A 56429-nucleotide genomic window follows, 5' to 3' on the forward strand; every position below is an offset into this window, starting at 1 on the left:
CCGCTCGCAAGCCGCACCGCGGCACGCGACACCGTGGCTTCGCCGAGATTGAACGGCGCGCCGTCGCCGCCGACGCGCCCGCGCAGCATCACGAGGCCGTTCTCCGGCGCGCGCAGATCCCGATGATCGGGCAACGCGATAGCGCGGAGGCGGGCGGCGATCTCGCCCGCCTCCGCATGCGCCAGCACGGCCATCGCGGCCTGGCGCTGGGCTTGCTGGTTGTTGTGCTGGGTCACCTGATCCACCGAACTTTTCGACACAACTTGCCGAATCTAAGTTGTCTATGATAATAGACAACTTGATACGGAAGCGCCATGACTGTTTCGTGACAAACGTGTGATTTCTGGAGTAGGCTTTCCGGCGACATGAGTATGCAGGACACCGCCTCCTCAGGCGTCGCGCTGTGGCGCCTCGTCGCCGACGGCATCGAACGCGGCATTGCCGACGGCCGCTTTGCGGCCGGCGACAAATTGCCGGGCGAGATGGAGATCGCCGAAACCTATCGCGTGAACCGCCACACCGTGCGGCGCGCGCTCGCGGCGCTCGCCGAGCGCGGCCTCGTGCGCGCCGAACGCGGCAGCGGCACCTATGTCGAGGCGCAGAAGCTCGCTTATCCCTTGCGCTCGCGCACGCGCTTCTCCGAGATCGTCGGCGCCGAGGGCCGCGAACCGCATGGGCGGCTGATCGAGGCGACAGATGACGTGGCGACGCGCGAGCTGGCGCGGGAACTCGGCCTCAAGGCCGGCGCGCCCCTGGTGAGGATCGAGGCGATCCGGCTTGCCGACCGCACGCCGATCTGCGTCTCCACCACCTGGCTGTCAGCGGAACTGTTCCCCGGCGCCGGCGAGGTGTTCGCCGAGACGCGCTCGATGACGAAGCTGCTCGAGCATTTCGGCGTGCGCGACTATCGCCGCGGCGCGACGCGCATCACCGCGGGTATCGTCGATGCCACCGACGCCGCGCGGCTCGACCTGCCGCTGGGCCGGCCGATCCTGGTGGTGGATGCCACCGACCATGATCTCGGCGGCAAGCCGCTGGTGACCAAGCACTCGCGGTTTGCGGCCGAGCGGGTGGAGTTTCTGGTGGAGTCGTAGCGACTGTCTCCGCAAAACCGGAGCCGTAGGGTGGGCAAAGGCGCGACAGCGCCGTGCCCACCATCTTTGCAAGATTCGCGAGAAGTGGTGGGCACGCTTCGCTTTGCCCACCTACGGCACCTGTGCTTAGGCGACCGCCCTACGCCCGATAATGGCAAACCGAAGCTTGCCCGAGATGAAATCGATCGCGGAGACGGCGACGAGGATCATCAGGATCAGGAACGACACCTTCTGCCATTCCAACACGCGGATCTGCTCGGCGAGCTGGAGGCCGATGCCGCCGGCGCCGACGATGCCGATGATGGTGGCCGAGCGGGTGTTGGATTCGATGAAGTAGAGCACCTGCCCTGCGATCACAGGCAGCACCTGCGGCAACAGACCAAAACGGATCTCGTGCAGCGCGCTGCCGCCGGAGGCACGGATGCCTTCGACCTGCTTCTGGTCGGCGCCTTCGATCGCCTCCGAAAACAGTTTTCCGAACGCGCCGAAATCCGACACGGCGATGGCGAGCACGCCGGCGAACGGGCCGAGTCCGACCACGTTGATCCATACCAGCGCCCAGATCAGCGTATCGACGCCGCGGATCGAATCGAGGAAGCGGCGTACGGGAAAGCGCAGGATCCGCGAGGGGATGACGTTGCGCGCGGCGAACAGGCTGACCGGCAGCGCGAACAATGCGGCGAGCGTGGTGCCGAGCAGCGCGATCGAGAGCGTCTCGCCGAGCGCCTTCAGGTAGGCCGGCAGCGAGGAGCCGGGATCCGGCGGGATCATCATCAGGCTGATCCAGCCGAGCTGGCTGAGGCCGGCGAAGAACCGCGAGGGCGAGAAATCGAGATCGACGAGGCCGTAGATGAGGATCGCGAACGCCGCAACGATCATCGCCGGCATCGCGAGCCGCGTCGATGCCGGCCGGTCGAACATTTCGGGGTAGCGCGCTCGCATCTCGCGCGTATCGACCTCCTGCGGCGTCACGTCCGCGCCTCCTTGCCGAACAGGCGGCCGCGCAGCCAGCCGGTGGTGATGTCGATGATGAAGACGGTGATGATGATGAACAGGAGGATCGCGCTGACGTCGGAGTAGTAGAACTTGCGGATGGCGACCACGAGCTCCTGCCCGATGCCGCCGGCACCGACGAACCCCATCACCGAGGCCTCGCGGACATTGATCTCGAAACGCAGCAGCGCGTAGCTGGCATAGCCGGCCGTGACCTGCGGCAGGATGGCAAAGCGCATGCAGGCGAGCCAGCCCGCGCCGGTCGAGCGGATGCCTTCGACCGGCTTCATGTCGGCATTCTCAACGATCTCGGAAAACAGCTTGCCGAGCGCGCCGGTGGAGTGGATCGCAATCGCGAGCACGCCGGCCATCGGCCCGAGCCCGAAGGCGATCACGAAAACTAGCGCGAACACGATGCCGGGCACAGTGCGCGCGAATTCGAGCAGACGGCGGACCACGAAGCGCAGCCAAGACGACGGCGAGGTGTTTTCGGCAGCGAAGAAGTTCAGGGCAAAGGCGAAAGTCGCGCCGGTCAGCGTGCCGACATAGGAGATCAGCAGGGTCTCGCCCAGCATCTTCAGCCATTTACGCCAGCCCCAGAGCCACTCGCCGAAATCGGTCCAGACCCGCTGGCCGTTGTCGAGCGTGAGGATGCGGTCGAAATAGCTGACGAAGTTGCCGAAATAGGTGAACAGCGTGCGCAGATTCACCTCGGCGCCGATGCCGGCGAGAACCAGCGCCGCGGCGAAGATCACGACTCCGAACAGAAGGCGGATCCGCTTGCGCGCGACCGCCTGGCGATAGGCGGCGTTGAGCGCGGCCAGCTGCTGCTCGGGGAGGATCGAAACCGCGACGGTCATCGGATCAGGAACGGTGATCGGTCAAAAAAGAAAGAGCCGGGTCCGTCGACCCGGCTCAAGTAGCTCGTCCCGAAAGCTCAGGACGCCTTCTTCTTACGCAGCGCATCGACGAACTTGATCAGCTCGATCGTGCCATCCCAGTCCTTGGTGGTGGCGGGATGAAACCCCTTCTTCTGGCCGTCCGACAGGCGCTCGAACGCGGCCTTGTCCTTGGCCGGCGCGTCGAAGAACGCCTTGGCGATCGCGGCCTTGGCATCTTCCGGCAGGTCCGAGTTGTAGGCATAGGGGCCGTTGATGATCGGCGCCGACTTGTGGATGATGCGGAAATCATCCTTCTTCATCGCCGAGCCGTCGGCGTTCTTCAGCATGCCCTTGGTCAGCATCTGCGCCAGCGTGGAGTCGTCGTCGCTGGTCCACTGATTGGCGGCGACGTCGACCGTGCCCTGCGCCAGCGCCAGCATGGCATTCTCATGGCTGCCGGTGAAGACGACCTTGCTGAAATAGCTGTCGGCGTCTGCGATACCCATCTTGTCGAGCTCGAAACGCGGCACGTTGTTGCCGGAAGTCGAGTTCGGGTCGACGAGGCCGAGATTCCTGCCCTTGAGGTCGTCGACCTTCTTGTAGGGGCTGCTCGCCTTGACGAAGAACACCGAGTAGTAGCCGGTCGAGCCGTCGGCGTTGATGTCGTTGGCGAAGGCGTCGGTCTTGACGCCGGTGAGGCGAGCGCGGGCGAACGAGGCCGAGCCGTAGCTCGCGATATGGATGTTGCCGGCGCGCTGGCCTTCGATCACGGCCGCGTAGTCGTTGGCGATGCGCAGCGTGACCTTCACGCCGAGCTGCTTCGAGAGATATTCCACGAACGGGGTCCAGCGCTCGGTGACGCCGGAGGCGTTCTCCGCCGGAACGACCGCAAAGGTCAGCTCGGGATATTTGGCTTTCCAGTCTTCGGCGGAGGCCGACGAGGCGAAAGCGAGCGCGGCAGCGCCGGCAAGAACTAATCTGCGAGTGATCATGATACCCTCTTGATCGTTGGAATCGGTTGACGCGAAACTGGCAAACTCAACAGGTGGCGCGGCTCAGGCGGCCGCGGCAGTTCCAAGCGCCGGAACGCCCTCGGGCGCAGGGACAGGGGTGCCGCCCATGACGTCGGCGGCTTCGAGATCGTAGAGCTCGCGCGCAACGTGGTCGGTCAGCGCCGACGGCGCGCCATCGAACACCACGCGGCCCGCTGCCATGCCGATCAGGCGATCGCAGTAGGTGCGCGCCAGATCGAGCGAATGCAGGTTGCAGAGCACGGTGATGCCGAAGTGCTTGTTGATGCGCAAAAGCGCATCCATCACGATCTTGGTGTTGCGCGGGTCGAGCGAGGCGATCGGCTCGTCGGCGAGGATGATGTCGGGCTGCTGCACCAGGGCGCGGGCGATGGCGACGCGCTGCTGCTGACCGCCGGAGAGCTGGTCGGCGCGCTGGGCGGCGAGCGAGGCAATGTCGAACTGCTCGAGCGCGGACATCGCCAGCGCCTTGTCCTGCTCGGGCCAGATCTGCGAGAGCGAGCGCCAGGCCGGAATGGTGGCGAGGCGCCCCATCAAGACATTGGTCAGCACATCGAGCCGGCCGACCAGGTTGAACTGCTGGAAGATCATGGCCGAACGCGCCCGCCACTGCCGCAGCTCCTTGCCGCGCAACGCGGAAACGTCCAGACCGTCGAACAGGATGCGGCCCTGCGTCGGCGTGACGAGACGGTTGATGGTCCGCAGCAGGGTCGATTTGCCGGCGCCGGAGCGCCCGATCACGCCGACGAAGCCGCCGGGGGAAATTTGAAACGAAGCGTCGTCCACCGCGGCTTTTGCGCCGAAGCGGCACGTCAGGCCTTCAACCACCAGCATGCAGGGCTCCAGAGTAGCTGGAGCCCACCGCTAACGCCGGCGCTTGACACTTGTGTGACACGCGCAGTGCGGTGCGGCGATCCTACACAGCTCGTCCCCTGTCATCGCTTCGTCATGACATCGTCATCAAGCCGCTCGAAGAGGAGTGCCCGCCCTCGCATTACGGACGTAACATGGCCGGTCAGAAGCTTTCGGTTCAACCGACCATCGATCCGTCCGCAAAGCTGCATGAAACCAGGCTCGGCGCCTATACAGAGGTCGGTGCGCGCACCATCCTGCATGAAGTGGCGATTGGCGATTACTCCTATGTCGTGAACGACGCCCAGATCACCTACACGACGATCGGGAAGTTCTGCTCGATCGCGGCGATGACGCGGATCAATCCGGGCAATCATCCGATGCATCGCGCCGCGCAAGCGCACTTCACCTATCGTTCCAGCGCCTATTTCGAAGGCGAGAGCGACGACATCGAGTTCTTCGACTGGCGGCGCCAGCATCACGTCCATATCGGCCATGACGTCTGGATCGGCCATGGCGCCATCGTGCTGCCAGGGCGCAACATCGGCACCGGCGCGGTGATCGCGGCCGGCGCTATTGTCAGCAAGGACGTGCCGGCCTACACCATCGTCGCCGGCAATCCTGCGCGCATCGTGCGGCGGCGATTCTCGGAAGAAATCGCCGGACGGCTCGCAAAGCTGGCGTGGTGGGATTGGGATCACGACAAATTGCGTGAGGCGCTGCCCAATTTCCGCAAACTCGGGATTGAAGATTTCCTCGCGACATACGAAGCACGGTCGAATTCCACAACCAGCAAACGAAGCGCGGTCGCGTGACAGACATCTTCCTTGAGGGCGGCCGGGCCCTGATCGGCACCGAGCTCGTCGAGACGTCCCTTCTCGTGTCTGGAACTGATATCGCCGAGGTCGATGCCTCGCGCGGCCGGGCGCGGCTTTCGATCGATGCGCGCGATCTCCTGGTGCTGCCCGGCATCGTCGACCTGCATGGCGATGCCTTCGAGCGGCAGATGATGCCGCGCGCCGGCGTCGACTTCCCGATCGACGTCGCGCTCGCCGACAGCGATCGCCAGGCGATCAGCAACGGCATTACCACGGTGTTCCACGCCACCACCTGCTCGTGGGAGCCGGGCCTTCGCAGCGCCGACAATGCCCGCGGCCTGATGGAGGCGATCGAGCGCCAGCGTCCGCAATTCGCCGCCGACACCCGCTTCCACCTCAGGCACGAGACCTACAATCTCGACGCCGAGGCCGAGATGACCCAGTGGCTCGCCGAGGGCCGCATCGACCTGTTCGCCTTCAACGATCACATGGACGGCGTCGTTGCCGACATCTCCAATCCGCGCAAGCGCAACCGCATGGTCGAGCGGACTGGCCTGTCGAGCGAGGCGTTCGACCGTCTGGTCGGACACGTGATGTCACGCAAGGCTGAGGTGCCGGCTTCCGTCTCGCGGCTGGCCGCCGCGGCCCGTGCCGCCGAAGTGCGGATGCTCTCGCATGACGACGCAACGCCGGCGATGCGCCAGGAGTTTCGCGAGCTGGGCGCTGACATCGCGGAGTTTCCGATCAACGAGGAGACCGCGCGCGCCGCGGCAAGCCACGGCGATGCCATCGTCTACGGCGCGCCGAACGTCGTGCGCGGCGGCAGCCACACCGGCTGGACCAAGGCGTCCGACATGATCGCCAAGGGGCTCTGCTCGGTGCTGGCGTCGGACTATTACTATCCCGCGCAGCTGCTCGCTGCGTTCCGTCTCGCCGCCGATGGCGTGTTGCCGTTGACCGAGGCCTGGAGCCTCGTTTCGGCGGGACCTGCGCGTGCAACCGGCCTCACCGATCGCGGCGTGCTTGCAGAAGGCCGCCGCGCCGACATCATCCTCGTCGACGACACCGTGCCGCTGCGGCCGCGGCTGATCGCGGTGATCTCTGGCGGCAAGCTCGTGCATCTCACCGATGCGACACGGCTGCTCGCAGCGGCGGCGACGCCGCGCGGGGCTGTCGTTGCGGCATAAACCGGTTATGTTCGGGCAATGACAGGTTTCCCTCGCTACGCGATCTATTTTGCTGCAGGCAGAGACAACGCACTGTCCCGCTTCGGGGCCGAGCTGCTCGGCTACGATGCCTATGCCGGCGACGAGCTGCCGTTTCCGGCGGATGCATTGCGCATCGCGCCGGACTGGCGCGACATCACCAGCGATCCCCGCAAATACGGCTTTCATGCCACGCTGAAGGCGCCGATGGCGCTCTCGCCCGGCAAGACTGAAGCCGATCTCATGGCTGCCTGTGTGGCCTTCGCCGGTAAGCCGCGGCCGATCCCGGCGATCCGCCCGATCGTCGATTCCATCAGCGGCTTCATCGCGGTCATTCCGGCCGAGCCGGTGGACGCGCTCCAAGAGCTTGCGGCTGATTGCGTTCGCAAGTTCGATTCCTTCCGCCCCGGCCTGACCGCGCAAGACCGCGCGCGTCGGAAGCCGGAGAAGCTGAGCGAGCGCCAGCGCGATTATCTCGACCGCTGGGGCTACCCCTACGTGATGGAGGAGTTCCGCTTCCACATGACGCTGACGGGGCGGCTGGATGCGGAACGGCGCGGGCCGATCCTGCAGATGCTGCGGGAGCGGTTTGCGGCGCTGAAGCTCGATACGCTGACCGTCGATCGCATCGCGCTGTTCAAGCAGGATGATGTCAAGGCGCGCTTTCGCATCATCGGCGAGTGGGCTTTGGCGCGCTAAAGCGCGATCTTTCCGGAAAACCGCTGCGCACTTTTCCGGATCACGGTCCGAACCTCAGCGTCAGCTCGCAAGGTTGAGGGCGAGCGCAACCGCGCCGACCAGAACAAGGCTGATGGCCCAGACTGCATCCAGATTGAACCAGCTTCGCGAGACGAACTTTAGTCCCAGATAGCGGTAGACCAGCCAAGCCAGACACCCGCCCGCACTGACCATGGCGGTCACGTGAACCAGCGACACCAGTACCGCCATCCCGAGACTTGCCTTCATCAGCGCGCCCGCTGCCTGGTGGCCTGCATCGAGCTCGAAGGCCTGGCAGAGCCCGAGATAGATCGGCACGAGCATCAAGGCGGCGCCGTGAGCAATGGCGACGGCAAATGACCAGAGGCCCAATTGCGTCGGCGGAATTCGTGCCAGCGCGCGGGGATGGCGCCGCGCCGTCAGCTGATAGACGCCGAAGCCGATGACGAGAAGGCCCGCGACCAGCTGGATCGGGCGCTGCCACGCGGCCAGTACGAGCAGGAACGCGAACGGCAGGAGCACGAGGAGTGTTGCGAGGAGATGCCCGGCCGACAGCGCCCATAACGCGCGAAAGAGCGCGCGTGGGCTCTTGTCCATGAGCCCGGCCGAAACCGCGAGCGGCCATCCCATTGCCGGATTGACTCCGTGGTAGAGACCGCTCGCAACAAGAGCGAGCCAGAGCCAGAGTGCCGGGCTCGCGTGCCCCCAATCTAGACCGACGGGTAACAAAAGGAGTCCGTCGAACAATCGCCGCCCTCGAGCCTGATCTGGTGCGCACGATATCCGTCGGGGAAGCTCACGAAATAGTTCTTGTCGAGCTCGAGGCCGCCATTGCGACCGACATTGGCCATGACTTCCACGCCCGGAACCCCGTCGGGATAGAACTGGTCGTCCCAGGTGGAATAGAGCGAATTGGTCCAGTACACGCGCCTGCCGTCGCGACTGATCTCGACCATCTGCGGACCCGCGGCAAATGCCTTGCCGTTCGGATGGGGCGTGCGGCGCGCGATGCCTCCGATGTGGACGGACCCCGCAAGCTTCGGTTTGCGCGGATCACTGACGTCGTACTGGCGCATTTCTCCGGTGCCCCAGCACGAGACATAGAGAAACCGGTCGTCCATCGACAGATCGATGTCCGTCACCAGCGGCGGTACCGCGCCAAATCCCTGCAGCAGCGGCGGCAGCTTCTCCTTGGGCGCTGGTTCGGGAGGGATCGTCGCCGTCTTTTCGGCATGGAATTTCCCGCCGTCGCGCCACCAGGTCCAGATCGATGCTTCGAGATTGGTGGTGTCGACCACCACGCCGACGAAGCCGTACTCGCGAACCGGATCGTGCGCCGGCCGTACCTCCAGCGCCATCTGATGATTGGCGCCGAGATCGATGGTCTGGACGTTGCGACGGGCGCGAAGGTCCCAGAAATGGAGACGATGGCCGTATTTGTTCGCAAGCAGGTCTTCCGGGACGATCCCGTTCTCGAACTGCGGCGGCAACGCCCATTCGCTCGTCACCATGTAATCGCGCGGCAGATTCCACCAGAAATCATAATGCAGCGTCTGCGCGCCGCGGTCGATCTCCCATCGCCCGAGGACCTCGAACGTCTCGCAATCCATGATGAAGACGCCTGGAGGTCCGTTGGTGCCGTCCTTGCCGCCACCGCCCAGCGTGCTCACATAGATGCCGTCCGGCCCGCAATGGATCGTATGCGGCCGCGAGTAGCCGGTCTTCCTGAAGACCTCCTCCGGTTCGATGATCTTGTGGATCTTGGCCTGGGTCGGATCTGGCTTGGTATCGATGATGTAGATTCGCGACGAGCGCAGCCCGGGGATGATGAGATAGCGCCGCTCGATGAAGGCGTGTCCGGTGAGCGGCGAAAGAGCGGAGGAGCAGGCATTCCAGCCGAAATGATGAAACTCATCGCCCTTGTTGGGCATCGTCACGGTGTGAACGATCTGGCTGTAGGTCGGCGATCCCGGCTTGACGTCGATGACCGCGAGCGCATCCGGCCTTGAGAAATCCGGACTGAGCAGCAGCGTGTAGGCAAAGTTCTCCGCTGGTGCTTCCATCGCAAGCTTGGGCGATGCGTGAAAGGTCGGGTCCGGCCTCATCGTCATGGCACTGCCTCCCTGTTCTGTCGGTTCGCGCCAACCTGGCTCGGGATAGCGGCATAATGAAGAACAGTTCCGCGACGTCTTGCGTCCCGCGGGCTTGGTCGGCGAGCGTACAATATGCCATTGCCGCGCCGCGGGGAACGGCCGGAGCCGCGCCAATTCGACGCCTTCAGCCGAAATCGGCAGGTGACATGAGGCGAGCGCGCACCTCACCCACAGTGTCGTCCCGAAGGCCGGGACGACACTGAATGTTTGGCCCTATTTGCCCCACCGCAGCGCCAGGGCATCGCGCTCCTTGGCGAGCTCCAGCAGGCCCGCGCGTGTCGCCGGATGCAGCGGCTGCAAGGGATGGCGCACCGTCTCAGATTTGATCACGCCGCCGGCCTGCATCATCGCCTTGCAGGCGATCAGGCCGCATTGACGGTTCTCGTAGTTGATCAGCGGCAGCCAGCGCTCATAGGCAGCTTTCGCCTTTTCGCGGTCGCCGGCGAAATAGGGATCGATGATCTGGCGGATCCCGTCCGGATACCCGCCGCCCGTCATCGCGCCGGTCGCGCCCGCATCGAGATCGGCGAGCAGCGTGATTGCCTCCTCGCCGTCCCACGGTCCCTCAATGTCCTTCCCGCCCGTCTCGATCAGGCTGCGCAGCTTTGAAGCAGCGCCCGGCACCTCGATCTTGAAATAGCGGATGTTGGAGAATTCGCGCGACAGCCGGGCCAGCAGCTCGACCGACAGCGGCGTGCCCGCGACCGGCGCGTCCTGGATCATGATCGGAATATTGATCGCACCGGAGAGCACCCTGAAGAATTCGACGATGCCCTTCTCGGGCACGCGGAACGTCGCGCCATGATAGGGCGGCATCACCATCACCATGGCGGCGCCGGCCGCTTCCGCCTGCTTGCTGCGCGCGGCGCAGACGGCGGAGCTGAAATGCGTGGTGGTGACGATGACGGGAACCCGGCCGGCGACATGCTCCAGCACGGCGTGCATCACCGTCTCGCGCTCGGCGTCGGTGAGCACGAACTGCTCGGAGAAATTGGCGAGGATGCAGATGCCGTGCGAGCCGGCATCGATCATGAAATCTATGCAGCGACGCTGGCCCTCGAGATCGAGCTCGCCGCGCTCGTCGAAGATGGTGGGTGCGACCGGGAATACGCCGCGATAGGGGCGCTGGACCTTGTGTGGCGTGACCGGCATCGAACTCTCCATCCCTGATGTGTCTTGCGTCTGCTGCCGCGCTGGCGCGGCGGCACAGATGTACCTGCCGCGCGGACCGGCGGCAATGGCCGCGCGATGTCGGGATGGGGGAACTGAGCGAAGTTAAGCAGTCTTCACCGCGCCGAGGAAGCCCTCGACCGCGACGCGGAGACGATCGGCATCCGCCGACATCTTCTTCACGGACTCCGACAGCACCGTGCCGGCGTTGCCGGTCTCCTGGTTGAGCCTGGCGACGCTGCCGATGGTGTCGGTGACCTCGCGGGTGCCTTGGGCTGCCTGCTGGAAGTTGCGCGAGATCTCGGTGGTGGCCGCACGCTGCTGCTCGACGGCGGCGGCAATTGCCGTCATCTTCTCGTCGATGCCGCTGATGGCGCCGCCGATCGAGCGGATCGCGGCAACCGCCTGACCGGTCGCACCCTGGATCTCCTCGACCTGGCGCGAGATCTCTTCCGTCGCCGTCGCCGTCTGCGCCGCAAGGCTCTTGACCTCGCCGGCGACCACCGCGAAGCCGCGGCCGGCTTCACCGGCGCGTGCGGCCTCGATGGTCGCATTCAGCGCGAGGAGATTGGTCTGGCCGGCAATGGCGTTGATCATCTTCACGACCTCGCCGATGCGGCTTGCGGTCTGATCGAGGATCTCGACCGTGGCGTTGGTCTGCTCGGCCTGCGAGACGGCCTCGCGCGCCTCGCGGGCGCTCGACTGCACCTGCGCGGAGATCTCGCCGACGGACGCCGAGAGCTCCTCCGTCGCCGCGGCGATGGTCTCGAGATTGTTGGTGGCCTGCTCGGCGGCGGAAGAGACCGCCGCGGTCTGGCTGCTCGATTCTGACACCAGCGAGCGCACGCCGGTCGCGGTGGCGTCGAGCTCCTTGGTGGAGGCCACCACGCTCTGGAGCACCGCCTGCACGGTGTCGTCGAAGCTGCGACAGGCCGCATCCACCGTGCCGGATCGGGCGAGCTGGAGTGCCTGCTGCGATTCGCGTTCCTGGCCGAGACGCTCGGCAGTCGCCGCACTCTCGCGCAGGCTTTCGAGCGCGGCGGCCATGGTGCCGAACTCGTCGGGATATCTGGATTGCGACACCGGTGTCGCATAGTCGCGGGCGCTGATGCGTGCGATTGCGTCGAGGATGGCGCGCACCGGACGCATCAGGCGGTTGCGCACCACGTACACGCCCGCCATGGTCAGGGCGAGTGCCAACAGGAAGGCGAGCGACTGCACGATCAGCTTGGTCAGCGCTATCGTCTGAACGGCCTCGGCGCGCGCGATCGACTGATCCAGCGCCTTGGTGGCGACGCCGACGATCAGCGGGAACGGCGACTGGCACAGCGTGTTCCATTCAGCCGCCGGCATCGCAGGCTTGCCGCTGCCATCGAAATTCCTGGTGAGATCGCCGATCTGCTTGAGGACGGCCTCGGTCTTGGCCTTCGCCTCCGACGCGGCTGTCACCAGCTCCGCGGTCACATCAGGCGCAGCCAATAGCTCCGCCATGCCGGCCCAGCCGGAATTGATCGTGCCGTCCCATTGCGCCACGGACCGCTTCTGGGCGTCGTCGAGCGGCTTGCTGCTGTTGACGTTCGAGCGCAGCGACGAGCAATGGATACCGTAGCGGTCGCGCACCTGCCAGGCGAAGCGGCGGACCTGGATCATGCGGGCGATGTAGGGATCGTTCATCCAGGCGCGGTTCGACACCGCGGTCGAGGCGAGGTTCGCGGTGTCGATCACCTTGGTGACTGCGTCGTACCAGGAATTGGTCCGCTCGATCTTGCGCTCGGCGCGCGGACGCTTGGCTTCGTCGTAGAACAGCTGGAACTGCGGCGCAGCGTCGCTCCAGCGCTGCTTCAGCGTGCTGGCGAGCTCGTCGCGGCGCGCGAATTCGACGGTGGCAAGCGCGGCGATGATCCCGTCATAGCCGGCCTGCTCGGCTTTCTCGGCCTCACTGAGCTTTGCCTTGGGATCGTCCTCGCCGAGGATGGCGCTCTGGGCGTCGCCACGATTGTTGCGCAGGGACAGCACGCCATGGAAGATCGCCTTGTCGGCAGCGGCAAGCCGCGCCGTCTCGAGACTGTCGCTGTAGCGGCCGAAGGCTCCGACCATCTGGATCGCCGTAGAGGCCAGCGCTCCGACGGCGAGCAGGGCCATCAAGGCCAGGAGAAGCGAGCTTACCGATTTCTTAAACATTGCCATGGGGGTCAGGGGGCCTGCTTTGTACTGCGGGCCACCCTGCATCGCGACATGCCAAGGATCGGTTAAGGGTTTGGTCAAATTGCCGGGAGTTTCCGGCCTACTGACGCTTTACGCTAGCGAAATCAGGCAACCCTCGTGAAATCGGGCGGGCGGCGCTCGGCAAATGCCGTGAACGCTTCGCGCGCCTCGGCGGTGCGCAGGCGCTGCGCGAACTGCTCGCCCTCGGCCTGCATCTGCGCCACCAGCGCCTCGCCATTGCGCATCAGCTTCTTGGTCGCGGTGAGCGCGCCAGCCGGCTGGCGGGCAAGACGCTGCGCAAGGGCAAGTGCTTCGGCATCGAGCCTCTCGAGCGGCACCACGCGGTTGGCGAGGCCCCAATCCAGCGCGGACTTCGCCGGCACCGTCTCGCCGAGCGCGAACATCTCATAGGCGCGGGCATAGCCGATACGCGCCGGCATCAACAGGCTCGAGGCAGCTTCCGGCACCAGCGCGAGGCTGACGAAGGGCGTCGACAATTGCGCGTTGTCCGCGAGCACCACGAGGTCGCAATGCAGCAGCATCGTGGTGCCGACGCCGACGGCGCGTCCCTGCACCGCCGCAACCAGCGGCCGCGTGCAGCGCGCCAGCGACTGGATGAAGCGCACGACGTTGCGGCTGCCTTCCGACTTGCCCGATGCGACGGCGGCGAACTCGCCGACGTCGTTGCCGGCAGTGAACATGTCGCCCTCGCCGCGGATCAGGATCACGCGGACCGAAGCATCGCGCTCGGCGGATTCGATGCTGTCGGCGAGCTTGCCGTACATCGCATCGGTCAGCGCGTTCTTCTTGTCGGGCCGCACCAAAGTGAGCGTGAGAATTCCGCTGTTGTTCTCGACTCGCACATGCTCGGTCATTGCTCTCTCCTGCTAGTCCTGTGGATCTCTTGTCGCGTCTCTTGGAAACTTGTCCTGAATGCTTGTCAGCCAGCGCGCGACCACGTCGATCTCGGCAGCTGTAAACCCTTCCGTCAGCGCCGCGTTGACCGCCGCCGCGGAGGTCTTCGCCTGCATCAGCGCAGTCCTCCCCTTCGGCGTCAGCCAGACACGAAAGGCGCGGCCGTCCTCGGCATCGGCCCGCCGCTCCACCAGCTTGGCGGCCGCCGTGCGATCGACCAGGCCGGATATGCCGGCCGGACCGAGATCGAGCGCAGCACCCGCCTCGCCCATCAACACGCCGTCCTGCTTGCCGAGGATGAACAGCAGCCCCGCCTGCGCCGGCGTCACGTCGCTCCCAGGTTGCGCTGCCATCCAGCGCTGCAAGCGGCGCTGCGCGACGTTCAACAGATAGATCAGCCGGTGATGCCGCGCCTCGGGCGATTTATTTCGCATGCGAACCATATAATTGCAATTCCGGCGAATTGTCAAAACCTGCCGCCGCTAGCTGCCCAACGGCCCGCGACAGCCGTCGAGCAGAATTGCGGCGCAAACCTTCGCCCGCTTCTCGATCTCCTTGCGCGAGGGCAGTGTCACGCCTGCGTAGATCGCCGCGCGCTGAGGCGCCGACACCATCATGCCGATCATCATCCCCGCGGCTTCATCGACGTTATCGAGCGCGATGCGCTTCTTCTTGACTTGATCGCGAAGCCAGCCCGCGAGCGCCGCCGCGGTACGGGCGATGCCGTCCCTGTAGAAATTCGCGGCGAGGTCGGGGAACGTCGCCGATTGCTGCAACACCATGCGCTGCAGCGCCACGACCTCCGGATCGAGCGCGAGATCGGCACAGGCAACCAGCACGGCAGCCAGGCTCGTTTCGACATCGGCCTGATTGTTGGCCTGAAGATTGACGTCGGAGAGCAGCCGCTCGAGCCGGTCCGCGCACATCGCCTCGAACAGGGCCGCCTTACCCGGAAACAACCGATAGAGAGTCTTGGTGGAGATGCCGGCGCCGCGCGCCAGCTCCTCGGTGCTAGTGGCTGCGTAGCCATCGACGGCGAAGGTGTGCCGCGCGGCCTCGAGGACGATTCGCTTCGTCTCGTCATCGCTGCGCACCGGTGGCCGCCCGCGCGGGCGACATTCTAATGATGGTTTTGCCTGAGCCATGTTTTTAGATGATGCCTGTCATTCCATTGACAGTCTCCAACCTAGTCCTATTTTGGAAATCGTCAAGTTTCCTAATTCGAGGGAGCCGGCCATGAACGTGCACGCCACCCCGTCCAAGACTGAAGCCACCGTGGTCCCGCCCCCTGGGCTGGAGGGCGTCCTGCCCGCCCCGCCGGAACCGGCGCGCCGCCAAAAGCCAAATCTTCGCAAGCTGTTGCTGGCAGGGGTGGCCGCCGCCGCCCTCGCCGGCGCAACCTGGTACGGCTACGATTACTGGACCGTCGGCCGCTTCCTCGTCTCCACCGACGACGCCTATGTGAAGGCCGACAACACCACCATCGCGCCGAAGGTCAGCGGCTATCTCGACCTCGTCCTCGTCGGCGATAACGAGCCTGTGAAGGCCGGCCAGGTGCTGGCCCGGATCGACGACCGCGATTTCCGTGTCGCGCTCGATCAAGCCAAGGCCGATGTCGCCGCCGCGAACGCAACGGTGACGAGCAAGCAGGCGCAGCTCGACGTTCAGGAAGCCGTGATCGCCGCCGCGAAGGCGACCATCGATGTCGACACGGCCGCGAAGGTCTTCGCGCAGCAGGAGAACAAGCGCTACAGCGACCTCGCCAAGACCGGCTATGGCAGCCTCCAGAATGCGCAGCAGGCGCAGGCGCGCGATGCCGGCGCGGACGCCGCGATCGCCCGCGACAACGCCAATCTCATCTCCGCACAGAAGCAGGTCGATCTGCTCAAGGCCAAGATCGTGCAGGCGAAAGCCGCGGTCGCGCGCGCCGCCGCGGTCCAGCAACAGGCCGAGCTCAATCTCGGCTACACCACGATCGTCTCGCCGATCGACGGCGTCGTCGGCAACCGCACGCTGCGCATCGGCCAGTATGTGCAGGCCGGCACGCAGCTGATGTCGATCGTGCCGACTGACGGCGCCTATGTGGTCGCCAATTTCAAGGAGACCCAGCTCACCCATGTGCGCGCCGGACAGAGCGTCGAGATCGAGGTCGACACCTTCCCCGGGCAGGTCGTGCACGGTCACGTGGATTCCATCGCGCCGGCCAGCGGCCAGGAATTCGCGCTGCTGCCGCCCGACAACGCCACCGGCAATTTCACCAAGATCGTGCAGCGCATCCCCGTGAAGATCGCGCTGGACGCCGAGACCGCGCCTGCGATCGCGCTGCGGCCCGGCATGTCCGTGATCCCGACGATCGCAACCCGTTCAGCGCCGACCGCGCAAGCGGCCACGACGCCTCAAGTAAAACCGAAAGCAAAGCTCGTTTCCCGAGGGTCGTGCCATGTCAAACAGCCTCTCAATCTCGACGCCCGCACAAGCAATTCCGGCCGCGACGCCTGACCGCGTCGCCGCCGATCCCAATCGCGCCAGCGTCACGGTCTGGATCGCCGTATTCGCGGCGATGATCGGCGCCTTTATGGCGATCCTGAACATCCAGATCACCAACGCCTCGCTGCTCAACATCGAGGGCGGCATCGGCACCGGCGCCGACAACGGCTCCTGGATCTCGACGTCCTATCTGATCGGCGAGATCATCGTGATTCCGCTGACCGACTACCTGTCGCGGGTGTTCTCGTTTCGCAACATCATGCTGGCCTTCGCGTCGTTGTTCGCCGCATTCTCGGTCGCCTGTGCCTTCACCCACGATCTGCCCTCAATGATTGCGATGCGCGGCTTGCAAGGCTTCTTCGGTGGCGTGCTGATCCCGATGGCCTTCACGCTGGTCTTCACCAGGCTGCCGAAGGGCCAGCAGCCGATCGGCCTTGCCATGTTCTCGCTCGCCGTGACCTTTGCCCCGGCCATCGGCCCGACCATCGGCGGCTACCTCACCGAGAATTACGGCTGGCAGACCATCTTCTTCGTCAACGTGCTGCCCACCGCGGTCATGGTGACGACGCATTTCTTCACGCTGGAACGCCAGCCGCTGAACCTTGGCCTGCTGCGTGAAGGCGACTGGTTCGGCATCGCCACCATGGCGGTGGGCCTCGCCTCGCTCCAGGCCGTGCTGGAGGAAGGCAACAAGGACGATTGGTTCGGCTCGCCGTTCATCGTGCGGCTCGCAATCATCTCCGCGGTCAGTTTGTCGCTGTTCGTCTACAACGAGCTGGTGGTCGAGAAGCCCCTGCTGCGCCTGCGCCTCCTGACGCAGTGGAATTTCGGCGTCGGCACCATCGCCGCAGTGTTCCTCGGTTTTGCGCTGTTCGGCTCGGTCTATCTGCTGCCGGCCTATCTCGGCCAGGTGCAGGGCTACAATGCCGAGCAGATCGGCAACGTGCTGGCCTGGACCGGCCTGCCGCAGCTCTTGCTGATTCCGCTGGTGCCGAAGCTGATGCAGCGGTTCGATGCCCGCTATATCGCGACCATCGGCCTGCTGCTGTTCGCCGCGAGCTCCTTCATGAACATCATGATGTCGCTCGATTACTCAGGCGACCAGTTCTTCGTCCCCAACGTCGTGCGCGCCGTGGGTCAGGCACTGACGCTCGCGCCGCTGTCTGCGCTCAGCCTCGGCAGCGTCGCGCCGCAGGACGCGCCGGCGGCCTCCGGCATCTCCAACATGATGCGCAATCTGGGCGGCGCCATCGGCACCGCGGTGCTGGCGACGATCGTCACCAAGCGCGAGCAGTTCCACTCCAACATCATCGGCCATTCCGTCACGCTCGGCCGCGAGGAAGTCCGCGGCCGCATCGCGCAGATGACCAATTACTTCATCGCGCACGGCGTGCCCGACCCCAATGCCGCGCGCGAGCAGGCCATCATCGCGCTCGGCAAGACGGTCAGGCGCCAGGCGCTGGTGATGGGCTATTCCGACACTTTTGCGGTGATCGGCGTGGTGCTCGTGCTCGCCGCGATCGCGGTGCTGCTGACGCGGCGGGTAAAGGCGGCGGGTGGCGGGGGTGCGCACTAACAACTCGTCCATCGATTGCAATTTGTCCCGGCCGCCACGCTTGACGGTCGCCTTCTTTTGTGTTCCCTATATGTTCTAATCAATTGCAGGTTGTGAAAAAAGGAGCGTTTCGTGAGCGAGACCGAGGTCGAGATCGTGCCGGTTCAACTCGTGCTGCACGACGACGAAGACGTTCCGCGTGAGTTCATTGTCGACCTGTTGAACCGTGTCTTCGGCAAGTCGGACAGCGAGGCAGCTTCCGTCATGGCCAGCATCGAGAAGCACGCGACCGCTGTCTGTGGTCCTTACCCACCGTCCGTAGCGGACGCCCTACTGGAATCTGCCAGACGGCGCATCAGTATCGCCGGCCATTCTCTCGTGATCATGCGGGAAACGGCGAAGCCTTGCTGCGGCCTTTGCGGTCAACCTACAGCGCAATCGGAAGTGCAGTTGACGGACCGTACAGTATGGTTGTGCGCCGATTGCGTGCGCGCGGCAGCAACCGCATCCCAGGAACTCCCCGAAGAAGAGCTTAACTACGCGTTCAGTGTCCTGAATTCGTATTTTGCCGACGTCCCGCGCAGCCAGCTCGTAACCACGGTCCGCCAGTTTCCCGGCCACATGCGCGCAGATGTCCAATCCGCCATCGATCGACTATTCGCCGCGCCGATACGGTTATTCGGCCTCGCCGAGGATCGTCGCTACGAAACACTATCGATGTCGCGACTGATGCAGGACGATAATTTTGCAGTAACCATCGCACCACTTCAGTACAACGACGTTGATATCGGCGAACCGACACCGGCCAAGTGCCTCGACAACGGTCTCTGGCTTTGCACTGCGTCGGGCCTTCGCTACGCGATACTTCTGGCTATTCATCGGGAATACGGCCGTGAGACTGGCGTGCGAATCGAAATCATGGTGCCGGCCGGGGCCGCGGGAGCGGAACTTGTCCAACAGTGCTTTGCCGCATTGGAGGACGCAGTGCAGGCTGCGCGCACCTATCGCGGCAAGATCCTCTCTCTCGATGCCGATTCCGACTACCGCGGCCGCTCGCGCGGCATCACGGTGCACCGGCTTCCTTCCGTCAGTCGCGATGAAGTGATCCTGCCCGAACAGACGTTACGGCTACTTGATCGCAACGTCCTGAACTTCGTGGGTACGCGGGATGTTCTGCGCCGCCTCGGCCAATCGACCCGGAAGGGTATCTTGCTCTACGGCCCACCCGGCACGGGCAAGACTCACACCATCCGTTATCTCGCGACCCACCTGCCCGGACATACGACGCTGATCATCACGGCGGAGCAAATCGGCCTGCTCGGCGCCTACATGAATCTCGCTCGCCTCCTGCAACCGGCCATGGTTGTGATCGAAGACGTCGATCTGATTGCGCGGGCGCGTGAGAACATGAGCGGTTGCGAAGAACCGCTGCTCAATCGACTACTCAATGAGATGGATGGCTTGAAGCAGGACGCTGACATCCTGTTCGTGCTGACGACCAATCGGCCTCAGCAACTCGAAGGCGCTCTCGCAGGCCGCCCGGGACGTATCGACCAGGCGATCGAAGTGCCGCTTCCCGACGAGACCGGCCGCACCAAGCTGGTCCGGCTCTACGGCAAGGGACTGCCGCTCGCCGATGCAGTCGTCACTGAGGCGGCCCGACGCAGCGAAGGGACGAGTTGCGCATTCATTAAGGAATTGATGCGGCGGCTTGCGCAGGCGAGCCTCGCGCGCGATGGGGGCAAATCCGTCATCTCCGCCGATATCGACGAGGCGCTCGACGACATGCTGTTCTCCGGCGGTCGGCTCAATGCCCGGTTGCTGGGAGGTGCACAGGCGATGGCGGCGGGATAAACTGCCTGTCTCAGAACGATCCAAACGCGCTGCCCAAGGCGATCACGACGACCAATGCCAGCAGCGACGTCACGATTCCCACCATCACGATGTCGAAATAGCTGTCGCGATGCGTCAGGCCGCAGATCGCGAGCAGGCTCACCACCGCACCATTGTGCGGCAGGATATCGAGCGTGCCCGAACCGATCACCGCGACGCGATGCATCAGCGCAAGGTCGATGCCGGTTCGTGCAGCGAGATCGACATAAGTCTCCCCGAGTGCATCGAGAGCAATGGTCAGGCCGCCCGACGCGGAGCCGGTCAGCGCAGCCAGGATGTTGGTCGCAACCGCCAGCGAGACCAGCGGGCCGCCTTCGATCGCCAGCACCCAGTCGCGCACGGTCGTGAACGCCGGCAGCGCGGCGACGACCGCGCCGAATCCGACCAGGCTCGCGACGCTGAATGCGGGTAGCACCGACGCGTTGGCGCCAGCGTCCATGGTCTGCCGCAACGCCGGCAGGCGCGACCAGTTCAGCACGATGGTTGTGACGATGGCCGCAGTCAGCGCCACCGTGACCGACCATACGCCCGCAACCGCGGCAAGCGACGTCCCGCCGAAGCGCTGCTCGGCGAGGTAGCTGACATCGAGCCGACGAGCGACATCACCAGATTGACGACTACTACGACGATCAACGGCAGGACCGCATTCAGGACCGGTGGGGCCTTGTCACTGCGATGGCCATGTTGCAGCTCCGCCGGATCGAACTCCCGCGCCGTCGTCGCTCGCTCGCGCACGAGCTCGTCAGCAGCGGCGCGCTCGGTCACATCCTCGACATCGTCACCATAGCTCTCGCCGGTGCGCCGCGCCTTGGCCTCTGCGCGATGCAGCCACCACAACCCCGTGCCGAGCATGATCAGAGAGGCGACGATACCAAGGCCCGGCGCAGCAAAGGGTGTCGTGCCGAAGAACGGCATCGGAATCGCATTCTGGATCGAGGGCGTGCCGGGCAAAGCCGACATGGTGAAGGTCGACGTCCCCAGCACGATCGCGGCCGGAATCAGCCGCCGCGGAATTTCAGCCGCACGAAATAGCGAGCGGGCCATCGGCACGATGACGAAGAAGCCGACGAACAAGCTGACGCCGCCATAGGTCACCGCCGCGCCGGCCAGCACCACGGCCAGGACCACGCGGCGCTCGCCGAGATGCTTGGCCATAGTGGCGGCCACCGAGGTCACCGCTCCGCTGTCGTCCATCAGCTTGCCGAACACGGCGCCGAGCAGGAAGATCGGAAAGAACTGCGCCAGAAATGCCGCTGCATTCACCATGAAGACCTGGGTGAGATTTGCCAGCAGCGGCTCGCCGCCAAACAACGCAGCCACCAGCGCGGCGAACGGCGCGAGCAAGAGCACGCTCCAGCCGCGAAACGCGAACAGCACCAGCAGGCCGAGCCCGACGAGCAGGCCGAGAAGACCCATGCCTCAACACTCCGCCAGGAGGACATCGAGATCGGCGGTCGAGCGCCGGCCGACGTCGGCGCCATGCTCGGTGAGAAACGCCTCCGCGGCGAGCCGCCCTTCGGCGCGCAGCATCGAGATGAACTCCCACTCCGCATTGAGCTTGGACGAGGCGCCGAACTTCGCCAGCATGTCGCTCTTGATCCGGTGCGTCCGCATCTTGGCCCAGCGCGCGCCCTCGCCGCTGCCGGGATCGGCGGCCTGGCGCAGCAGCGCGATCATGCGCAGCTCCTTCATCAGGGGCGAGTTGAAGGAGATCTCGTTGAGCCGGTTGAGGATCTCCGCGGCCGTCCGCGGCGCCTCCGGCCGTTCCGTCGGATTGATCTGGACCAGGATGGTGTCGTGCGCATCGCTCTCGCGCACCAGCGGCGTGATGGTCGGGTTGCCGGCAAAGCCGCCGTCCCAGTACGGCTCGCCGTCGATCTCGATCGCGCGAAACATGGTCGGCAGGCAGGCCGATGCGAGCAGCACGTCGGCCGTGATCTCGGCATTGCGGAAGATTCGTCCGCGACCGGTTCGTACCCGCGTCGCCGTGATGAACAGCATGATCGGCGAGCGCGCCAGCCGCTCGAAATCGATGCTCTCGGCCAGCACCGCGCGCAGCGGATTGTAGCCGGTCCAATTGAGATCGTAGGGCGAGAGCACGCGCGACATCAAATCGGTCAAGATGTAGAAGGGCGAGGTGTCGAGCGTCCAGCGCCCCATCAGCCGGTCGAGCGGCGAGCGCTGGAGCGGACTGAGGGCCGCGGCTTTCGACACCCGGCGCCAATATTGCGCAAGCGCCTCACGTGCGCCGTCCGCGCCGCCGGCGGTCCAGCCGTCCGCCAGCACCGCCGCATTCATCGCGCCTGCCGACGTTCCGGAGATCGCGGCAATGCTAAGCCACTTCTCCTCCAGCAGGCGATCGAGCACGCCCCAGGCGAAGGCGCCGTGCGAACCGCCACCTTGAAGCGCGAGGTCGACGAGTACGGAATCCCGTTCCATCGCAGCACCGCCGCAACTGAAGCTCAAATTCGACACGAATTATAGCGCGCCGAGGATGACGACAGTGTATGGAGCGGCTGCCGCGAAACGCAACCGGAACGTGGGCCCGCTTAATGCTCGAACACCAGCCTTGCGCCCACCGTGCCTTCGAGGCTGCGGATCTGCTGAAGCAGGGTTCCGGAATCCTGACCGGCAAGGTCGGCGTCGAGCACGACATAGCCGAGGTCTCCTGCCGTCTCCAGATATTGCGCGGCGATGTTGATGTCGCGCTGCAGGAACACCTCGTTGAGACGCCGCAGCATGCCCGGCACGTTGCGATGGACGTGGCTGAAGCGCGCGCCCGAGGGACGCAGGTGCAGCTGCACCTCCGGGAAGTTCACCGCGCCCATGGTCGATCCCGTGATGAAATAGTCGACCAGCTTGCGCGCGACCTCGCCGCCGATACGCTCCTGCGCCTCCTCGGTCGAGCCGCCGATATGCGGGGTAAGGATGACGTTCTCGAGGCCCTGCACCGGGCTCTTGAAGCGGTCGGCGTTCGACGACGGCTCGACCGGAAACACGTCGATCGCGGCGCCGGCGAGATGGCCCTCGCGCAAGGAGCGAGCGAGCGCGTCGAGATCGACCACGGTGCCGCGGCTGTTGTTGATCAGGAACGAGCCCGGCTTCATGGCGCGCAGCTCCTTCTCGCCGATCATGCCTGATGTCTCCGGCGTCTCCGGCACGTGCAGGCTGACGACGTCGCTCTGCGCCAGCAGCTCCTCCAGCTTCTCGACCGGTTCGGTATTGCCGTGGCGGAGCTTGTCGGTGCGGTCGAAATAGATCACGCGCATGCCCATCGCCTCAGCAAGGGTCGAGAGCTGCGAGCCGATATTGCCGTAGCCGATGATACCGAGGGTGCGGCCACGCACCTCGCGGCTGCCGGTCGCCGACTTGTCCCAGCCGCCCTCATGCGCCGAGACCGAGCGCGGGAAGATCCGCCGCAGCAGCATCACGATCTCGCCGATCACGAGCTCGGCGACGCTGCGGGTGTTGGAGAACGGCGCATTGAACACGGGAATACCGCGCTTGCGCGCTGCCAGCAGATCGACCTGGTTGGTGCCGACGCTGAAACAGCCGACCGCGAGCAGTCCATCCGTGGCCGCGAGCACCTCATCTGTGATCTGGGTACGCGAGCGGATGCCGAGCAGCGACACGCCCTTGAGCGCCTGCCGCAGGTGCTCGCCCTCCAGCGCCTTGGTCAGCCGCTCGACATTGGTGAAGCCCGCGCTCTTGAACAGGTCGACAGCGCTGTCATTGACGCCTTCGAGCAGCAGCGCCTTCGCGCTCCGCTCAGGGCTTTGGCCTGGGGCTGGCATAGGATCTCCATAGGTGACGGCTTTGCCGCAGCTCTTAGACCGCGGACGAGGCCAAGTACAATAGGGGTTGGATACGGGGAAGATGGCGGGCAGGAGGTATGCTTGGCATCCCACGAGCTCAGCTATCCCCTCACGCACAATCGCCGCCCCGTCATCCCGAGGCGCGAGTGATGGGGCGCGTAGCGCCCCATCGGGAGCCTCGAAGGATGAACGGCCCCGATGCAGCCGGGGCTGTCGCCCTTCGAGGGCCGCCAAGAGGCGGCCACCTCAGGGTGACGGAGCTACTCGATCGTCCGTCAAATCACGTAAAACCCGTGCGTGCCGTCAAGCCTGAGCTGCTCGACCAGGCCATATTCCCAATCGAGATAGGCCTGCATCGCGGCCTGCGCGACATTGGTGCCTTCATAGGGGCGGCGGTACCGATGCGCCGGGTCGAGCTTCGGCAGCACGCGCGGCGGGCCATTCTCGAGCGCTCCATCATAGCCGCCCTCGAGCACATAGACCTCCCAGCCCATCTGCGCCAGCCATGACGCCGTCATGTCGGCGCGCACGCTTTGGTCGTCGGTGAGGACAATGCGCGCGCCGCGCACCGGCGCGGCCATATCGGTCTCCTGAACCAACTGGCCGCCGGGATAATGGCGGAAGCCGAGGAGATGCCCGGCCGTGTATTCCTCGGCCTCGCGCACGTCGAAGCGATAGAGCGTGCGATCGCGGTCGGCGATAAGCGCGGCCATCTCGCTCGCGCCGATATGGCGGACGCCGGCACGGTAGGCGACATCGCGGGCATTGGCCGGGCCGCCCTCGAACGGCCCGACCGCGCCACGCTTGTCGGCGCCATGGTTGAGTGCATGCCGCGCCAGCGTCCAGCCGATGGTGCCGTTGCGCAGCGCGCGCACCTTGTTGGGTACGCCGGCGTTGATCAGCGACTGCGTGCCGATGATCGAACGGGTGCGGCCGGCGCAATTGACGATGATGGTGGTCTCAGGGTCGGGTGCGGCCTGCCCTGCCCGCAACACCAACTCCGCGCCGGGCACGCTGACCGAGCCCGGAATGTTCATGGTGGCATATTCGTCGAACCGGCGGACGTCGAGGATGGCGATGTTGGCCTTGTCGGCGATCAGCTTTGCCACCTCGTCGGCGCTGAGCGAGGGCGTGTGGCGGCGTGCTTCGACCAGCTCGCCGAACGCCTTGGAATAGGAATTGACGTCCTCGAACACCTGGTAGCCAGCATCGCGCCAGGCCTTCAGCCCGCCCTCAAGCGCACTGATATTGCTGTAACCGAGCGCGGCAAGGCGTTCGGCGCCGGTCTCAACCAGCCCCTCGCCGTCATCATAGAGCACGATCGCCACGTCCTTGCGCGGCAAGCGCACCTCGGCTTCGACCGCGATCCGGTCCACAGCCATGTTGGCGGCAAACAGCGGATGGCCTGTGGCGAAGGCAGCCTCGTATCTGAGATCGAGCAGCGCGATTTCCGCGCGCAACAGCAACGCGCGGCGGATATCGGCGGGAGCGACGGTCGGAAGCTTCATAGGGTGGACCTTGGCGAAAGACAAGCCAAGGGCTTTTGAACGATTGCGAGCGTGTTGGCTAGCTTTATCCAGAATCGAAAACGAAAAGGCGACCGTCGGTCATCGCCCAATCGACGACTAGCTATGTTCGGGGCCGACCCAAGCTTACCCAGCTGGCTTTACGCTAGTCGCACTCCAACGTGGCGACGACCCGGGAAAAGTCGAGTCGCGCAAGTGCATCACGATCGATCCAGAAATGAAGCACGCATCCAATATTGGAGTGCCAACCAAGAAACGCAAGTTCGCCTTGGATTTGGAGTAACAGCACGTCCTCCAAATGCTCTTCGGTCGCATCTTGCGGGCCGCTACCATATCCGAGCATCTGATGAAGCGCCGTTCTGAAATAGCGGTGTTTTCCATCTTCCACCGTCGGCGTTTTCCAACGATTTTGCCGCTCGAGATTCTCAACATAGCTGGGAGGGGCATCATCGCATGCATCAGCATCCTCCTCCGCCATGGAACGGATCGTATGGTTGATGGCATCGCCCAAGTCGCACGCGAGGGTGCTCGTATACGTCCGTACTTGCCCGTCCATCTTCTCATAAGTCTGAACGACATCGAGCCACCATGACCTGAAGGCCATCCTTGTGTCGGGATCGACGTCATCCATCGGGGTCAATGCTCGGCAACGCTCGAGCCATTCGATGGCACCCCCATGAACGCGCTTCAGTTCCACGATTGCTTCGTCGGCAAGCGGCTTGCCGTAATACCCCAGCTTCAAATCGCGCAGGACGTGCGACAAGACGGACCGAACCACATAAGTGATCAGGAGCCAGTTGAAGGGCCAATCCTCATCTTTCTCATACTTGGCCGCCGTTCGGAACTGAAGCAGATCACTTTCCTCCGGCTCACCCGGTCCCAATGCCTTGCATAATTCTTCGATCATGAGCTCACCTCCCACATCATCCTCGTGGAAGTAGAAGTCGCGGAACGGCCTGAACGAAAGCGGGTACTTGAATTCGACCTTGGAATGAAAGTCGAGGGTTGGGTCGAGCCACTTGACTTGGCGGTCACCGTCAGTGCCTCCCAGCGGCATGAGATTTGGCGGTGGCGCGCGGTCGGGATACGTGCCGCCGTCAGCAGGGCTATAGAGAACGCAGCAAGGCGGTCGCCCTTCTCCAACGAACACCGAACTGCAGAAGAAATAGAGAGTGCCTCGTTTCGGAAGCGGCGACCAGCCGGAGCCGAGCACTTCGGCCAGATCAATTTGAGCCACGAATGTGAGCGCAACCTTTTCCAACGTCTCGTTCGCCTTGACCTCTGCCGTCGGCCTCTCAAGCTGCGGAGGCAACTTGGGGAGTCCACCGAAAAAGCTCCGCGCCGGATGCGTGAGTGGCACGGGCAGGTCGCTGCGTCTGACAAGCACCGCGGGCAGCGCCGTTTCTTCGAGTTCGTCTCGTTCCGATCGCGCCATCAGAATAGCCCCACGACTTCTGCGTGCATCTAGCGGATCGAACCATTTTGCGGAGCCGCAGACAAGGGTTCTTGTCTGCCGACTGCCATGGGACGGGCTTGAGCGGTCGGCCGAATCCAGTGCTCACTCGCCCGGAACAAGCCGCCCGACCGGCGGCTGCGCCGGCCGCCGCAACTTGCGTCGCGACAGATGGAGCAAAATGCCGGTGAGGACGAACAGCGGCATCAAGGCCGCGGCAATCATGAAGGCGAGCTTGCCCGGCCATCCCAGGATCGCGCCGCGATGGATGTCGTAGATTGCCGCGATGACCTTTTCGCCGAACGTCTTGTCGGAATAGCGTTCCGCGGAGACCAACTGGCCGGTGACCGCATCGACGCGGAATTCGTCGCGCGTGGCCTCGAGCGTGGAGTCCTGGCCCCACGATCGGATCCGGATCACCGTGCCCGAGCCACCCGGCAACGTCAGCAGCACCCTGGAGAAGCGGTCGCCCTGCTCGCGACGGAGCGTGGTCCAGGCGCGGTCGAATCCGATCGGCTGGGCCGGCTCGTCACGACCAGCTGCGCGCGACGCCTTTGCGGGCATCTTCGGCTGCATCTTCGCGGCAGCGACCTCCGGACGCGCCAGCAGCCAGACGACACCATCCTTGTACCAGTCGAACGAGTACCACAGCCCGGTCAGCGTCATCACCAGGTAGAACGGCAGCACCCAGGTGCCGATCACCGCATGGAGCGAGCGATGCAGCCCGCGTCCGCTGAGACCGAGGTTGGGCTTCAGCCACACCTTCATGCTGCCGGCGCGGCGCGGCCAGCGCAGCACGAAACCCGAGACCAGCATGACGATCAGGACGAGCGCGGCGACGCCGGTTATCGGCCGGCCCCAGCCCTTGGCATCGCCGGGGATCAGCAGCCAGCGATGCAGCCTGCGCACGGTCGCAAAGAACTCCTCGCCGCGCGGCGGACCCAGCACGTGCGCGTCATAGGGATCGACATAGAGCGACGTCGGCCGCCCACCCTGCTCGTCGCGCGCGAAGCGAACACGCACCGCAGCGGCCGGATCGCTCGACAGCGTCACGGCCGAGACCTGGCCGAGATCCTGCCCCGCCTTCAGCCGGGCGACCAGTTCGTCCGGCATCAGCGCCAAGGCCTGACGCGGCGCGACCTGCATGATGCCGCTGTTCAGACCATCGACGATCTCGTCCTCAAAGCTCATGATCGCGCCGGTCAGCGCGATCACAGCAAGCAGCAGCGCGAGGACCAGGCCCGCGATGGAATGGACCTGGAGCAGGACGGATTTGATGCTGTGCCCGAGCCGCGCCGCCATCGCTAGAACTTCACCGTTGCCGACAGCGAGAAGCGCCGGGCGTCACCGATCGCGACGTTCAAAGCGTTTCCGGTGGTCGACGTGTAGTAGAGCTTGTCGAACAGGTTCTTGACGTTGAACTGATAGGTCACCGGCAGATTGTCGATCCTGGTGTCGTAGGTCGCAAAGACATCCGCGACGGTATAGGCCGGCAGAAAGAACGAGTTGGCGGAATCGGCCGGCCGGTCACCGACATAGTGCGCGCCGCCGCCGAGCCGCAGCCGTCCGGGCAACCGTTCACCGAAATCGTACACGAGATAGAGCGAGGCCGTGTTCATCGCGGCGTTCAGCAGTTTTGCGTTGCCGTTGACGGGATCGTTGATCAGACGTGCATCGGTGTAGCCGTAGCTGCCGATCATGCTCCATTCGTCGGTCAGCCTGCCGGTGACGTCCAGTTCGACCCCGCGCGACCGCGCCGCACCGGACGCGCGCGCCGCCGACTTGCCGTTACCGATATCGTCCAGCACCAGCACGTTCTTCTTCTCGATCTCGTAGACCGCCAGAGTGCCCGACAGCCGCTTGTTGACGTCGAACTTCAGGCCCGTCTCCCACTGCGTTCCCTCCTCGGGCGCGATGGTGGAATCGACGACGAAGCCGGTGGTGAACGCGGCAATCGTCGAGGTCGGCTTCAGCGATTGCGTGTAGCTCACATAATAAGAGAGCTGGTCGTTAAGCTTGAAGATGACGCCGCCGAGCGGCAGCACCTTGTCACCCGCCAGATTGGTATTCGTGATGAACTTCGGCCGGCCTTTTCCGGCGAGCTGCTCGTATTCCATCCAGCGCACGCCGCCGACCAGGGAGAGCCAGTTGGTCACGTGGAAGGTGTCCTGGGCAAAGAGGCCGCGGGTGCCGAGCTTGTCGGTCTGCTCGCTGTCGGTTGCCGAAACCGTCGTGCCCGGCACGACCAGCCCATACACCGGGTTGTAGAAATTGAAGCTCGGCGTCGCCTGGCGGATCAGATCGTGGCGATCGATGGTGCGATAGAGTGCCTCGCCGCCGAACAGGATCTCGTTGCGGAAGCCGCCCACCCAGACGTCACCCTGCAGATAGGAGGTGCCGTAGCTAGCATTGCTCAGCGAATTCTGTGTACCGTCATTGCTTCGGGTCTCGACGCCGGTCTTGGCGTTGACGCCGGTAATGCGAAGCTGGTTGGCGCTGTAGGTCTCGGTGTTGTAGCTGTAGGCTGCCGTGACCTTCCAATTGTCGTCCAGCTTCTGCTCGACCGAGCCCTGCACCAGGTCGGAGGTGCCCCACATGTTGTTGAAGGGCTCGTCGAGCCGGCGCGTCTTCGGGATGGCCAGCGGCGCTCCGTTGACGAAGGCCGTACCGCGATCGAACGGAGTGATGAACTCGCGGTGCTCATAGGTGAGCTGGACCGTCGTGGTCTCGCCGTACCAGGCCAGCGACGGGTTCACCAGCATCTCGCGGTGACGGCCGAAATTGCGCCAATAATCCTCGCTGACGCCGTAGCCGATGAAGCGATAGGCGAGGCCGCCATCGCCGATCGGACCGGTGATGTCGAGCGTGCCGTCCGCGCCACTGCGGTTGTTCGCGTAGGTCGAGCCGAGCAGCGTCACCGAGCCGTGCTGGTAGAGCTCCGGGCGCTTGCTGATGGTGTTGACGATGCCGCCGGGATCCATGATGCCGTAGAGCAGCGAAGCCGGCCCTTTCAGCACTTCGACGCTCTCGACCGCGGCGTTCAGGCTGCGGCCCTGCACCAGCGGCATGCCGTTGCGCATGATCGATCCGTCACGGTTGTCGCCGAAGCCGCGGCGGATGACGGCGTCCTGGGTGCCCGCGAGCGTATTGGTCTGGGTGATGCCGCTGATGTTGACCAGCGCATCGTCGATGTTGCGCGGGAGCTGGTCCTTCAGCACCTGCGCGGGGACGACGTTGACGGACTGCGAGGTATCGAGCGGCGAGGCGCCGCTGCGCAGCGTGGTTGAGCTCGGCATCGCGCGATAGCCGAGCTTGGCCGCCTGTTGCGCAGCCGCTTCGGCCGCCGCTCGCTCCGACAATGTCGGCGCGGCGGGTGCGGGACTTCGATTGGGTTGACGGCGCGCAATCGCTTGCGCACGCCGCGGAGCCTGGCTCGATGCACGCGCCGGCTTCGGCCGCTGCACCGAGGCTTCCACCGTCACCGGCGGCAGTGCCGATTGCGCCTGCGCGCTCGCGTTGGAGGGGCATTCGACGAGCAGCACGGCTGCGCCAATGAGAAGACCGGCATGGCTCCTATCGGCAGCGGTTCGACGGCCGCGGTCGCGGCCATCCAGATGAGCACGCACGTTCTTTTCACTTCCAAGTCAGACACAACATTGAAGCTGGCGCGTCTAACAGCCGCCGGGCGTGAAGAGAACCGTAGGCGGGATTGAATTGCTCTAGTGTTGAATCATTCTAAGAGCAGATCGCGGCGTTACGGCAAACACCAATGCCGTCGCAGCGAGCGCGACACGCTGCGCGAAAATTCGCGGCGCCATATCGCGGCGCTTTGCGAACTCAGGCGATGGCAGGGGCGATCAGCTCGTCGAGCTTCCGCTTGAATGCGGTGCCGTCCGAAAGCGCGCGAAGCGGCGGACGCACGCGCATCCAGGCTGCGTCATCCGTCTGCGCCGCCAGGATCGCCTTCAGCGTCGGCAGGAACGACGGCGTCTTCACGACGACGTCGATCGCTGCCTGCATGCGCGCTTCGACGTCCCGCCCGTCGATCATGCCCTTGACCAGCTCGGGCACGATATTGGCCATGCCGCAGATGGTGCCGGCGCCGCCGGCGGCGATCGCGCGGGCGATGTCGGCTTCATTGCCGACGGTGATGGCGAGCTCGGGGGCAGCTGCACGGAACGCCTGGAATTGCTTGAAGTCGCCGCTGGAATCCTTCAGGCCTGCGACCACCTTGCCGTAGCGCTTGCGCAGGCTCGCGGCGACGCTGGTCGGGATCGCGACACCGGAGACCTGCGGGATGTGATAGAGATAGGCGCGCAGGCGATCGTCGCCGACACCGTCGAGGATCGCGGCGAACGCGTCCTCGATACCCTCGGGCATGACGCTGCGATCGAAATAGGGCGGCAGCAACAATACGTGACGCAGGCCGAGGCCGAGCACGGCGCGCGTCAGCGCGACGCTGTCGCTGATGGCGGGAAAGCCGCCGCCGATGCCGATCCGTTCCGCCGCAACCCCGGCCTCGAGCACGGCCTCGATGGTCGCGACGCGCTCAGTTACGTTGAACGAGGTGCCTTCGCCGGTGGTGCCGAACAGCACCACGCCGTCGACGCCCTTGCTGAAGAGCTGCTTGGCATGAGCCGCCAGCTTGGTGCAGTCCACGCTGCCGTCCGCCGCCAGCGGCGTCGCTGAAGCCACCCAGAACCCGCGAATTGCCTCTGCCATCTCACGACCCTTCATACCAGCGACCTCGGACCAAGCCCCCGATCTCCAACGACCTGAGAAGGCTTTGCCGGTCCTTGTTTTTGCTTTACTTTCCATCTTGTACCTTACATACAAGACGGAGGCAAATCCTTTCCACCATCGCGGCGCGCATGAGGCGCAGCTGAATTTAGAGGAGGTCTCGCATGAACATGGTGACCCCCATCGAGCATCCCGACCGGTTGCTCGGCGCCTTGCGTGACAAGCTCGGCGCGGCGGCGGTCCTGACTGGCACCGACGTGCCCGCGCGCAATTGCAACGACTGGAGCGCGAGCCTGCCGCGGACGCCGCTGGCGGTGATCCGTCCGCTCGATGCGCAGGGCGTTGCCGACGCGATCCTGACTTGCCGGCAGGCACGGCTGCCTTTCGTGCCGCAGGGCGGCTTGACCGGGCTGTGCCGCGGCGCCTCGCCTGAAGCGGGCTGGGTCGCGATCTCGCTCGAGCGCATGACCGGCATCGAGGAGATCGATCCTGCCGCCATGACGATGACGGTGAAGGCGGGCACACCGCTGGAGACGATCCAGAAGGCCGCGGACGAAGCCGGCTTCTTCTTTCCGCTCGACCTCGGCTCGCGCGGCTCCTGCGCGATTGGCGGCAATCTCTCCACCAATGCCGGCGGCAACCGCGTGATCCGCTACGGCATGACGCGCGAGCTGGTGCTCGGCCTCGAGGCGGTGCTGCCTGACGGCACCATCATAACGAGCCTCAACAAGCTGATGAAGAACAATGCCGGCTATGACCTCAAGCATCTCTTCATCGGCTCGGAGGGCACGCTCGGCATCATCACCCGCGTGGTGCTGAAACTGTTCCCGAAGCCGCGCTCGACCATGGCGGCGCTCTGCGCGCTGAAGGACTATGCCGCGGTGATCGACCTGCTCAATGCCGCGCGCAGCGGGCTCGGTCCGCTGCTGTCGGCGTTCGAGGTGATGTGGTCGGACTATTGGGACGTCATCACGAATCGCGCCGGCGTGAAGCCGCCGGTCGCGGCGGGCCATGGTCTGTACGTGCTGGTGGAAGCGCAAGGCACCGACGAGAGTGTCGACGCGCCACGCTTTCAAGCCTGGCTCGAAGAGCTGATGGAGCGCGGGCTGCTCGCCGATGCGGCCGTGGCGCAATCGCTGGCGCAGACGCAAAGCTTCTGGCGCGTCCGTGATATCTGCGCCGAGTTCGGCCAGGTGCTGGGGCCGCACATCTCCTACGACATCGGCCTTGCGGTCGCACGCATGGACGAGTTCGCCACGCGCTGCAAGGCGGCGCTCGCTTCCGGCATCAAGGGCTGCGAGAGCGTCTATTACGGCCATATCGGCGACGGCAATCTGCATCTCGTCTCCTGGGTCACGGGCCTGCCCGTCGAGCAGCAGCCGAAGGAAGAGATGGACGCGATCATCTACGGTCTCGTGCGCGAACTGGGCGGCAGCGTCTCCGCCGAGCACGGCATCGGCACGCTGAAGAAGAAGTGGCTCGGCCACGCCAGGAGCGAGGCCGAGATCGCTCTGATGCGGACGCTGAAAGCCGCGCTCGATCCCGATCATCTGCTCAATCCGGGCAAGGTGATCTGAGAGAGCCGATGCGCTCGCTAAAGCTCGATACGCCGAAATCGCTGTCGCAGCGCGTGATGCAGCGGCTGCGGCAGGCCATCATCGACGGCGAGTTCGCGCTGGGCGCCGCCATCTCCGAGGAGATGGTGGCCAATTCCTTCGGCGTCAGCCGCACGCCGGTGCGCGAAGCAATGGGCCAGCTGCAGGCGCAGGGTCTCGTGGTGATCCGCCCGCAGGTCGGCAGCTTCGTGTTCACGCCGAGCGCGGAGGACATCGATGCGCTCTGCACGTTCCGCGTGGCGCTCGAACCCAAGGCCGCCGAGCTCGCGTTCCGCCACGATCGCGACGGCGCAATTGCAGCGATGAGCGAGGCGATCGCGGCGATGGAGCCTGCGGTCGAGGCCAAAGACAACATCGCCTATGGCCGCGCGGACGCCGCCTTTCACGAGGCGTTGTTCGCCCATTGCGGCAACCGCTACCTCGCCGAATCCTACCAGCTCGTCTCCGGGCGCGTCGCTGCGCTCCGCACCAATCTGACCTCGCCGATCGACGTGCGCACCCGCTTGTCCTTCGACGAGCATCGCAGGCTGCTCGATTTGTTCGCGCGCGGCGAGTTCACGGCGTTCGAGGCGCTGATGACGACGCATATCACCAATTCGGGCGTGGTCTATGCCAAGGCGTTGAAGGTAGCATGAGCGCGCTATCGCGCGTCCCTCGATCCCGGCCTGTCCAGAAAATCCAGCGCGGTGTTGATCTGCTCGAGCTGGTGCTCAAGTTTGTCGCGGTCCTCGGCCGACGACGCTTTCTCCAGTTGCTCGACCAGCTTTTGCTTCCGTGCCAGCAAGTTCTCTATGACCGTACTCACAGCTCCCCCAATAGCCCCGAAGCAAGCATCGGAGCAGAAATCCGGCCGCAGCACTGGCGCCGGAATCGTCGAGGCGCGCGCGAGCACCGCTCGCACGCGTGCCTAGTTCAGAATGTTCGCGAAGACGGTTGGTTCCTTTCGAGCGAACCACAACCAATCATGCCTGGTCGAGTGCGGGGGCTCGCGAACGGTTAACGGCCTCGAACGAGCAGGGAACCCCGATCTTTCACGCGTCTGTCGGTTGTATTCGCGGCTCCGCAGTCCTATGCGTAAGCGCCATGGACATCCAGATCATTGCTGCCGAAAAGCCCCTGATGGCGAAGGCGCGCCCGCGCAAGCCGGCGCCGTTCCTCCCGATGAGCCGCGCCGAGATGGACGCGCTCGGCTGGGATGAATGCGACATCGTGCTGGTGACCGGGGACGCCTATGTCGACCATCCGAGCTTCGGCATGGCGATCATCGGCCGGCTGCTGGAGGCGCAGGGCTTCCGTGTCGGCATCATCGCGCAGCCGGACTGGCATTCGGCCGAGCCGTTCAGGACGCTCGGCAAGCCAAAGGTGTTCTTCGGCGTCACTGGCGGCAACATGGACTCCATGGTGAACCGCTACACCGCGGACCGGCGCCTGCGCCATGACGACGCCTATACGGCGGGCGGCCAAGGCGGCAAGCGGCCGGACCGCTCGACCGTCGTCTACGCTCAGCGCTGCCGCGAGGCGTACAAGGACGTCCCGATCGTGCTCGGCGGCATCGAGGCCTCGCTGCGCCGGATCGCGCACTACGATTACTGGTCCGACAAGGTGCGCCGCTCGGTGCTGGCCGACGCCAAGGCCGACCTGCTGCTCTACGGCAATGCCGAGCGCGCAGTGGTCGAGGTGGCGCAGCGGCTCGCCGCCGGCGAAGCGCCGCGCGAGCTCGACGACATCAGGGGCGTCGCGCTGTTCCGCCGCGTGCCAGAGGACTACACCGAGCTGCATGCCGACGATCTCGATTCCGCCGACGAAGGCGCATCGCGGAAGCCGGGGCCGACCGTGATTCGCCTGCCGGCACTCGAGCAGGTCGAGCAGGACCGCGAGGCCTATGCGCGCGCCTCACGCGTGCTGCACCGTGAGAGCAATCCCGGCAATGCGCGGCCGCTGGTGCAGCGTCACGGCGACCGCGACCTCTGGCTCAACCCGCCGCCGATCCCGCTCACCACCGAGGAGATGGACGCGGTCTACGATCTTCCCTACGCACGCGCGCCGCATCCGTCCTATGGGGACGCGCGGATCCCAGCCTGGGAGATGATCAAGTTCTCGGTGACGATCATGCGCGGCTGTTTTGGCGGCTGCACCTTCTGCTCGATCACCGAGCACGAGGGGCGCATCATCCAGAACCGCTCCGAGGGTTCCATTTTGCGCGAGATCGAAAAGATCCGCGACAAGACGCCGGGCTTCACCGGCGTGATCTCCGACATCGGCGGTCCCACCGCGAACATGTACCGGATGGCGTGCAACGACCCGAAGGTCGAGGCGGCGTGCCGCCGGCCATCCTGCGTCTTCCCCGAGATCTGCCCGAACCTCAACACCTCGCATGACGATCTCATCAGGCTCTATCGCAAGGTGCGCGAGACCCGTGGCATCAAGAAGGTGATGGTCGCCTCGGGCGTGCGCTACGACCTCGCGGTCGAGAGCCCCGAATACATCAAGGAGCTCGTCACCCATCACGTCGGCGGCTATCTCAAGATCGCGCCCGAGCATACCGAGCGCGGCCCGCTCGACAAGATGATGAAGCCGGGCATCGGCGCCTACGACAAGTTCAAGCGGATGTTCGATGAAGCGGCCGAGCGGGCCGGCAAGAAATATTACCTGATCCCCTATTTCATCGCGGCGCATCCGGGCACGACCGACGAGGACATGATGAACCTCGCGCTGTGGCTGAAGAAGAACCGCTATCGGGCCGACCAGGTGCAGACCTTCCTGCCCTCACCGATGGCGACCGCGACCGCGATGTACCACACCGGCGTCAACCCGCTGCGCGGCGTGCGCCACGGCGGCAGCGACAGGGTCGATGCGATCAAGGGCCTGCGCCAGCGCCGCCTGCATAAGGCGTTTTTGCGCTATCACGACCCCGACAACTGGCCGGTGCTGCGCGAGGCCTTGATCGAGATGGGCCGCCGCGACCTGATCGGCTCGCAGCCCCACCAGTTAGTCCCAGCGCACCAGCCCCCCGGCACCGGCAAGGCCGCCGGCACCAAGCGCCCCGTTCGCCCCGGCGGGAAGACGCAGCGCTTCACGACCAAGGGCCTGCGGGTGATGAAGTAGCCAGCACGAGCCCCATGCTTTCGTGCCGCTCAAACAAAATGTTCGAAACAACCCCATGCACAGTAGCCGGCCCTCGCGGGATCAATGGCTTAGACGTCCTGCGAAGAGGTTTGACCGGTCGGGCAAAAAAATCGTTGCTCCGTCGGGCAACACAGGCGCATGATGGCATGATCGGGCACGTGGGATAGAGCGAGCCCGGTCTCCTCCCGCATCGACATCCTCGCGCTTCACACCGCATCCCGCGCGCAGGCTGTTACGCGCCCATTCAACGCGTTGGAGGGATGCTTCCCGGCGATCAGCACCCTGCGGCGTACCCAGTGACTCCGGATGCGCTAGGGTGTGCACTCACCAATCGATCAGCCCTGAAGCAGGCCATGGCCGTTCTAACTTTGAAACCGGACATGGCCCGTTCGTCTCTGGAAGTCAGCAAGGGGCCAGGAGCTGACGTCGGGATGCGCCAGCAATAATGTCATTCACGGCCTCATCAGTCTGTAAAGAATGCGTTCACGTTATTCGCGCGCGGCTTCTCGCCTGTCGGGCTCTAGGCCCGACCGTGATCTCAGCCAATTCGTAAAATGCCTGCACCAATCGTGTTCGTTGCGCCCCTCTGTTCCAAAGCAAACCTGTACGGCGAACAAACGAACGATCCGGCAGAGCCAGTTTACGCAGGGATAGACCCTCAGGCCACGGGGGTGCCCAATCAGGCAGCAGCGAAACACCGAGACCCCGATCGACCATGACTGCAATGAGCTCAAGCCCATCAAGCTCATAGCGATCGTTCGGCCGGATGCCAGCCTTGCGCAGATAGTCGTCGATGAGGCGGCCCGCGAAAACGTTTCGATCGAGACGAATGAAGGGCTCCCTCGCAAGCACACTGTGCGCGTCGCGCACCTTAAGCGAGGCGGGTGTCAGGACCACGAACGGTTCTTCGCGCAAGACATGCCACTCGCACGTCTTTGGTATTGCAAACGGCGGGTGGCTCGTGATGGCGGCGTCGATATCTCCACCCATCAATTGCTTATACAGACCCGACGAAGTGCCGCGAATGATGCGTACGTCGATGCGCGGATAGGTACGCGTGAAAGGAATTAGTGTGTCGGCAAACAGGCCCGTCAACGACGTCTGCATGACCCCAATTCTCAATTCTCCAGACAGCTCATCACTGGAAGCGATTGCCTTGAGATCCTGGACCTCGCTGATGAGGCTGCGGGCCCGATCGAGAATGGCGGTCCCTGCCGGTGTCGGCTGCATGACCCGTCCTGAGCGCGACAGGAGGCGAGCTCCGATATCCGTTTCGAGCGCGCGGATGCGCTGCGTCACGCCTGCAGGTGTCAGATTGAGCCGACGCGCCGCTTCGGCAATCGAGCCGCACTCGATGACGGTGACCAGGCTTTGCAGGAAGCGTGTATCCATATCAACAAAACTTATCGTTTGAAGATAGAAATATCTACCTTTTGTTGGTTTCCGCCGTTCGGCAATATCAAGCCCACATTCACGGAGCGACGGTACGGCGGGCACTGGAGAATGGACATGAGAAAGCATCTTCTTCTCGGCGTGGCTGCTGTGTTCGTCGGCATCGCTCCCGCGCCGGGCGCGGAGTACCCCACCAAAGCGATCAGCTTCGTGGTGCCGTTTGCGGCAGGTGGGCCGCTCGATTTTCTCGCCCGAGCTGTCGCCGAGCCGATGAGCGAAGCGCTCGGGCAACCTATCGTTATCGAGAATATACCGGGTGCGGGCGGCAGCATCGGCGTCGGACGCTCCATTCGAGCAGCGCCGGATGGGTACACCGTCAGCGTCGGAAACTGGAGCACTCATGTGCTGAACGGCGCGATGTACGCGCTGCATTATGACTTGCTTGAGGACCTGACACCCGTTGCGCTCCTCGCGAGCGCTCCGCAGATCATCATCGGCAAGCGCGACCTGCCGGCCGGCGACTTCAATGGCCTTGCCAACTGGCTGAAAGCGAACAAGGCGAACGTCGGCACCGCGGGCACCGGTTCAGCCAGCCACGTCGGCGGCCTGCTGTTTCAGAATTTGGCCAAGGTCGATTTCGCTTTCATTCCCTACCGCAGCGCGGGTGCGGCGCTGCAAGACCTTGTCGCCGGTCACATCGACCTGATGTTCGATCAAGCCTCGAATTCCCTCGAGCAAATCCATGCCGGCACGATCAAGGCCTACGCAATCACCAGCAGCAGCCGGCTCGCCGTAGCTCCGGACATCCCGACCGTGGACGAAGCGGGATTGCCGGGATTCTATATCTCGGTCTGGAGCGGGCTCTGGGTGCCGAACGGTACGCCGCCCGACGTCATCGCAAAACTCAGCGATGCCGCCGCAAAAGCGATTGCCACACCGGCCTTGCGAAAGCGTCTCGCCGACGTCGGACTGGACCTGCCGCCTCCTGATCGGCAGTCCCCGGCGGCGCTGGAAGCCCTGCAGAAGGCCGAGATTGCCAAGTGGTGGCCTATGATCAGGGCCGCAAACGTCAAGGCCGAGTGACTGCGGAAGTCATTCTTTTTTGTCATTGGAGGTGCATATGCTGTTCGCCAGCAAGGCCAGCGAAGTCCGGCCATAAACCTTTGCCCGAAAGCGGAGTCGGCGACCTGGGGCGCGCGCCTCGTTGGGGCCTTGTGGTTTTGCGGGCGCAGGTGTGAGATGATGCTAGGCACCCGGCAGGCGTCAAGGTGCCGTGGCAGCTTTCATCAGGGAGGCGTAACAATGGCACCAACGGCACCAGGTGGTATCAAGAAGAAGAAGGGTGGCGGAGAGATTACGGTACCGGAATTTGCGATTCCGCCAGATGCTGTTCCCGGCATTGCGCAAGTGATTGTCAATGCATGGAATAACGACGCAAGCCTCGCCAACATTTTGGATCGTAACCCGAGCGGAGCGAACAAAGGGTGCGCCACACCAACAGCCGTCAACCAAGCCACAGCGGCAATCAATGCAGCATTTCCGGGATTCAATTTGAAGCGGGCCGTAATAATCTCGGAAGACGAGCACGATGCGGGATATACGATGGAAACTGCGGACGACGTGGTCTTTGTGCTCCCAAACCCATCCCGCGTGGTTCTCACCGGAACACATCTTCTTGAATCGGCTAAGTTGCTGATGGCCTGCACGCCGAACGGGATCTAGAAGTTCCGGGGCATTGACGTGGGGCCGCGCCGTATCGACGCGGCCCCTTCTATTTAGCTGATCGGCCCCGGCTAGGTCTCACACCATGGCTGCTTCGGGTCAATCGCGTCGACTTGGCCTGATCGACGCCGCGTCGGCGTCGACGCGCCATGCGGAGTTTATCGCGGCGGGCCACCAGCGGTCCTCGATCGCAACCCGCGATGTCCGCAACTCCTGTCGAAGCCGACGTTGGCTGGCCAGCTTCGCACAGTTTCGATTTTTAGAGATCTTCTCGAAGTCCCTTCAAGAATGGGAGCCTACTGGTTCGTCGAGGTGACCAAGGAAGTTCGTCGAGGACTTCGTGACGGAGGTCGACCGCTTTGCATCGCGCCTCGCGGCTCCCCCGAGAGACCAGGGCAATCGCATATGAAAACGGCGTGACTTTTGGCGCTACCGTTTCCACATCGTCATGGCCGGGCTTGACCCGGCATCCACGTCTTCACTCCTGCACAACAAGACGTGGATGCCCGGGACATAGGCGAGCGAAGCGACGCCGTCCTTGCGGACGGATATGCCCGGCATGACGAGTTTGTGGAGCGATCGGCTGCTCACAAGACACATCGAACCTGCAGCATTATCCGCATATGCGATAGCCCTGCCCGAGAGACGCTGGCGCTCCACAACGACGCGTTCCTGGCGACGGCCAGTCCGTCTACCCCGCCCTTCCGCTTAAATCGAAAGCGCGATGAGATCAGGATGAATCGTCATCGCGCTTTAGCATGTTGTTTGCGCATGATCCTTTCGGAAAACCGCTGCGCACTTCGCGCCAACGCAGCCCTCCGGGTCCGGATCATGCTTTAGCGCACGCCGTAGCGTGCGAACTCCTCGACGACGTCCGGCCTTGCGGCCTTCGCGGCTGCGATGTCGGCGTCACCGGATGCGGTCTCGCCGCGCCTGATCTTCGCGAGCCCCCGGCCGTACAGTGCGAGGGCCAAGTTCGGATCGATGCGCAGGGCCGCATCATAGTCGGCGATCGCGGCCTCCAGGCGTCCCGTCCTCAGGTAGGCCAGCGCGCGCGAATCGTAGGTCGCGGCCGTGTGCGCGCCGCCTGCGACGGCCCGGTCGCACGCGGCCACCGCGGCTTGCGGATCTCCCGTGCTCGCCCGGATCCAGCAAAGTCCGCTCCAGGCTCCCTCCAGGTCGGCGTTCAGGCGCACCGCCTCGGCGTAGTCGCGCTCCGCGCGCCCCGGATCGCCCTTCTTCAGCCAGGCCTCAGCGCGGTTGGCGAGAGCCCTGGCGTAGTCCGGCCGCAGGTCGACGGCCCGGTCGAGGTCCTCGATCGCGGCGTCGTAGTCGCCCCTTCTGAGGCGGGCCGCGCCGCGGTTGTTCAGGGACCTGGCGGAGCGCGGGTCGATCGTGATGGCGCTCTCGAAGTCGGCGACGGCGCGGTCGTAGTCGGCCTTCTCGGCATAGGCGATGCCGCGGTTGTCGTAGGCCGTGGCCAGCGACGACGGTCCGCCCCGGCCGGCCTCGATGAAGGCCGAGCAGGCCTCGATCCTCGTCTGCGGCGCAGCGGCGCTGTTGCACAGCTCGATGTTCCGGAACTGCGGCTCGTTCGGCTTCTGCGCCGCCGCTGGCGTCAGCGCCATGAGCAGGAAGGACGCGGCCGCGAGGCGCGCGCTCAGCATCCCCGGCAGACGCCGGTGCCGCGATCGGCCCTGCGCTCCCGGCCCGGGGCCGGCGGGACCGCCGCACGGCGCTTCGGAACGCCGCTCTTGTCGAGTACGCGGTCCTTGCCCTCCTCGATGAGGGTGGCGAACCTGACGCTGCCGTCGTCAGAGACCTCGATATGCGGCGTGGTGCCTCGGATTCCCATGGTCGCCACAGGAGTATCGACCTTCATGTCGCCATTCTTGGCCACGGCGCCGGCGACGAAGGTGACGGTCCCCCTGGTCAGGCTGAAGAGACTCGCGTTCGATTTCGCGTCAGGATCGTAGACGAATTCGTTCAGCTCCATGCTGGCGTTGCTGGACAGGTTGAACGAGCTGCCGTCGGCGAAATTGATGCCGAGCTTGCCGTCGGCCCCGGTCTTGACCACGTCTCCACGGTAGACGGGATCGCCGACCTTCACGCCAGCCTTGTCGTCGGAGAGGACGGCCTGCGCGACAGTCGCGGAGGCATGTTCGACCGCCACCTTGCCGGCGGCGGTCACGATCTTGCCGATAGGCCTGAGGTCGGCGGATCCGCTCTGCGCCGGCACGGATTGAGACCCCGCCAGGGCGAGCCACAGGCCCGCGAGGCTCGCCATCGTCCGTCGTCCCTTCATGCATACGCTCCCCTCGCACGAGAAGAGCCCCATCGAATGATGGCAGAGCGCCGGACGGCGGACCAGCGCCGTCCGGCGGAGTACCCCTTAATAGTCAGCATGGGCTTGCTTTCAGCGCGCGTGAGCTCGCCGAAATGGAGTATTCCCGGGCGCGGTATCGGGGCGGATGTGGCGGCATCACACCATCGAGACGACAACATGCGAGGCCTCGGAATGTCGCCCGCACGGATGTTTGACGACCTCCGCCGGCGGCCGGACGCGCCGCCGCCCGGTAGCCGATTTGGCGCGGCAGTCCTGACCGGCGGGATGTCGTTCGTGGCGCTGATGCTGTCGGCGCTGAAGGAGGCCTGGGGCGCCGATCCCGATCTCGCGCTGTTCGACCGCGGTGACATCACCTACAAAGACTTCGCGCACGGCTCCTTCGAGCTCATCACCAAGGAGGCCGTGCCACGCCACATCATCGTCGATGACCCCGGGCAGACGGTTGTGCTCGAAAGGCACGGGTCGTCGGTCGGCCTCACCCAGGTCGCCAACAACGCCTCGCGGATGGAGGATCTGCAGAGCCAGCAGCAGGACGTGCTCGCGAACTATTTGAAGGAGAACAGGCCGCCCGGATCCAGCACGCCGCCGGGCGAGACAGGCGATCAGTCGCCGCAGCCGATCAACCTGATCGAGCCGGACGTCCCGGCGTTGCAGCACGGGCTGCCCTCGCTCGTGGTCCCCGCGAGCCTCGTCCCGGACCCGCCGCTCCATTCGCCGCCGACGCTGACGCTAGGCGCAGGGGTTGTCGAAATCGACACCTTCAGATTCGACGAGTTCTCCGCGAGCAGCGGCAGCTTCTCGGCCACGAGCTCCAGCTCCGGCGCCGCGCTGACCTTCGGCATCGCCGGCGGGATCGTCGGCGCTTTCACGATCGCCGGCGCGAGCTTCGACGTCGAGAAGCCCGGATCCTTCGGCGTCCTCTACGTGAACAGCCATACCGGCGCTTACACCTACGTTCCGAACGACGACGCCATCAACGCGCTGAAGGCGCCGAGCACCGACAACTTCACGATCACGGCCTCCGACGGCTTCGCATCCGCGAGCCAGACCTTCAGTATCGACATCAACGGCACGGACGACGCGTCCGTGATCTCCGGCGCCACAGCCGGGTCGGTCGCCGCGGTTGCGATGACTTTCGCCGCGGCCTTCGCCGCCAATCACGATGCCTTTGCCGCGCCGGCCGCGAGCGGCACGCTGACGGACACCGACGTCGATGATCCCGCCAACACGTTCACGGCGGTGAGCACCCCGCACGCCAGCGACCACGGCTACGGTACGTTCACCATGACGACCGACGGACACTGGACCTACACGCTGGACGACGCGAACCCGGCGGTGCTGGCGCTGAAGGCTTGCGACACGGCGACCGATAGCTTCACCGTGACCACGATCGGCGGCACGCCGCAGACGATCACGGTGACGATCCAGGGCGCCGACGACCCGTCCGTCGTATCCGGAGACACGCATGGCCGCGTGGTCGAGGCCGGCGGAGTCCACAATTCGGATCACGGCGTCCCGGTCGCGGTCGGCGTGCTGACGGCCATCGACGTCGACGGACCTCCGGACGACTTCGAGGCGGTGCCGTGTCCCGAGACGAGCGATCACGGCTACGGCAGTTTCACGATGACAGCCGACGGCCACTGGACCTACGCGCTCGACAATGGCAATTGCGCGGTCCAGGCGCTCAACGTCGGCGACAGCCTTACCGACAGCTTCACCATGAAGACCGCAGACGGGACCGCGCAATTGGTGACGGTCACGATCGAAGGCAGCAACGACGCGGCGACGATCTGCGGCCAGGCCTACGGACGGGTGATCGAGCCGAGCAACCCCTGCGCCCCGCCGCCGAGCGCCTGCGGCACCCTGACCGACAAGGACGTGGACAATCCGGACGACACCTTCACGGCGACGGCGTGCCCGCAGGCGAGCGAGCATGGCTACGGCAGCTTCACCATGACCGCCGGAGGCGTCTGGACCTATACGCTCGATCCGGCCAATCCGGCGGTCGAGGCCCTGCGATCCTGCGACGTGTTGATCGACTGCTTCACCGTGACGACCATCGACGGCACGCCCCAGGTCGTGACGGTGGCGATCCAGGGCGCCGGCGATCCGCACGAGCAGTCCTTCCATTTCAGGGAGGACGCGGGCCCGCGCGCTCCAGCGAGCGCAGCCGCCGCGCCGCCGGATCCGGTCCCGCCGGACGCCCAGGCGGACGCGCCCGCGGCGCTTCCGACCGAACCCGGGTCGGACGTCTGGCATTTCGCCGGACATTTCGACGGCATCGTCCACGGCGGCCCGCCTCTCCCGGCGCCGCATCACGACTTTATCGTCTGAGAGGCCGGTTTGCCTTCAGGGCTTTGCGTTTTCCGCACCCGCTCTTGTGGTCGCCACGAATCGTATTGCATCCTATTGCACCGGAAACGCGAAGACGATGGACGACCTCCAGCAGCGCCGGCACGAAACTGCCGAGCGCCTCGCGTCATCAACGCGTTGGAGGGATGCTTCCCGTCATAAGTCCAAATTCGCCGCGCGAGACGTGGAACATGTCTCTTGAGGCTGGCCGGTACCCAGCCTACCCCGAAATGGACAGGTGAGTTCTCCCTAAGAGGCATAGGAGAGCGCATAGTCGAGGGCATAACACTGCTGTGCCTTTGCAGCGATACATGGAAGTCACTGATCGGTGGAACGAGAGCAAAGCCTTCGTCCGCAAGCTCTCCATCACGAAAGAAAGTCGAGCGAATTTAGACGCGGGCTCTCAACCAATTGCACTTGCGGCGATGCCAAACCGACAATCGAAGGCCGCAGCGATATTCATGCGACTAGCGACCTCATCAACGAGGCGCAGAGCGCGGTAGGCGTGTCTGCGATACGAAGCCGGGCGTCGGCTTCGGTGCTCACACCGCTCACATACTTTCGATTGGATGACCGCGATGTCGCGCAATGCCGGGCGACATGCCGCGCGAAACGCTTGTCTATTTGACTATCTCAGCAAGTCTACGAGGGAGACATACGATGAGCATCTCGCATCACATTGCGAAAGCCGCAATTATGGGAGCCTTCGCGGTCCTGCTTGCCGCGCCGATGGCTGCGGCAGAGCAAGGCGGACGATACTGGGTGCCGAAAACGACGAGCGCCGGCTCATACTGGAGACCGTCAGCGCAATATTCCGAGCCGACAACAATGACGCCGGCCCCATACCCGGCGCTGACAACGCCCTCAGTTCCAATCTCCGAAATGACCCAGACCAATCGAGCCCCGCAGGGGCGATCGCTAGTGAAAAAAACGACGAAACGGTTCGCTGCCAAACAGCCGCGGAAGCGATCCGCGCTCGAGGCGATGGCCCGGGACGAACCCGCTTCCAAAACGCACCGTTTGATCCTCCAGGTCAACACGAATGACCCTGCCGCGATGAATCTCGCGTTGAACAACGCCACGAACGTTACGCAACATTATGGGGAGCTCGGGGAGAAAGTGAAAATCGAGGTGATCACGTTCGGGCCCGGACTGCATATGCTTCGCGATGACACGTCGCCGGTGAAAGCTCGCATTGAGCAAATGGCGCTGAGCATGCCGGAGATATCATTCAAGGCTTGCGGTAACACCCAACAAAAGATGCACGAAGCCGAGCACAAGGACATACCGATTGTTTCTCAGGCGCAGGTGGTAAAGTCAGGCGTGGTGCGCGTGATGGAACTGCAGGAGACGGGCTGGACCTACGTAAAGCCGTGAGCGGACATCTCTAGTTCGCCCTGGCCGCGGTGAGAAAATTCAGTCCGCTTCAGCAGATCGAAACGGCCGCACCTTACTTTGCAAATGGCGCCGTTTTTTAGATCGCTGCAAGCCGTTTCCTAAGCGCCACTTGCGACATCCCATGCCGAAGCGGACTTACTCTGCTAGATCTTGGACGGTGCGGATGCGTTCGGCACGCTGCGCCAGATCGTCATAGTTCTTGGCAACCTTGCGCAGCGTTTCCCTCGTCTGGCTATGCTCGGCATTGTCCGCCTTTGCACGAAACTCTTCCGCGCGCATCTGCCAATATTTGGGCGGGTGCCAGCGCTCGATACCCATGATGCAAGCTCCCAACTGGTGCATTTCTGTTCATTAATGGACGTTCAGTCCAAGCGTTCCATCTGCTGCAACGCTGCGAGCTAGGGTCAGCCGCGGCCCAACTGCGGACCTCCAAAAAGGATCGGCTTGGTCTGGGGCTTACGGTTCCAGCGCTTCTAGGATTTGGTCTCGGTGCTGGATGAAGAGGTCTTGGCTCGTGCAAAAACTGTGAAGCAGGCTTCTAGCCGCCGTTAAGTCATGGCCGCGACGCGCAAGCTCATCAATGAGATCCTCTTGCTCGGCGATCCGTCGCTCACCTTGGGCAACGTGGCGCTCCGCCTGCTCCAGGTGGCGAAGGTGCATGGCGCGATCAGCAAATAAACGGCGGTGGGGCATGGGACCGCTCCCTGTCAGGCGGGAGCACAATCGGTCTCTCAGCCACCGACGCCTGGCCTAGCCTTAGCCGGTGATGCCCGTAGTATATCCTGACTCGGCCGGGAGCAGAATGCCGCCCTGGGTCAAAAGCGGCGGTCGGGGCAGGTGCCGCCCCGCGTTCGGCTTACTGCCAAACAGCAGATCTCCAATCGGCTGAGCCTTCGTCAGCCAAGGGCCCAACAGGTGACATTCGCAGTGAAAGAGGCCCGCCAACGGAGGCGGCCTTACTCCTTTCGAGATCGCTCCATAACCGTCCGCCAGCATCTGAAGCCGGTCGCGAGAATGCGATTCAGAAGCGTGTTCGGCCGCTCTGCTGTGTTCGGCGGCTAGTCGCGCAAACTTTCCGGCGTCACCGTGGCCGCGCGTGAAGCAAATGGTCAGCAGGCGTGCCGACGCACAATTTGATGACGCTCCTGCTTGCGCAATTCATCGACGAGACGTTCGAGATAGGGCGGCAGCGAAGCTTCGAGAGATAAGTCCCGTTGCAATCGGTCACCCACCTCGTCGCAGATCGACCGCGCCGTCTTACGGTCGATGTGGTCTGATATTCGGGTGGTCGGTTCCATATCGCGACCTTTCGATTTGGCCCCACGATTCACATAAGTTACAGGCGTTGGGAATGTTTCGCGCAGCTTCGAAGGATCCCGATGTTCCGTCAGAGGGGGACGAAGGCTCTAGATCGAAGCCGAGCTGGCGCAGGAGCAGCATTCCCTAGGAGACGTGCCTCGCAAGGTGCGTCAGACTTGCTGCCGTGGTCAGCGCCTGCCAGCCCCCCGTCAACGCAATTCCGCACTCCGGAAGTGGAGGCGTCCGGCACGCGCACCACGAACACCATCACCGTCGCGACTAGCGACCGGTATCTTTCTGAAGGGACGATGAGGCCGCCTTTCGGGGCGGCCTCAAGTGGGGCCGAGTTCTCTCGCGGCCGTCTTCGCGATCTCGTCCGGGTCATGAGTGCCCGCGGCGTCGATCTCGATTACCTTCCGCGCCACGATCTCGCAGACCGGATCGTTGCGATCGACCAAATGTAGTGATTTCAGCGCAGCAGCGAACGCCTGACGGAGTCGTTCAGCGTCTGCCGAGCTGGCATTTCCCAAAAGCCGATTGATCGGCATAGCTTCTAGCCCCGTTAGCCACCCTCATTTCAGGGAGGCTCGCCAAGCGGAATGCTAGCAAGCATTTCAGGTCACTTACAAATCCAATTTGGAGCTTCAGCCCCGAGCAATGGCAGAATGCGGCGGAAAACACGGAAGACAGGGAACGCTTTGCGGATTTCCGAGTTTTCCCGATGCCCTTCCCCAAGAGGGTGACCCCAATCGGCCCCAGCTTCATCCCCTGCCCGGAGCTGGGGCCATTTCTTGACATGAGTTCCGAAATGAAAGCGGCGGCCGCGTAAGTCGACCTTAGTTCTTCGTTAGCGGCTTTTTTGGCTCTTGGGCGGCCATCTCGATATCAACCGCGGGCAACTCGCCCGTGCGGTCCTTCAGGTCGGCCGCTCGCTGGATCAATCCCGACGCAACCTGCGGGTCCTTTGTTGTTTTGGCCATTCGCAGCAGCGTTGCTGCCGCCTCTCGGGCGAAGGAGGTGTAACGCGGCACGTCTTTTTATCCCGTTGAAGTCCCGTGGGATGAGTCAGAAACCCGGACTGCGTTCCGGTGCTTTGTACAAAAATGTACACAGGCGACAAAAAGGCCTCAGCTCCGCGGCTGGAACCAAGCTGAGGCCCGTGTCGGCATCACGTTATCGAGGCATGAACCGGGACGATCAACTTAGCCCCGCCCATTTGGTTCCCGCCGCTTGCAAGGCGAGCGTTCGTTCTGATCATCCCTTCGCGCGGGGGACGCCCGATGTCGGCTCGGGGTGAATCTGCGACTTCGTCCCCGCTTAGGGCTATTTCCGGTCTAACCTACTCGCTCATGCGAGGGTCAGCAGCGGAGCCAGAAGCGGACGTGGGCCAGAACAGATCCATGCTCCAGAGCTAAGCTGCCGAGAACGGCGCGAGCAACCGAGCTTCTATGTTCCTCTAGGGATCAAGCGAGCCGACGTAAGCTGCAAGGGCGATCATATCGTCCTGAGAGAGCTTCTCGACAGTCTCTTTCATGAGAGCACTTGCGCCGCCTGCCCGGCCACCTTGCTGAAACTCGTAGAGTTGGCGCACGATGTAGGTTGGCGAGCGCCCTGCGATTGGTGGAGCGGGGTTGAGGCCCTTCAATTCCGGCCCGTGACAAAGGCTGCAGGCTATGGTGGTCCCCGAGCCACCAGTCCGCGCCAGTGCCTCACCTTTTGTCACGCTTCCAACCGGCACATAGGCCGTGAACGTAGCTCGTGAGTCGCGAAGTTCAAACTGGTCTACATCGTCCGGCATCTCGACGATGCGCTGGCCGAGCGCCTCGGTGCCTCCATCTAAGCTCTTCACGTAAAATAAGCGCGACGGGCCCGTTTTCGGGATCGTCTCGCTCTCCACGACTTTGATAACCCGCTTGGGCTTAAGCGAGGCGAAGTAATCCGCTGCGGCGCGAAGTTCGTCGTCAGTCAGGTCCTTGACTGACGCCAGCATCAGTTGCGTAGAAGGCCTCTGAGGGCCGGACATTTTTCTGGCCCCGCTCTTAAAGGCGGCGATCTGTTGGATAAAATACTCGACTGGTAGGCCGGCGAGGCTTGCATTCTCCGGACCACCGGTCCCCTCGACACGATGACATGATCCGCAAGCGCGAACGTTTGGCTTGCGTCCGTACGCGACGACATCCGGCATCAGAGGATGGGCGTCGGGATGCCAATCGGGCGCCACAAAAAGGTCACGGGCCTGTCTCCAGCTGAATGCGGCGCTACTGCCGGGGAGAGTGTTAGGCCGGTCGTCCGGTGGCGGCACTTTGACATTCGGATCCCACAAAAAGGCCCAGGCAGGAACCTCACCAGGAGCAGAGCCAGCAGATGGAGCAACACTTTGTGTAAACCCATCTCTGCTTGCGTACATCGCCATTGGCAACAGGATCAGCGCATAAAGCAAATTCTTCTTTGCTGGTTTCAAATTTACCTCCTGCAAAAAAGACCTACGTGAATAGGGAAAGCTAAAAAGCAGAGGTCTTCATCTTTTCTCGACCGTCCACCAGTACAAATTGGAAGTGCCGTTCTTGGCTAGGCGAAGCCATTTGCGGCCGCCAAGTGGTCGCAGCCGCTGCGGCCAACGTGATCAACCCGCGCCGCGTCATTGCCGATCCCGCGGTCAGGCGTATAGCTTATTCGCATCAGCAGGTTGGTGGAAGAGCCCGATGTCGCGTTCGGGACAAAATCGGCCTTAGCCACTTGCATCGCCCTGTTCGGGTCACCATCAGCAAGCCGACTTCGCGACGCTATGAGCTAGCGTTAGCCATGGGCCTTGAGCCGACTTGGTCTACCCAGCTGGATCTGTTTCGCCACGGCGGCTAAAGGCAATGCAAGCGTGGTGGGGCCGCGCCGACAACGGAATTATTGGCTTGCCGCCGCAGCGGCAGTCGCCACATATTTCGTGTAGAATTCGGCAACCCGGCCGCGCCACATGCCGACGAACGCCTCTGACGTCACGTTGTCCACCGATTTCCAGGTGCGCTTGAAGGCCGGAAGTGCATTGCCCCAAATCGCGCGTTTGCACCACCGCTCACCCTTCTCCTTGCCTTCGCTGGTGGCGCACATTGATTTCCAGGCGGTGCGAGCGGGACGGCTGATGTGCTCAGCGGCACCTTCCCAGCCCTGCTGATGGATCAGGTAAAGATCGCTCATGTCCGGCGTCCGGTGCGTGATCCACTCGAACTGGACGCCTTCGGTAATGATTTTGTAGGCGGCCGCAACGGCGTTGTCCCGCGGACTGCGAATCTGCCCGAAGCCGAACTTTCCGAACTCATATTGGCTCAGTTGAAACAGGCCGATATACGACCCGGTGCGTTGATTGGGGTTGAAACCGGATTCGATCTTGGCAACCGCCATCATGAAATTGAAATCAAGACCAAACGCGTCGGAAGCGCGCTTGATCTCTTCGGCCGGCGTTCCGACCGAAATGTCCTTGAACGCACGCAAGACGATCTCCGCCGGTTTCTCGGCGGGCGGCAGTTCGGACCAGACGTAGTAGACCAGATAACGGAAATCCCGCGTCGACGCCGCTTTCGGAGCATCGTTGGACGCATCGCGTTCTGGCGGCAACGGTTGGACGACATCCTGTCCCAACGACGCCAATTTTGGCGCGACGGGTTCATCGACGATCTCGGCATCGGCCCTCAACGGCCCGGAACCTGCCGACGTCAGCGCGCCAAGCTCTGCTCTTTCTGCCCGAAGCGCTGCCGCAAGTCTGGCGGATGCCTCTGCGTACAAGGCAGGCGTCACCGTGTTCGCAGGAGCCGCTATGTTCGCTGCCGCTTCCGGCATGACATCCGATACTGTGGCGGCCGGTCTGCTACCGGCGGCCAGACAAAGTCCCACGGATGCGACAACAGCCACGATGCAGCTGGTCTGCCAAACCTTCATCGCCCGAAGTCCACGGATGGCTTCTGTACAAAGGCTGTTCGCATGTTCCTGCGGCCTGTGGATGAGCACTCTTCCTAGAATCTTGCGGTTTAAATGTGGTGAACGGGACCAGGCTTTCTGCCTCGCAAGTCGATGTGTCCTTTGCGTCACAGGTGGTCCCTGGCGGGAGACGCTCGTGGGGTCGGCTATAGGTCAATCTCGTCCGTTCGCTGCGGTCAAATTGGCGTCGGGTTTACCCCTCACGGCCGGCATCGAGGCCTCAGGCGGAATTTGTCGCGATGCGCACGCGAAACGCGGCTCAGGAATTTCCGATCTCATCTCTGTCTGATCTGCCGCTCCAGGCGCAGCGTATGCTCACGAAGGGACTCGTAGATCGGTGCATTGCCCAGCAGCATGGGCAGCAGCATCGCCATGAAGCAGGCGCCCAGCATCGGCAGCAGCATCGTCACGTTGCCCGTCATTTCGGCGACGAGGACGATGCCCGTCACCGGCGCGCGCACGACGCCGGTGAAGAGAGCGGCCATGCCCACCAATGCAAATGCTTCCGGCTGGATCGAGAGCGCCGGGAATGCAACGCGGCAAGCCTGTCCGAACAGCAGCCCGGACTGGGCTCCCAGCACGAGCAAGGGTGCGAACAACCCGCCGGGCGTGCCGGCCGCGTATGAGAGAGCGCCGAGCGCGAATCGGATCAGGAACGCGAACCCAAGGATCCCCGCATTCTCATAGCCGATCAACGCGCGCTGCGTGATCTGATCTCCGCCACCGATCAGCTCGGGCGAGAACCAGGCCAATGTGCCGACGCTTGCGCCGATCAATCCGGCGCGGAGCTCGATCGGCAGCCGTCCAAATCGGTCACGAACCGCGATGGTCGCGAGCAGGGTGCGATTGTATGCGACCGCCAGCAGACCCGCGATGCCGCCCAGGGCCAGGAACAGCGGCGCGGATTCAAACCTAGGATAGCTCAGCGGCGCGACCTGGAAGTCGGGTGCGTCACCGAGCAGCAGTCTTGCGACCGGTATCGCCGTTGCGAGAGCGGCAAGGGCAGCGACGGCAACACGGTGCTCGAACCTCTGCACCAGCTCCTCCAGCACAAACACGAGCCCGGCAATCGGCGCATTGAAGGCCGTTGCAAGGCCGGCGCCAGCGCCGGCCGCCAGCAGCACCCGGGCATCCGCCCAACAGAGCCGGCCGACGCGCGCGGCGAAAACCGCGATACCGGCGCCCATCTGGACGGTCGGCCCCTCACGGCCCAGCGCCAGTCCGGAGCCGATCGCCAGTATTCCGCCGAAGAACTTCACCGGCACCAGACCAAACGGAGCCGGTGGGATCTCCTCACGCAGGACTGCTTCGACATGCGGAATGCCGCTGCCCGAAGCATGTGGCGAGAATTGCCGCACCATCCACGCGGCAACCAGGGTTGCGACGGCGCACGCGCCGACGACGGTGAAGAACCCCCAGACTGCGTGGCCATGGGCCCAGGCGATCATCGCATCGCGCAGACCATCCGCACGGAGAAGTAAAAGCCGGAAGATCGCCCCGACACATCCAGTCGCCGCTCCGACGATGAGAGCCATCGCCGCGAGCCCCAACAGGCTGCGACGTTCGTCTGCGACTTGCCGCTCGTGGTCAGGGTTATGGTCCACAGCCGGTCGATGATCCCGAGGCCTTCGCAAGCGACAATCTTTGCCGAAATCACCGGCGAATGTCCCGAAAAATAGTTCTGACCTGACCGAAGAACTTGCCTCTCCGACCGACACGCGAGGACCTCACCCCAGGTCAAGGTGGCTTCGGATCGACCTTACTTCGCTCGGTCGGTTTTTACCTTGTCGGCCATCATCGCCATTCAGCACGTCGGAAATGGCACAATTGAAAAGTGTATATGCCTCGCACGCCGCCCAACTTTCCTCCAGCCGACATATCGCAAACTCCCGCGATCATGCTTACCTTGGCCTCATGAAAAAAATCGGATTCCTCTCCTTCGGACACTGGATGCCCTCGCCGCAGTCGCAGACCCGCTCTGCCAGCGACACGCTGCTGCAATCCATCGACCTTGCGGTTGCGGCCGAACAGTTAGGGGCGGACGGCGCTTATTTCCGCGTGCATCACTTTGCGCGCCAGCTGGCCTCGCCCTTTCCGCTGCTTGCGGCCGTCGGCGCCAAGACGAGCAAGATCGAGATCGGCACGGCCGTGATCGACATGCGCTACGAGAACCCGCTCTACATGGTGGAGGACGCCAGCTCCGCTGATCTCATCGCCGGCGGACGGCTTCAGCTCGGCATCAGCCGCGGCTCGCCCGAGCAGGTGATCGACGGCTGGCGCTATTTCGGCTACCGGCCTGCCGAGGGCCAGAGCGATGCCGACATGGGCCGCCGCCACGCTGAAGTGTTCCTTGATCTCCTGCGCGGCGAAGGTTTTGCCGAGCCCAATCCGCAGCCGATGTTCCCCAATCCGCCGGGCCTCTTGCGCATCGAGCCGCATTCGCAAGGGCTGCGCGAACGCATCTGGTGGGGCGCCGGCTCGAATGCGACCGCGGTGTGGGCGGCCAAGCTCGGCATGAATTTGCAGAGCTCGACGTTGAAGAACGACGAGACCGGCGAAGCCTTTCACGTGCAGCAGGCTGCGCAGATTCGAGCCTATCGCGCCGCATGGAAGGAAGCCGGCCACAGCCGGGAGCCGCGCGTGTCGGTGAGCCGCAGCATCCTCGCGCTGATGGACGATCGCGACCGCGCCTATTTCGGCGGCGAGCGCGGCGGCGAGGACCAGATCGGCTTCATCGATCCGCGCACCCGCGCGATCTTCGGCCGCTCCTATGCCGCCGAGCCGGACGTGCTGATCGAGCAACTGCGGCAGGACGAGGCGATCGCCGAGGCCGACACGCTGCTGCTGACGATTCCCAACCAGCTCGGTGTCGCCTATTGCGCGCATGCGATCGAGGCGATCTTGACCCATGTCGCGCCCGCGCTTGGGTGGCGGTGAGACAATCCGGGTAAGGGGCCGCGGCGTTCAGTGAGACCTAATCCCCTCACCCGGATCGCATCTTCGATGCGCTCCGACCTCTCGCTACGGGAGAGGTGAAAGGATCCTAAGCGCGTCTCCAGCGTCATGAATCTGAGAACGTGGTCGAGCAGGCGCGTCCGTCTCCTTGTGCGAGGCTTGCGACGACGATCGTAACCGTCGGCTGTCCAGCTTTCGACCGTCGCGAGAATCATGCATTTTCGTCGGCTCAACGTCGAACGTCGATCGTGAATTGGCCGGACACCGCTAGCGCCGCGCCGTCAGCAAGAGCGCAATGACCGCCCGCAACGTGCCAGCGATGGAGACACCGGCCGCCTGCTTCGAGGCGGGCCTTCAGCATCTCCGGGCCGGACGGCATCTCGACGCGCGTGCTTGCTGCGAGCAGGCCCTGACGATCGATGCTGAGCACACCGACGCCCAGCATCTCATGGGGCTGCTGTCTCTCCATGACAAGCACTACAATGACGCCCTGGAGTGGATCGTCCGCGCGATCCGGCGAGCACCCAAGCCCGAATATCTTGCAAGCTTCGGAACGGCATTGCAGCTGCATGGGCGCTTCGAGGAGGCGCTCAACGTCGTCGACAAGGCGATCCAGCTTCGGCCTGGCGACGCCGATTTGTGGCGGCAGCGCGGCGACATCCTCACTCAACTGTCGCGCCTCGAGCAGGCCCTGCCGAGCTTCCAGCACGCGCTCAAGCTCGATCCGCAGCATCACGACACTTTGCGCAAGAGCGGGACTCTCCTCCACAAGCTCGGGCGGAACGAGGAGGCTATCGCCCATCTGGACCTCAGCGACAGGCTGTTCCCGAACCATGCCCCGACGCTGCACGCGCGTGCATGGGTTCTCTACACGCTGAAGCGGTTCGAGGAGTCCGCGATCGAGGGCGAGCGCGCGCACCAGCTCGCTCCCGACCAGGCCGACACCTGCAACAATCTCGGTCTTTCGCTGCGGCGGCTCGGCAGGGATGATGAGGCGTTGGCTTGGTTCGAAAAAGCCATCGCGATAGAGCCGCGCCTGGTGGCGGCCTTCAACAACAAGCTGACCGCGCTCTTCCACCTGCATCGCTTTAACGAGGTCTTCGCGCTGTCCGATCACATGAAGGCGCTCGGGCTGAATGATACGGTAACGGACTGGAACGTGGCCCTGGCTCATCTCCTGACCGGCGATTTCGAAGCCGGCTGGCGCGGGCACCAGACCCGGTTGAAACTGCCTTCGGCGAAATACGCCAGGTTTCCGCAACCGATGTGGCTCGGTGGCGAAGACATCGCAGGAAAGACGATCCTGGTCGCTGCGGACGAGGGGATGGGAGACACCATTCACTTCGTACGCTACGTGCCTATGCTGGCGGCGCGCGGGGCGCGCGTCGTTCTTGCCATCCAGGACCCGCTGCATCGCCTGATGTCGCCTCTAAGCGGCGTATCCCTGTGCGTCCCAATGTCGGCGGCAGGCACGCTGCCGGCCTTCGATTTGCACTGCCCGATATCCAGCCTTCCGCTCGCCTTCGGCACCCGGCTCGATACGATTCCGGCGGACACACCGTATCTGCCCTCGCCTCCGGAGGACCGTATTCAGGCCTGGGGCAATCGTCTTGGTCCTCGAACCAGGCTCCGCGTCGGCCTCGCCTGGTCCGGCGATCCGGGCCATGTCAACGATCACGCGCGCTCGATTCCGCTGCGGACGCTGTCCCGTATCCTCGACATCGATGCCACTTTTGTCAGCCTCCAGAAGGCGCCGCGCCCGGGCGACGCCGCGGTGCTGCGGGAGAGAAGCGACATCGTCGACCTGACCGCCGACCTCACCGATTTCAGCGAGACCGCCGCGTTGATGAGCTGTCTTGATCTCGTGATCACCGTCGACACCAGCATCGCTCATCTGGCCGGCGCCCTTGGCCGTCCGACCTGGCTCCTGCTGCCATGGACGCCCGACTATCGCTGGCTGCTCGAGCGAACAGACAGCCCCTGGTATCCCAGCATGCGGCTGTTCCGGCAGACCGAGACCCGGGAATATGAGAGTGTGCTCGATCGTGTCAGGGACGAATTGCGCGCACGGGCCGCCTCATTTGGATCCTGCACGCACTAAATGTGGTCTTTCAGGAGCCTCACCGGCGATTGAGCCGGCGGTGATTTACTTGCGCGGCGCCAGCTGCAGCTCCATCAAGGCGATCCGCTGGAGGTCAGCGACGTTACGTTCGCCCGCACCGGCGGTGCGGAGGATGGATTCGGCGAGCGCGTTGACATGCGAGGAATGCACGGGCTCCGGCAGCGTCGCAACCGCAGCTTCCAGGGCGGCGGTCATGAGCTCGATCACCTCGGGGGAAAATGCAGCGTTGGAAAAGTTTTTCATCGCATCGGCCGCATGATCAACGTCGGGAAAAAGTGGAAGTTCCCCGCGTGGCGCCGGAAATCCCCACGCCAGGCCGTCCTCACTTCGCCACTGCGACGAAACACTGCACCTGACGATGTGAACTGATGCCGGGGCTAGCGCATTTGGCGTCCGTTACGTTGCTGGGCGCTCGGGTTCCTTGCAGCGAAGGGAGTTCATATGCCAACCAAGCCGACCATCGCGCGCATCTGGCGCGGCCGGACCTGCCGCGACGTCGCTGACGCCTACCAGGCCTATCTGCAAGCCGAGGGCATTCCCCCGCTGATGAAGACGGCCCTGGGCGTGCAGCAATTGCGCGAGGACCGCGATGAGGAGACGTGGTTCACGACGATCTCCTACTGGGCCGACG

Annotated in this window: 52 protein-coding genes (2 of these 52 running past the window's edge); 18 read left to right on the forward strand and 34 right to left on the reverse strand. The window is 64.1% G+C overall.

The features are described 5' to 3' along the window. Nucleotides 1-245 carry the 5' portion of a phosphonate C-P lyase system protein PhnG gene (phnG, locus tag AC5V87_RS37165; RefSeq protein WP_495369421.1) on the reverse strand. 220 nt of this gene lie to the left of the window's left edge, so the window shows 245 of its 465 coding nt (coding positions 1-245); its start codon is at nucleotides 243-245; the stop codon falls past the left edge of the window. 120 nt (nucleotides 246-365) lie between these two features. On the opposite strand from phnG, the gene phnF reads away from it, so the two are divergent. Then, entirely contained in the window at nucleotides 366-1094 is a 729-nt protein-coding gene (phnF, locus tag AC5V87_RS37170; protein ID WP_456842192.1) for a phosphonate metabolism transcriptional regulator PhnF, read from the forward strand. 126 nt (nucleotides 1095-1220) lie between these two features. On the opposite strand, the gene phnE (AC5V87_RS37175) is transcribed toward phnF, so the two are convergent. The 4 genes from phnE (AC5V87_RS37175) to phnC all read right to left on the reverse strand — a co-directional run bounded on the left by phnE (AC5V87_RS37175) (nucleotide 1221) and on the right by phnC (nucleotide 4833). Further along, the gene (gene phnE, locus AC5V87_RS37175; RefSeq protein ID WP_495372007.1) at nucleotides 1221-2015 is read right to left on the reverse strand and encodes a phosphonate ABC transporter, permease protein PhnE; all 795 of its coding nucleotides are present in this window, start codon (nucleotides 2013-2015) and stop codon (nucleotides 1221-1223) included. A gap of 47 nt (nucleotides 2016-2062) precedes the next feature. After that, a complete protein-coding gene (gene phnE, locus AC5V87_RS37180; RefSeq protein ID WP_495369422.1) occupies nucleotides 2063-2947 on the reverse strand; it encodes a phosphonate ABC transporter, permease protein PhnE in 885 nt (294 codons plus the stop codon). 77 nt (nucleotides 2948-3024) lie between these two features. Then, nucleotides 3025-3960, reverse strand: a complete 936-nt coding sequence (gene phnD, locus AC5V87_RS37185) for a phosphonate ABC transporter substrate-binding protein (RefSeq protein WP_495369423.1) — start codon at nucleotides 3958-3960, stop codon at nucleotides 3025-3027. A gap of 63 nt (nucleotides 3961-4023) precedes the next feature. Next, the gene (gene phnC, locus AC5V87_RS37190; protein ID WP_456842189.1) at nucleotides 4024-4833 is read right to left on the reverse strand and encodes a phosphonate ABC transporter ATP-binding protein; all 810 of its coding nucleotides are present in this window, start codon (nucleotides 4831-4833) and stop codon (nucleotides 4024-4026) included. Nucleotides 4834-5006: 173 nt separating this feature from the next. Between phnC and AC5V87_RS37195 the strand changes: the two genes are divergently transcribed. The 3 genes from AC5V87_RS37195 to AC5V87_RS37205 are packed head-to-tail and all read left to right on the forward strand — an operon-like array spanning nucleotide 5007 to nucleotide 7573. Further along, the gene (locus AC5V87_RS37195) at nucleotides 5007-5666 is read left to right on the forward strand and encodes an LbetaH domain-containing protein (RefSeq protein WP_495369424.1); all 660 of its coding nucleotides are present in this window, start codon (nucleotides 5007-5009) and stop codon (nucleotides 5664-5666) included. Beyond that, nucleotides 5663-6856 carry an alpha-D-ribose 1-methylphosphonate 5-triphosphate diphosphatase gene (locus tag AC5V87_RS37200; RefSeq protein ID WP_495369425.1) on the forward strand — a complete coding sequence of 398 codons (1194 nt, stop codon included), beginning with the start codon at nucleotides 5663-5665 and terminating at the stop codon, nucleotides 6854-6856. Before AC5V87_RS37195 ends, AC5V87_RS37200 begins: the two co-directional genes overlap by 4 nt. A gap of 18 nt (nucleotides 6857-6874) precedes the next feature. Continuing rightward, complete coding sequence (locus tag AC5V87_RS37205; RefSeq protein ID WP_495369426.1) at nucleotides 6875-7573, forward strand: DUF1045 domain-containing protein; 699 nt, start codon at nucleotides 6875-6877, stop codon at nucleotides 7571-7573. 60 nt (nucleotides 7574-7633) lie between these two features. Here the strand turns inward: AC5V87_RS37205 and AC5V87_RS37210 are convergent, their stop codons facing one another. The 7 genes from AC5V87_RS37210 to AC5V87_RS37240 all read right to left on the reverse strand — a co-directional run bounded on the left by AC5V87_RS37210 (nucleotide 7634) and on the right by AC5V87_RS37240 (nucleotide 15128). Next, entirely contained in the window at nucleotides 7634-8221 is a 588-nt protein-coding gene (locus AC5V87_RS37210; protein WP_495369427.1) for a hypothetical protein, read from the reverse strand. A gap of 80 nt (nucleotides 8222-8301) precedes the next feature. Continuing rightward, on the reverse strand, nucleotides 8302-9702 hold the full coding sequence (locus AC5V87_RS37215) for a selenium-binding protein SBP56-related protein (RefSeq protein WP_495369428.1): 1401 nt from the start codon (nucleotides 9700-9702) through the stop codon (nucleotides 8302-8304). A gap of 255 nt (nucleotides 9703-9957) precedes the next feature. After that, nucleotides 9958-10896 carry a dihydrodipicolinate synthase family protein gene (locus tag AC5V87_RS37220; RefSeq protein ID WP_495369429.1) on the reverse strand — a complete coding sequence of 313 codons (939 nt, stop codon included), beginning with the start codon at nucleotides 10894-10896 and terminating at the stop codon, nucleotides 9958-9960. Between the two features lie 123 nt (nucleotides 10897-11019). Next, a complete protein-coding gene (locus AC5V87_RS37225) occupies nucleotides 11020-13101 on the reverse strand; it encodes a methyl-accepting chemotaxis protein (protein ID WP_495369430.1) in 2082 nt (693 codons plus the stop codon). Nucleotides 13102-13223: 122 nt separating this feature from the next. Further along, complete coding sequence (locus AC5V87_RS37230) at nucleotides 13224-13994, reverse strand: enoyl-CoA hydratase (protein ID WP_456842181.1); 771 nt, start codon at nucleotides 13992-13994, stop codon at nucleotides 13224-13226. Between the two features lie 12 nt (nucleotides 13995-14006). After that, nucleotides 14007-14468: a MarR family winged helix-turn-helix transcriptional regulator gene (locus AC5V87_RS37235; RefSeq protein WP_456842180.1), complete on the reverse strand. Its 462-nt coding sequence runs from the start codon at nucleotides 14466-14468 to the stop codon at nucleotides 14007-14009. A 48-nt stretch (nucleotides 14469-14516) separates the two neighbouring features. Further along, nucleotides 14517-15128 (reverse strand): TetR/AcrR family transcriptional regulator, encoded by a 612-nt coding sequence (locus AC5V87_RS37240; protein ID WP_495369431.1) that lies wholly within the window; start codon nucleotides 15126-15128, stop codon nucleotides 14517-14519. A gap of 142 nt (nucleotides 15129-15270) precedes the next feature. Between AC5V87_RS37240 and AC5V87_RS37245 the strand changes: the two genes are divergently transcribed. The 3 genes from AC5V87_RS37245 (at nucleotide 15271) to AC5V87_RS37255 (ending at nucleotide 19930) form a co-directional block, all read left to right on the forward strand. After that, nucleotides 15271-16533 (forward strand): HlyD family secretion protein, encoded by a 1263-nt coding sequence (locus tag AC5V87_RS37245; RefSeq protein WP_495369432.1) that lies wholly within the window; start codon nucleotides 15271-15273, stop codon nucleotides 16531-16533. Further along, the gene (locus tag AC5V87_RS37250) at nucleotides 16475-18097 is read left to right on the forward strand and encodes an MDR family MFS transporter (RefSeq protein WP_495369433.1); all 1623 of its coding nucleotides are present in this window, start codon (nucleotides 16475-16477) and stop codon (nucleotides 18095-18097) included. Before AC5V87_RS37245 ends, AC5V87_RS37250 begins: the two co-directional genes overlap by 59 nt. A gap of 111 nt (nucleotides 18098-18208) precedes the next feature. Then, complete coding sequence (locus tag AC5V87_RS37255) at nucleotides 18209-19930, forward strand: ATP-dependent Clp protease adaptor ClpS (protein ID WP_495369434.1); 1722 nt, start codon at nucleotides 18209-18211, stop codon at nucleotides 19928-19930. 10 nt (nucleotides 19931-19940) lie between these two features. Here AC5V87_RS37255 and AC5V87_RS37260 read toward each other — a convergent pair whose 3' ends face one another. The 9 genes from AC5V87_RS37260 to AC5V87_RS37300 form a co-directional block, all read right to left on the reverse strand. Further along, nucleotides 19941-20480: a hypothetical protein gene (locus AC5V87_RS37260; RefSeq protein ID WP_495369435.1), complete on the reverse strand. Its 540-nt coding sequence runs from the start codon at nucleotides 20478-20480 to the stop codon at nucleotides 19941-19943. Further along, nucleotides 20471-21385: a GntP family permease gene (locus tag AC5V87_RS37265; protein WP_495369436.1), complete on the reverse strand. Its 915-nt coding sequence runs from the start codon at nucleotides 21383-21385 to the stop codon at nucleotides 20471-20473. The genes AC5V87_RS37260 and AC5V87_RS37265 overlap by 10 nt, the downstream gene beginning before the upstream one ends. Nucleotides 21386-21388: 3 nt before the next feature. Beyond that, nucleotides 21389-22408 carry a patatin-like phospholipase family protein gene (locus tag AC5V87_RS37270; RefSeq protein WP_456842174.1) on the reverse strand — a complete coding sequence of 340 codons (1020 nt, stop codon included), beginning with the start codon at nucleotides 22406-22408 and terminating at the stop codon, nucleotides 21389-21391. A gap of 110 nt (nucleotides 22409-22518) precedes the next feature. After that, entirely contained in the window at nucleotides 22519-23763 is a 1245-nt protein-coding gene (serA, locus tag AC5V87_RS37275) for a phosphoglycerate dehydrogenase (protein ID WP_456842173.1), read from the reverse strand. A gap of 296 nt (nucleotides 23764-24059) precedes the next feature. Then, nucleotides 24060-25292, reverse strand: a complete 1233-nt coding sequence (locus AC5V87_RS37280; protein WP_495369437.1) for a rhodanese-like domain-containing protein — start codon at nucleotides 25290-25292, stop codon at nucleotides 24060-24062. 163 nt (nucleotides 25293-25455) lie between these two features. Beyond that, entirely contained in the window at nucleotides 25456-26745 is a 1290-nt protein-coding gene (locus AC5V87_RS37285; protein WP_495369438.1) for a DUF1963 domain-containing protein, read from the reverse strand. 123 nt (nucleotides 26746-26868) lie between these two features. Beyond that, nucleotides 26869-28065 carry a PepSY-associated TM helix domain-containing protein gene (locus AC5V87_RS37290; protein ID WP_495369439.1) on the reverse strand — a complete coding sequence of 399 codons (1197 nt, stop codon included), beginning with the start codon at nucleotides 28063-28065 and terminating at the stop codon, nucleotides 26869-26871. Between the two features lie 2 nt (nucleotides 28066-28067). Further along, entirely contained in the window at nucleotides 28068-30389 is a 2322-nt protein-coding gene (locus AC5V87_RS37295; protein WP_495369440.1) for a TonB-dependent siderophore receptor, read from the reverse strand. Nucleotides 30390-30600: 211 nt separating this feature from the next. Further along, nucleotides 30601-31485 carry a dihydrodipicolinate synthase family protein gene (locus tag AC5V87_RS37300; protein WP_495369441.1) on the reverse strand — a complete coding sequence of 295 codons (885 nt, stop codon included), beginning with the start codon at nucleotides 31483-31485 and terminating at the stop codon, nucleotides 30601-30603. Nucleotides 31486-31667: 182 nt separating this feature from the next. Between AC5V87_RS37300 and AC5V87_RS37305 the strand changes: the two genes are divergently transcribed. Together AC5V87_RS37305 and AC5V87_RS37310 are read left to right on the forward strand one after the other, a co-directional pair. Beyond that, entirely contained in the window at nucleotides 31668-33080 is a 1413-nt protein-coding gene (locus tag AC5V87_RS37305; RefSeq protein ID WP_495369442.1) for an FAD-binding oxidoreductase, read from the forward strand. 8 nt (nucleotides 33081-33088) lie between these two features. Then, complete coding sequence (locus AC5V87_RS37310; RefSeq protein ID WP_495369443.1) at nucleotides 33089-33754, forward strand: GntR family transcriptional regulator; 666 nt, start codon at nucleotides 33089-33091, stop codon at nucleotides 33752-33754. A 5-nt stretch (nucleotides 33755-33759) separates the two neighbouring features. Here AC5V87_RS37310 and AC5V87_RS37315 read toward each other — a convergent pair whose 3' ends face one another. Continuing rightward, the gene (locus AC5V87_RS37315) at nucleotides 33760-34011 is read right to left on the reverse strand and encodes a hypothetical protein (RefSeq protein ID WP_456842166.1); all 252 of its coding nucleotides are present in this window, start codon (nucleotides 34009-34011) and stop codon (nucleotides 33760-33762) included. 191 nt (nucleotides 34012-34202) lie between these two features. Here AC5V87_RS37315 and AC5V87_RS37320 point away from each other — a divergent pair, with 191 nt between their 5' ends. Beyond that, the gene (locus tag AC5V87_RS37320) at nucleotides 34203-36224 is read left to right on the forward strand and encodes a YgiQ family radical SAM protein (RefSeq protein WP_495369444.1); all 2022 of its coding nucleotides are present in this window, start codon (nucleotides 34203-34205) and stop codon (nucleotides 36222-36224) included. A gap of 504 nt (nucleotides 36225-36728) precedes the next feature. On the opposite strand, the gene AC5V87_RS37325 is transcribed toward AC5V87_RS37320, so the two are convergent. Next, nucleotides 36729-37637 (reverse strand): LysR substrate-binding domain-containing protein, encoded by a 909-nt coding sequence (locus AC5V87_RS37325; protein ID WP_495372008.1) that lies wholly within the window; start codon nucleotides 37635-37637, stop codon nucleotides 36729-36731. A gap of 150 nt (nucleotides 37638-37787) precedes the next feature. On the opposite strand from AC5V87_RS37325, the gene AC5V87_RS37330 reads away from it, so the two are divergent. Both AC5V87_RS37330 and AC5V87_RS37335 read left to right on the forward strand, forming a co-directional pair. Further along, entirely contained in the window at nucleotides 37788-38720 is a 933-nt protein-coding gene (locus AC5V87_RS37330) for a tripartite tricarboxylate transporter substrate-binding protein (RefSeq protein WP_495369445.1), read from the forward strand. 219 nt (nucleotides 38721-38939) lie between these two features. After that, nucleotides 38940-39359 carry a hypothetical protein gene (locus tag AC5V87_RS37335; RefSeq protein WP_456842164.1) on the forward strand — a complete coding sequence of 140 codons (420 nt, stop codon included), beginning with the start codon at nucleotides 38940-38942 and terminating at the stop codon, nucleotides 39357-39359. Between the two features lie 836 nt (nucleotides 39360-40195). Here the strand turns inward: AC5V87_RS37335 and AC5V87_RS37340 are convergent. Both AC5V87_RS37340 and AC5V87_RS37345 read right to left on the reverse strand, forming a co-directional pair. After that, nucleotides 40196-41026, reverse strand: a complete 831-nt coding sequence (locus AC5V87_RS37340; protein ID WP_456842163.1) for a tetratricopeptide repeat protein — start codon at nucleotides 41024-41026, stop codon at nucleotides 40196-40198. Further along, nucleotides 41020-41664 (reverse strand): FecR family protein, encoded by a 645-nt coding sequence (locus tag AC5V87_RS37345; protein ID WP_495369446.1) that lies wholly within the window; start codon nucleotides 41662-41664, stop codon nucleotides 41020-41022. The genes AC5V87_RS37340 and AC5V87_RS37345 overlap by 7 nt, the downstream gene beginning before the upstream one ends. A gap of 36 nt (nucleotides 41665-41700) precedes the next feature. Between AC5V87_RS37345 and AC5V87_RS37350 the strand changes: the two genes are divergently transcribed. Together AC5V87_RS37350 and AC5V87_RS37355 are read left to right on the forward strand one after the other, a co-directional pair. Next, nucleotides 41701-44040, forward strand: a complete 2340-nt coding sequence (locus tag AC5V87_RS37350) for a VCBS domain-containing protein (RefSeq protein ID WP_495369447.1) — start codon at nucleotides 41701-41703, stop codon at nucleotides 44038-44040. Nucleotides 44041-44718: 678 nt separating this feature from the next. Beyond that, entirely contained in the window at nucleotides 44719-45435 is a 717-nt protein-coding gene (locus tag AC5V87_RS37355; RefSeq protein ID WP_456842160.1) for a DsrE family protein, read from the forward strand. 156 nt (nucleotides 45436-45591) lie between these two features. On the opposite strand, the gene AC5V87_RS37360 is transcribed toward AC5V87_RS37355, so the two are convergent. Beyond that, nucleotides 45592-45774, reverse strand: a complete 183-nt coding sequence (locus AC5V87_RS37360) for a hypothetical protein (RefSeq protein ID WP_456842159.1) — start codon at nucleotides 45772-45774, stop codon at nucleotides 45592-45594. Nucleotides 45775-46011: 237 nt separating this feature from the next. On the opposite strand from AC5V87_RS37360, the gene AC5V87_RS37365 reads away from it, so the two are divergent. After that, nucleotides 46012-46134, forward strand: a complete 123-nt coding sequence (locus tag AC5V87_RS37365; RefSeq protein ID WP_456842158.1) for a hypothetical protein — start codon at nucleotides 46012-46014, stop codon at nucleotides 46132-46134. 431 nt (nucleotides 46135-46565) lie between these two features. On the opposite strand, the gene AC5V87_RS37370 is transcribed toward AC5V87_RS37365, so the two are convergent. The 7 genes from AC5V87_RS37370 to clcA all read right to left on the reverse strand — a co-directional run bounded on the left by AC5V87_RS37370 (nucleotide 46566) and on the right by clcA (nucleotide 52439). Next, nucleotides 46566-46754 (reverse strand): hypothetical protein, encoded by a 189-nt coding sequence (locus tag AC5V87_RS37370; RefSeq protein WP_456842157.1) that lies wholly within the window; start codon nucleotides 46752-46754, stop codon nucleotides 46566-46568. 333 nt (nucleotides 46755-47087) lie between these two features. Next, a complete protein-coding gene (locus AC5V87_RS37375; protein WP_456842156.1) occupies nucleotides 47088-47303 on the reverse strand; it encodes a hypothetical protein in 216 nt (71 codons plus the stop codon). A gap of 288 nt (nucleotides 47304-47591) precedes the next feature. Beyond that, entirely contained in the window at nucleotides 47592-47786 is a 195-nt protein-coding gene (locus AC5V87_RS37380) for a hypothetical protein (RefSeq protein ID WP_456842155.1), read from the reverse strand. A 425-nt stretch (nucleotides 47787-48211) separates the two neighbouring features. Beyond that, nucleotides 48212-49216 carry a c-type cytochrome gene (locus AC5V87_RS37385; protein ID WP_495369448.1) on the reverse strand — a complete coding sequence of 335 codons (1005 nt, stop codon included), beginning with the start codon at nucleotides 49214-49216 and terminating at the stop codon, nucleotides 48212-48214. Nucleotides 49217-49323: 107 nt separating this feature from the next. After that, on the reverse strand, nucleotides 49324-49491 hold the full coding sequence (locus tag AC5V87_RS37390; RefSeq protein WP_495369449.1) for a hypothetical protein: 168 nt from the start codon (nucleotides 49489-49491) through the stop codon (nucleotides 49324-49326). A gap of 162 nt (nucleotides 49492-49653) precedes the next feature. Beyond that, nucleotides 49654-50682: a transglycosylase gene (locus tag AC5V87_RS37395; protein WP_495369451.1), complete on the reverse strand. Its 1029-nt coding sequence runs from the start codon at nucleotides 50680-50682 to the stop codon at nucleotides 49654-49656. Nucleotides 50683-50996: 314 nt separating this feature from the next. Then, the gene (gene clcA / locus AC5V87_RS37400; RefSeq protein ID WP_495369452.1) at nucleotides 50997-52439 is read right to left on the reverse strand and encodes a H(+)/Cl(-) exchange transporter ClcA; all 1443 of its coding nucleotides are present in this window, start codon (nucleotides 52437-52439) and stop codon (nucleotides 50997-50999) included. 196 nt (nucleotides 52440-52635) lie between these two features. On the opposite strand from clcA, the gene AC5V87_RS37405 reads away from it, so the two are divergent. Together AC5V87_RS37405 and AC5V87_RS37410 are read left to right on the forward strand one after the other, a co-directional pair. Next, nucleotides 52636-53658, forward strand: a complete 1023-nt coding sequence (locus tag AC5V87_RS37405; protein WP_495369453.1) for an LLM class flavin-dependent oxidoreductase — start codon at nucleotides 52636-52638, stop codon at nucleotides 53656-53658. Between the two features lie 313 nt (nucleotides 53659-53971). After that, nucleotides 53972-55777 (forward strand): tetratricopeptide repeat protein, encoded by a 1806-nt coding sequence (locus tag AC5V87_RS37410; RefSeq protein ID WP_495369454.1) that lies wholly within the window; start codon nucleotides 53972-53974, stop codon nucleotides 55775-55777. A gap of 45 nt (nucleotides 55778-55822) precedes the next feature. Here the strand turns inward: AC5V87_RS37410 and AC5V87_RS37415 are convergent, their stop codons facing one another. After that, nucleotides 55823-56041, reverse strand: a complete 219-nt coding sequence (locus AC5V87_RS37415; protein ID WP_235547971.1) for a hypothetical protein — start codon at nucleotides 56039-56041, stop codon at nucleotides 55823-55825. A gap of 198 nt (nucleotides 56042-56239) precedes the next feature. On the opposite strand from AC5V87_RS37415, the gene AC5V87_RS37420 reads away from it, so the two are divergent. Continuing rightward, nucleotides 56240-56429: the 5' portion of a hypothetical protein gene (locus AC5V87_RS37420; protein ID WP_495369455.1), read on the forward strand. The gene runs 137 nt beyond the window's last position; 190 of the gene's 327 nt are visible here — the first part of the coding sequence; it begins with the start codon at nucleotides 56240-56242; the stop codon falls past the right edge of the window.

It is taken from the genome of Bradyrhizobium sp. SOJA106, assembly GCF_059448745.1.

Coding starts and splice junctions, on each gene's coding strand:
- AC5V87_RS37215 (WP_495369428.1), bottom strand. CDS start 9,702: ATGACGATGAGGCCGGACCCGACCTTTCACGCATCGCCCAAGCTTGCG.
- AC5V87_RS37410 (WP_495369454.1), top strand. CDS start 53,972: ATGACCGCCCGCAACGTGCCAGCGATGGAGACACCGGCCGCCTGCTTC.
- AC5V87_RS37235 (WP_456842180.1), bottom strand. CDS start 14,468: ATGCGAAATAAATCGCCCGAGGCGCGGCATCACCGGCTGATCTATCTG.
- phnE (WP_495369422.1), bottom strand. CDS start 2,947: ATGACCGTCGCGGTTTCGATCCTCCCCGAGCAGCAGCTGGCCGCGCTC.
- AC5V87_RS37335 (WP_456842164.1), top strand. CDS start 38,940: ATGGCACCAACGGCACCAGGTGGTATCAAGAAGAAGAAGGGTGGCGGA.
- AC5V87_RS37415 (WP_235547971.1), bottom strand. CDS start 56,041: ATGAAAAACTTTTCCAACGCTGCATTTTCCCCCGAGGTGATCGAGCTC.
- AC5V87_RS37300 (WP_495369441.1), bottom strand. CDS start 31,485: ATGGCAGAGGCAATTCGCGGGTTCTGGGTGGCTTCAGCGACGCCGCTG.
- AC5V87_RS37210 (WP_495369427.1), bottom strand. CDS start 8,221: ATGGGATGGCCGCTCGCGGTTTCGGCCGGGCTCATGGACAAGAGCCCA.
- AC5V87_RS37285 (WP_495369438.1), bottom strand. CDS start 26,745: ATGGCGCGATCGGAACGAGACGAACTCGAAGAAACGGCGCTGCCCGCG.
- AC5V87_RS37280 (WP_495369437.1), bottom strand. CDS start 25,292: ATGAAGCTTCCGACCGTCGCTCCCGCCGATATCCGCCGCGCGTTGCTG.
- AC5V87_RS37405 (WP_495369453.1), top strand. CDS start 52,636: ATGAAAAAAATCGGATTCCTCTCCTTCGGACACTGGATGCCCTCGCCG.
- AC5V87_RS37395 (WP_495369451.1), bottom strand. CDS start 50,682: ATGAAGGTTTGGCAGACCAGCTGCATCGTGGCTGTTGTCGCATCCGTG.
- AC5V87_RS37375 (WP_456842156.1), bottom strand. CDS start 47,303: ATGCCGATCAATCGGCTTTTGGGAAATGCCAGCTCGGCAGACGCTGAA.
- AC5V87_RS37250 (WP_495369433.1), top strand. CDS start 16,475: ATGTCAAACAGCCTCTCAATCTCGACGCCCGCACAAGCAATTCCGGCC.
- serA (WP_456842173.1), bottom strand. CDS start 23,763: ATGCCAGCCCCAGGCCAAAGCCCTGAGCGGAGCGCGAAGGCGCTGCTG.
- AC5V87_RS37245 (WP_495369432.1), top strand. CDS start 15,271: ATGAACGTGCACGCCACCCCGTCCAAGACTGAAGCCACCGTGGTCCCG.
- AC5V87_RS37340 (WP_456842163.1), bottom strand. CDS start 41,026: ATGCTGAGCGCGCGCCTCGCGGCCGCGTCCTTCCTGCTCATGGCGCTG.
- AC5V87_RS37365 (WP_456842158.1), top strand. CDS start 46,012: ATGGCCGCGACGCGCAAGCTCATCAATGAGATCCTCTTGCTCGGCGAT.
- AC5V87_RS37270 (WP_456842174.1), bottom strand. CDS start 22,408: ATGGAACGGGATTCCGTACTCGTCGACCTCGCGCTTCAAGGTGGCGGT.
- AC5V87_RS37325 (WP_495372008.1), bottom strand. CDS start 37,637: ATGGATACACGCTTCCTGCAAAGCCTGGTCACCGTCATCGAGTGCGGC.
- AC5V87_RS37320 (WP_495369444.1), top strand. CDS start 34,203: ATGGACATCCAGATCATTGCTGCCGAAAAGCCCCTGATGGCGAAGGCG.
- AC5V87_RS37220 (WP_495369429.1), bottom strand. CDS start 10,896: ATGCCGGTCACGCCACACAAGGTCCAGCGCCCCTATCGCGGCGTATTC.
- AC5V87_RS37310 (WP_495369443.1), top strand. CDS start 33,089: ATGCGCTCGCTAAAGCTCGATACGCCGAAATCGCTGTCGCAGCGCGTG.
- AC5V87_RS37290 (WP_495369439.1), bottom strand. CDS start 28,065: ATGGCGGCGCGGCTCGGGCACAGCATCAAATCCGTCCTGCTCCAGGTC.
- AC5V87_RS37355 (WP_456842160.1), top strand. CDS start 44,719: ATGAGCATCTCGCATCACATTGCGAAAGCCGCAATTATGGGAGCCTTC.
- phnE (WP_495372007.1), bottom strand. CDS start 2,015: ATGTTCGACCGGCCGGCATCGACGCGGCTCGCGATGCCGGCGATGATC.
- AC5V87_RS37230 (WP_456842181.1), bottom strand. CDS start 13,994: ATGACCGAGCATGTGCGAGTCGAGAACAACAGCGGAATTCTCACGCTC.
- AC5V87_RS37345 (WP_495369446.1), bottom strand. CDS start 41,664: ATGAAGGGACGACGGACGATGGCGAGCCTCGCGGGCCTGTGGCTCGCC.
- phnD (WP_495369423.1), bottom strand. CDS start 3,960: ATGATCACTCGCAGATTAGTTCTTGCCGGCGCTGCCGCGCTCGCTTTC.
- AC5V87_RS37205 (WP_495369426.1), top strand. CDS start 6,875: ATGACAGGTTTCCCTCGCTACGCGATCTATTTTGCTGCAGGCAGAGAC.
- phnC (WP_456842189.1), bottom strand. CDS start 4,833: ATGCTGGTGGTTGAAGGCCTGACGTGCCGCTTCGGCGCAAAAGCCGCG.
- AC5V87_RS37350 (WP_495369447.1), top strand. CDS start 41,701: ATGATGGCAGAGCGCCGGACGGCGGACCAGCGCCGTCCGGCGGAGTAC.
- phnF (WP_456842192.1), top strand. CDS start 366: ATGAGTATGCAGGACACCGCCTCCTCAGGCGTCGCGCTGTGGCGCCTC.
- AC5V87_RS37225 (WP_495369430.1), bottom strand. CDS start 13,101: ATGGCAATGTTTAAGAAATCGGTAAGCTCGCTTCTCCTGGCCTTGATG.
- AC5V87_RS37265 (WP_495369436.1), bottom strand. CDS start 21,385: ATGGGTCTTCTCGGCCTGCTCGTCGGGCTCGGCCTGCTGGTGCTGTTC.
- AC5V87_RS37195 (WP_495369424.1), top strand. CDS start 5,007: ATGGCCGGTCAGAAGCTTTCGGTTCAACCGACCATCGATCCGTCCGCA.
- AC5V87_RS37370 (WP_456842157.1), bottom strand. CDS start 46,754: ATGGAACCGACCACCCGAATATCAGACCACATCGACCGTAAGACGGCG.
- AC5V87_RS37305 (WP_495369442.1), top strand. CDS start 31,668: ATGAACATGGTGACCCCCATCGAGCATCCCGACCGGTTGCTCGGCGCC.
- AC5V87_RS37360 (WP_456842159.1), bottom strand. CDS start 45,774: ATGGGTATCGAGCGCTGGCACCCGCCCAAATATTGGCAGATGCGCGCG.